57 protein-coding genes and 6 tRNA genes (2 of these 63 only partly in view) are annotated in these 55,778 nt (G+C 64.5%); 36 read left to right on the forward strand and 27 right to left on the reverse strand.

What is annotated here, in order from left to right; translation table 11 throughout:
* Positions 1-503 carry the 3' portion of a dATP/dGTP diphosphohydrolase domain-containing protein gene (locus QRN34_RS00620; RefSeq protein ID WP_285401056.1) on the forward strand. The gene continues 31 nt to the left of window position 1, outside the view, so only the last 503 of its 534 coding nucleotides appear in the window; its start codon lies beyond the left edge, outside the window; it ends in the stop codon at positions 501-503.
* On the opposite strand, the gene QRN34_RS00625 is transcribed toward QRN34_RS00620, so the two are convergent.
* Complete coding sequence (locus QRN34_RS00625; protein ID WP_285401058.1) at positions 500-1,381, reverse strand: nucleotide-binding protein; 882 nt, start codon at positions 1,379-1,381, stop codon at positions 500-502. The two genes, QRN34_RS00620 and QRN34_RS00625, sit on opposite strands and share 4 nt — an antisense overlap.
* Positions 1,382-1,606: 225 nt before the next feature.
* On the opposite strand from QRN34_RS00625, the gene QRN34_RS00630 reads away from it, so the two are divergent.
* The 17 genes from QRN34_RS00630 (at position 1,607) to terL (ending at position 21,352) form a co-directional block, all read left to right on the forward strand.
* Complete coding sequence (locus QRN34_RS00630; RefSeq protein ID WP_285401060.1) at positions 1,607-1,795, forward strand: hypothetical protein; 189 nt, start codon at positions 1,607-1,609, stop codon at positions 1,793-1,795.
* 168 nt (positions 1,796-1,963) lie between these two features.
* Positions 1,964-3,541 (forward strand): portal protein, encoded by a 1,578-nt coding sequence (locus QRN34_RS00635; RefSeq protein ID WP_285401062.1) that lies wholly within the window; start codon positions 1,964-1,966, stop codon positions 3,539-3,541.
* Complete coding sequence (locus QRN34_RS00640) at positions 3,531-3,794, forward strand: hypothetical protein (RefSeq protein WP_285401064.1); 264 nt, start codon at positions 3,531-3,533, stop codon at positions 3,792-3,794. Before QRN34_RS00635 ends, QRN34_RS00640 begins: the two co-directional genes overlap by 11 nt.
* Positions 3,795-3,799: 5 nt before the next feature.
* On the forward strand, positions 3,800-4,546 hold the full coding sequence (locus QRN34_RS00645; protein ID WP_285401071.1) for a hypothetical protein: 747 nt from the start codon (positions 3,800-3,802) through the stop codon (positions 4,544-4,546).
* Positions 4,547-4,682: 136 nt separating this feature from the next.
* Entirely contained in the window at positions 4,683-5,630 is a 948-nt protein-coding gene (locus QRN34_RS00650; RefSeq protein ID WP_285401072.1) for a phage capsid protein, read from the forward strand.
* 58 nt (positions 5,631-5,688) lie between these two features.
* Positions 5,689-6,273 carry a hypothetical protein gene (locus tag QRN34_RS00655; RefSeq protein ID WP_285401074.1) on the forward strand — a complete coding sequence of 195 codons (585 nt, stop codon included), beginning with the start codon at positions 5,689-5,691 and terminating at the stop codon, positions 6,271-6,273.
* Positions 6,274-6,335: 62 nt separating this feature from the next.
* Positions 6,336-8,399 carry a hypothetical protein gene (locus QRN34_RS00660; protein WP_285401076.1) on the forward strand — a complete coding sequence of 688 codons (2,064 nt, stop codon included), beginning with the start codon at positions 6,336-6,338 and terminating at the stop codon, positions 8,397-8,399.
* Positions 8,396-8,848 carry a hypothetical protein gene (locus tag QRN34_RS00665; RefSeq protein WP_285401078.1) on the forward strand — a complete coding sequence of 151 codons (453 nt, stop codon included), beginning with the start codon at positions 8,396-8,398 and terminating at the stop codon, positions 8,846-8,848. Before QRN34_RS00660 ends, QRN34_RS00665 begins: the two co-directional genes overlap by 4 nt.
* Positions 8,848-9,303, forward strand: a complete 456-nt coding sequence (locus QRN34_RS00670; RefSeq protein ID WP_285401080.1) for a hypothetical protein — start codon at positions 8,848-8,850, stop codon at positions 9,301-9,303. Before QRN34_RS00665 ends, QRN34_RS00670 begins: the two co-directional genes overlap by 1 nt.
* A gap of 11 nt (positions 9,304-9,314) precedes the next feature.
* Positions 9,315-11,618 carry a hypothetical protein gene (locus QRN34_RS00675; protein ID WP_285401082.1) on the forward strand — a complete coding sequence of 768 codons (2,304 nt, stop codon included), beginning with the start codon at positions 9,315-9,317 and terminating at the stop codon, positions 11,616-11,618.
* Between the two features lie 12 nt (positions 11,619-11,630).
* On the forward strand, positions 11,631-14,834 hold the full coding sequence (locus QRN34_RS00680; RefSeq protein WP_285401084.1) for a hypothetical protein: 3,204 nt from the start codon (positions 11,631-11,633) through the stop codon (positions 14,832-14,834).
* 13 nt (positions 14,835-14,847) lie between these two features.
* The gene (locus QRN34_RS00685) at positions 14,848-16,791 is read left to right on the forward strand and encodes a phage tail fiber protein (RefSeq protein ID WP_285401086.1); all 1,944 of its coding nucleotides are present in this window, start codon (positions 14,848-14,850) and stop codon (positions 16,789-16,791) included.
* 29 nt (positions 16,792-16,820) lie between these two features.
* On the forward strand, positions 16,821-18,665 hold the full coding sequence (locus tag QRN34_RS00690; protein ID WP_285401088.1) for a tail fiber domain-containing protein: 1,845 nt from the start codon (positions 16,821-16,823) through the stop codon (positions 18,663-18,665).
* On the forward strand, positions 18,655-19,119 hold the full coding sequence (locus QRN34_RS00695; protein WP_285401090.1) for a hypothetical protein: 465 nt from the start codon (positions 18,655-18,657) through the stop codon (positions 19,117-19,119). The genes QRN34_RS00690 and QRN34_RS00695 overlap by 11 nt, the downstream gene beginning before the upstream one ends.
* A 15-nt stretch (positions 19,120-19,134) precedes the next feature.
* Positions 19,135-19,404, forward strand: a complete 270-nt coding sequence (locus QRN34_RS00700) for a hypothetical protein (RefSeq protein ID WP_285401092.1) — start codon at positions 19,135-19,137, stop codon at positions 19,402-19,404.
* Positions 19,404-19,643, forward strand: coding sequence for a hypothetical protein (locus QRN34_RS00705; protein WP_285401094.1), 240 nt, complete (start codon positions 19,404-19,406; stop codon positions 19,641-19,643). The genes QRN34_RS00700 and QRN34_RS00705 overlap by 1 nt, the downstream gene beginning before the upstream one ends.
* Complete coding sequence (gene terL / locus QRN34_RS00710) at positions 19,640-21,352, forward strand: phage terminase large subunit (RefSeq protein WP_285401096.1); 1,713 nt, start codon at positions 19,640-19,642, stop codon at positions 21,350-21,352. The genes QRN34_RS00705 and terL overlap by 4 nt, the downstream gene beginning before the upstream one ends.
* Here terL and QRN34_RS00715 read toward each other — a convergent pair.
* A complete protein-coding gene (locus tag QRN34_RS00715) occupies positions 21,349-21,900 on the reverse strand; it encodes a hypothetical protein (protein WP_285401098.1) in 552 nt (183 codons plus the stop codon). The two genes, terL and QRN34_RS00715, sit on opposite strands and share 4 nt — an antisense overlap.
* Before the next feature lie 260 nt (positions 21,901-22,160).
* On the opposite strand from QRN34_RS00715, the gene QRN34_RS00720 reads away from it, so the two are divergent.
* Positions 22,161-22,811 (forward strand): lysozyme, encoded by a 651-nt coding sequence (locus tag QRN34_RS00720; protein WP_285401100.1) that lies wholly within the window; start codon positions 22,161-22,163, stop codon positions 22,809-22,811.
* Complete coding sequence (locus QRN34_RS00725; protein ID WP_285401102.1) at positions 22,808-23,017, forward strand: hypothetical protein; 210 nt, start codon at positions 22,808-22,810, stop codon at positions 23,015-23,017. Before QRN34_RS00720 ends, QRN34_RS00725 begins: the two co-directional genes overlap by 4 nt.
* Here QRN34_RS00725 and QRN34_RS00730 read toward each other — a convergent pair.
* The gene (locus tag QRN34_RS00730) at positions 23,014-23,337 is read right to left on the reverse strand and encodes a hypothetical protein (RefSeq protein ID WP_285401104.1); all 324 of its coding nucleotides are present in this window, start codon (positions 23,335-23,337) and stop codon (positions 23,014-23,016) included. The genes QRN34_RS00725 and QRN34_RS00730 overlap by 4 nt on opposite strands.
* Before the next feature lie 1,745 nt (positions 23,338-25,082).
* Here QRN34_RS00730 and QRN34_RS00735 point away from each other — a divergent pair.
* The 5 genes from QRN34_RS00735 (at position 25,083) to QRN34_RS00755 (ending at position 26,721) form a co-directional block, all read left to right on the forward strand.
* A complete protein-coding gene (locus QRN34_RS00735) occupies positions 25,083-25,238 on the forward strand; it encodes a hypothetical protein (RefSeq protein WP_285401106.1) in 156 nt (51 codons plus the stop codon).
* A gap of 199 nt (positions 25,239-25,437) precedes the next feature.
* Complete coding sequence (locus tag QRN34_RS00740) at positions 25,438-25,617, forward strand: hypothetical protein (protein WP_285401108.1); 180 nt, start codon at positions 25,438-25,440, stop codon at positions 25,615-25,617.
* Between the two features lie 80 nt (positions 25,618-25,697).
* Positions 25,698-25,928, forward strand: a complete 231-nt coding sequence (locus QRN34_RS00745) for a hypothetical protein (protein ID WP_285401109.1) — start codon at positions 25,698-25,700, stop codon at positions 25,926-25,928.
* Positions 25,929-25,930: 2 nt separating this feature from the next.
* Complete coding sequence (locus QRN34_RS00750; RefSeq protein WP_285401111.1) at positions 25,931-26,089, forward strand: hypothetical protein; 159 nt, start codon at positions 25,931-25,933, stop codon at positions 26,087-26,089.
* On the forward strand, positions 26,086-26,721 hold the full coding sequence (locus QRN34_RS00755; protein WP_285401113.1) for an antirestriction protein ArdA: 636 nt from the start codon (positions 26,086-26,088) through the stop codon (positions 26,719-26,721). Before QRN34_RS00750 ends, QRN34_RS00755 begins: the two co-directional genes overlap by 4 nt.
* 52 nt (positions 26,722-26,773) lie before the next feature.
* Here QRN34_RS00755 and QRN34_RS00760 read toward each other — a convergent pair whose 3' ends face one another.
* The gene (locus QRN34_RS00760) at positions 26,774-27,838 is read right to left on the reverse strand and encodes a RelA/SpoT domain-containing protein (protein WP_285401115.1); all 1,065 of its coding nucleotides are present in this window, start codon (positions 27,836-27,838) and stop codon (positions 26,774-26,776) included.
* 125 nt (positions 27,839-27,963) lie between these two features.
* Here QRN34_RS00760 and QRN34_RS00765 point away from each other — a divergent pair, with 125 nt between their 5' ends.
* The 5 genes from QRN34_RS00765 (at position 27,964) to QRN34_RS00785 (ending at position 31,188) form a co-directional block, all read left to right on the forward strand.
* The gene (locus tag QRN34_RS00765; RefSeq protein WP_285401117.1) at positions 27,964-28,152 is read left to right on the forward strand and encodes a hypothetical protein; all 189 of its coding nucleotides are present in this window, start codon (positions 27,964-27,966) and stop codon (positions 28,150-28,152) included.
* A 3-nt stretch (positions 28,153-28,155) separates the two neighbouring features.
* A complete protein-coding gene (locus QRN34_RS00770; protein WP_285401119.1) occupies positions 28,156-28,872 on the forward strand; it encodes a hypothetical protein in 717 nt (238 codons plus the stop codon).
* Between the two features lie 90 nt (positions 28,873-28,962).
* On the forward strand, positions 28,963-29,136 hold the full coding sequence (locus tag QRN34_RS00775) for a hypothetical protein (RefSeq protein WP_285401121.1): 174 nt from the start codon (positions 28,963-28,965) through the stop codon (positions 29,134-29,136).
* A gap of 391 nt (positions 29,137-29,527) precedes the next feature.
* Positions 29,528-29,911 (forward strand): MarR family winged helix-turn-helix transcriptional regulator, encoded by a 384-nt coding sequence (locus QRN34_RS00780; RefSeq protein ID WP_285401123.1) that lies wholly within the window; start codon positions 29,528-29,530, stop codon positions 29,909-29,911.
* Between the two features lie 65 nt (positions 29,912-29,976).
* Positions 29,977-31,188 carry a site-specific integrase gene (locus QRN34_RS00785; RefSeq protein WP_285401125.1) on the forward strand — a complete coding sequence of 404 codons (1,212 nt, stop codon included), beginning with the start codon at positions 29,977-29,979 and terminating at the stop codon, positions 31,186-31,188.
* Between the two features lie 99 nt (positions 31,189-31,287).
* On the opposite strand, the gene QRN34_RS00790 is transcribed toward QRN34_RS00785, so the two are convergent.
* The 10 genes from QRN34_RS00790 to rlmE form a co-directional block, all read right to left on the reverse strand.
* Positions 31,288-31,372 (reverse strand) — tRNA-Leu (locus QRN34_RS00790).
* A 113-nt stretch (positions 31,373-31,485) separates the two neighbouring features.
* Entirely contained in the window at positions 31,486-32,433 is a 948-nt protein-coding gene (locus QRN34_RS00795) for an alpha/beta hydrolase (protein WP_285401128.1), read from the reverse strand.
* A 139-nt stretch (positions 32,434-32,572) separates the two neighbouring features.
* Positions 32,573-34,222, reverse strand: coding sequence for a phosphoethanolamine--lipid A transferase (locus QRN34_RS00800; protein WP_285401130.1), 1,650 nt, complete (start codon positions 34,220-34,222; stop codon positions 32,573-32,575).
* A 94-nt stretch (positions 34,223-34,316) separates the two neighbouring features.
* Positions 34,317-34,392 (reverse strand) — tRNA-Lys (locus QRN34_RS00805).
* A 28-nt stretch (positions 34,393-34,420) separates the two neighbouring features.
* A tRNA-His gene (locus QRN34_RS00810) sits at positions 34,421-34,497 on the reverse strand.
* 14 nt (positions 34,498-34,511) lie between these two features.
* A tRNA-Arg gene (locus QRN34_RS00815) sits at positions 34,512-34,588 on the reverse strand.
* Positions 34,589-34,611: 23 nt separating this feature from the next.
* A tRNA-Pro gene (locus QRN34_RS00820) sits at positions 34,612-34,688 on the reverse strand.
* 142 nt (positions 34,689-34,830) lie between these two features.
* Positions 34,831-34,907 (reverse strand) — tRNA-Arg (locus QRN34_RS00825).
* 232 nt (positions 34,908-35,139) lie between these two features.
* Positions 35,140-37,074, reverse strand: a complete 1,935-nt coding sequence (gene ftsH / locus QRN34_RS00830) for an ATP-dependent zinc metalloprotease FtsH (protein WP_285401132.1) — start codon at positions 37,072-37,074, stop codon at positions 35,140-35,142.
* Positions 37,071-37,721, reverse strand: coding sequence for a 23S rRNA (uridine(2552)-2'-O)-methyltransferase RlmE (gene rlmE, locus QRN34_RS00835; RefSeq protein WP_285401134.1), 651 nt, complete (start codon positions 37,719-37,721; stop codon positions 37,071-37,073). The genes ftsH and rlmE overlap by 4 nt, the downstream gene beginning before the upstream one ends.
* Before the next feature lie 85 nt (positions 37,722-37,806).
* Between rlmE and QRN34_RS00840 the strand changes: the two genes are divergently transcribed.
* From QRN34_RS00840 to panE, 3 genes are read left to right on the forward strand one after another with little or no spacing between them, the layout of a single operon-like run.
* The gene (locus QRN34_RS00840) at positions 37,807-38,103 is read left to right on the forward strand and encodes a YhbY family RNA-binding protein (RefSeq protein ID WP_036112039.1); all 297 of its coding nucleotides are present in this window, start codon (positions 37,807-37,809) and stop codon (positions 38,101-38,103) included.
* A gap of 6 nt (positions 38,104-38,109) precedes the next feature.
* Positions 38,110-38,487 carry an Mth938-like domain-containing protein gene (locus tag QRN34_RS00845; RefSeq protein ID WP_285401137.1) on the forward strand — a complete coding sequence of 126 codons (378 nt, stop codon included), beginning with the start codon at positions 38,110-38,112 and terminating at the stop codon, positions 38,485-38,487.
* Positions 38,488-38,491: 4 nt separating this feature from the next.
* Entirely contained in the window at positions 38,492-39,430 is a 939-nt protein-coding gene (panE, locus tag QRN34_RS00850; protein ID WP_285401139.1) for a 2-dehydropantoate 2-reductase, read from the forward strand.
* Positions 39,431-39,612: 182 nt separating this feature from the next.
* Here the strand turns inward: panE and QRN34_RS00855 are convergent, their stop codons facing one another.
* The 4 genes from QRN34_RS00855 to surE are packed head-to-tail and all read right to left on the reverse strand — an operon-like array spanning position 39,613 to position 42,791.
* Positions 39,613-40,662 carry a peptidoglycan DD-metalloendopeptidase family protein gene (locus QRN34_RS00855; protein WP_285401141.1) on the reverse strand — a complete coding sequence of 350 codons (1,050 nt, stop codon included), beginning with the start codon at positions 40,660-40,662 and terminating at the stop codon, positions 39,613-39,615.
* A gap of 23 nt (positions 40,663-40,685) precedes the next feature.
* Positions 40,686-41,294, reverse strand: coding sequence for a DedA family protein (locus QRN34_RS00860; RefSeq protein WP_285401143.1), 609 nt, complete (start codon positions 41,292-41,294; stop codon positions 40,686-40,688).
* Between the two features lie 29 nt (positions 41,295-41,323).
* Complete coding sequence (locus tag QRN34_RS00865) at positions 41,324-42,007, reverse strand: protein-L-isoaspartate(D-aspartate) O-methyltransferase (protein ID WP_285401145.1); 684 nt, start codon at positions 42,005-42,007, stop codon at positions 41,324-41,326.
* Position 42,008: 1 nt separating this feature from the next.
* Positions 42,009-42,791, reverse strand: coding sequence for a 5'/3'-nucleotidase SurE (surE, locus tag QRN34_RS00870; protein ID WP_285401147.1), 783 nt, complete (start codon positions 42,789-42,791; stop codon positions 42,009-42,011).
* Between the two features lie 117 nt (positions 42,792-42,908).
* On the opposite strand from surE, the gene QRN34_RS00875 reads away from it, so the two are divergent.
* Positions 42,909-43,451, forward strand: coding sequence for a Smr/MutS family protein (locus QRN34_RS00875; RefSeq protein ID WP_285401149.1), 543 nt, complete (start codon positions 42,909-42,911; stop codon positions 43,449-43,451).
* Between the two features lie 3 nt (positions 43,452-43,454).
* Here QRN34_RS00875 and truD read toward each other — a convergent pair whose 3' ends face one another.
* From truD to QRN34_RS00915, 8 genes are all read right to left on the reverse strand, one after another.
* The gene (gene truD, locus QRN34_RS00880; RefSeq protein WP_285401152.1) at positions 43,455-44,486 is read right to left on the reverse strand and encodes a tRNA pseudouridine(13) synthase TruD; all 1,032 of its coding nucleotides are present in this window, start codon (positions 44,484-44,486) and stop codon (positions 43,455-43,457) included.
* Positions 44,487-44,495: 9 nt separating this feature from the next.
* Positions 44,496-45,923, reverse strand: a complete 1,428-nt coding sequence (gene mgtE / locus QRN34_RS00885) for a magnesium transporter (protein WP_285401154.1) — start codon at positions 45,921-45,923, stop codon at positions 44,496-44,498.
* Positions 45,920-46,393 carry a 2-C-methyl-D-erythritol 2,4-cyclodiphosphate synthase gene (gene ispF / locus QRN34_RS00890; RefSeq protein ID WP_036142695.1) on the reverse strand — a complete coding sequence of 158 codons (474 nt, stop codon included), beginning with the start codon at positions 46,391-46,393 and terminating at the stop codon, positions 45,920-45,922. The genes mgtE and ispF overlap by 4 nt, the downstream gene beginning before the upstream one ends.
* Complete coding sequence (ispD, locus tag QRN34_RS00895) at positions 46,393-47,082, reverse strand: 2-C-methyl-D-erythritol 4-phosphate cytidylyltransferase (RefSeq protein ID WP_285401156.1); 690 nt, start codon at positions 47,080-47,082, stop codon at positions 46,393-46,395. Before ispD ends, ispF begins: the two co-directional genes overlap by 1 nt.
* On the reverse strand, positions 47,082-47,414 hold the full coding sequence (ftsB, locus tag QRN34_RS00900; protein ID WP_036144740.1) for a cell division protein FtsB: 333 nt from the start codon (positions 47,412-47,414) through the stop codon (positions 47,082-47,084). The genes ispD and ftsB overlap by 1 nt, the downstream gene beginning before the upstream one ends.
* Before the next feature lie 22 nt (positions 47,415-47,436).
* Positions 47,437-48,735, reverse strand: a complete 1,299-nt coding sequence (gene eno / locus QRN34_RS00905; RefSeq protein ID WP_285401158.1) for a phosphopyruvate hydratase — start codon at positions 48,733-48,735, stop codon at positions 47,437-47,439.
* Between the two features lie 116 nt (positions 48,736-48,851).
* The gene (gene kdsA, locus QRN34_RS00910) at positions 48,852-49,682 is read right to left on the reverse strand and encodes a 3-deoxy-8-phosphooctulonate synthase (RefSeq protein WP_285401160.1); all 831 of its coding nucleotides are present in this window, start codon (positions 49,680-49,682) and stop codon (positions 48,852-48,854) included.
* Positions 49,679-51,358: a CTP synthase gene (locus QRN34_RS00915; protein WP_285401162.1), complete on the reverse strand. Its 1,680-nt coding sequence runs from the start codon at positions 51,356-51,358 to the stop codon at positions 49,679-49,681. Before QRN34_RS00915 ends, kdsA begins: the two co-directional genes overlap by 4 nt.
* Before the next feature lie 104 nt (positions 51,359-51,462).
* On the opposite strand from QRN34_RS00915, the gene QRN34_RS00920 reads away from it, so the two are divergent.
* Together QRN34_RS00920 and parE are read left to right on the forward strand one after the other, a co-directional pair.
* Positions 51,463-53,262 carry an aminopeptidase P family protein gene (locus QRN34_RS00920; protein WP_285401164.1) on the forward strand — a complete coding sequence of 600 codons (1,800 nt, stop codon included), beginning with the start codon at positions 51,463-51,465 and terminating at the stop codon, positions 53,260-53,262.
* 201 nt (positions 53,263-53,463) lie between these two features.
* Positions 53,464-55,353 carry a DNA topoisomerase IV subunit B gene (parE, locus tag QRN34_RS00925; RefSeq protein ID WP_285401167.1) on the forward strand — a complete coding sequence of 630 codons (1,890 nt, stop codon included), beginning with the start codon at positions 53,464-53,466 and terminating at the stop codon, positions 55,351-55,353.
* 14 nt (positions 55,354-55,367) lie between these two features.
* Here the strand turns inward: parE and QRN34_RS00930 are convergent, their stop codons facing one another.
* Positions 55,368-55,778 carry the end of a hypothetical protein gene (locus QRN34_RS00930; protein WP_285401169.1) on the reverse strand. It continues 597 nt past the right edge of the window, so the window shows 411 of its 1,008 coding nt (coding positions 598-1,008); its start codon lies beyond the right edge, outside the window; it ends in the stop codon at positions 55,368-55,370.

The following is a 55,778-nucleotide window of genomic DNA, read 5'->3' on the forward strand; positions in this document are numbered from 1 at the left end:
GCGATGTCAACAGTGACGCTCGGGGCTCGGGCGCCCGCTTCAACACAGGCAAGCCGCCTTTCGAGCTGCTGCCCCTCCGCACCATCATGCGAGGGGACTCCGAACGCCACTCGGGGCATCCGGCCCGCCTCGTGCTGGACTATCTCGGCGACTGGCAAGCGGGCTACGGCGAGGACCACTCGAATCTTCACTACGCGCTGGACGCCGCGTGTGACGTCGAGCGTACCTTCGAGCTGTCCGACCTAGCCGACGCCGCACACGTCTTCGACTACGGGCGACGGAAGTATGCGGAGTGGAACTGGGCCAAAGGCATGTCGTGGTCGATTCCGCTCGCCTGCGCTGTCCGTCACTGCCTCGCTGCGCTGTCCGGCGAAGAGACAGACCCGGAAAGCGGACAGCCGCATATGGCGCATGTCAAGTGCAACATCATCATGCTGATGCTGTTCGCCGAGACCTTTCGCGAAGGCGACGACCGCCCTGTGAAGTGGCTCAATCAGGCCTAAATCGCCTTCCTGAAGTCAACCTCGATTCCTGCCTCGGTTAGTTCTCGCGCCAGTAGCAGGCGCCACGCGCCGCCAGTGTCAATTGCCGTGAAAAGAACGTTCAAGTAGTCACTTGGGACCTCAACGTCGCCGGTATGCAACACGCACACACGCTGCCGGGTCAGCCGTCCTACGAAGTAACCCAGTTCGTACAGGACATTCTGTCGCGGTCGGGGTCGGGCTTCATCTTGATGTCCCGCGCGGTAACCTACGTCGTCCGGCGTAAACAAGACCACTGCGAACGCAACGTCATCAGTGTGTCTTTCAAACTTTTCGATGATCGACCGGCCACCATCTGGCTGCTCATGCAGCACGACTACGTCGAGAGAAAGTTTCTCAAGGAGCCGAGCGACCATCTCCTTTGCTCCTTGATCGTGCCCATGGACGAGGAATACCTTCCTTGACGTAATCGGAGCATGTTCCGGAGCGGCCATGACTACCTGCTCAGCGGAATCATCAATACGCTCCTGAAGGACTTGTTTGAGCGTGTTCAGTCGTCCGACAGCACGCTCAATTCCGCGTTTAGCATGTCCCTGAACCACCGATGCGGGATCTGGGTAGCTGTTCATACGAACCACCATTCCGCCCGCGTCAAGCCCCGCGATCGAAAAATCTTTGTACTCGTTAGTGTCCGCCCCGAAAATGTCTCTCAGAGTGTTATTCACAAGCAGGGCAAGGTCACTTAGCCGCGAGTCGAAGCGCTTTGTAAGCACGCTGGTGTCAAAACCTTCGAGATCGGCGATACGTCTGTCAATCTTCAATAGCGCCTTCTGGCAGTCTTCTACGCTCAATACAGCAGCCTTAAGCGGTTGCCCGGCCGGTTCGCGGCTTTTGGCCATGAGGTGCATCTCCCTGTTCAGTTCCTCGTAGCTTAACCTTCGTTACAGCGGGGGTAAAACCGCCAGCTTAGGAGGAAACGGAGTTTCCCCTTAAGGACTCCTCAGGGGCTCCTGTAGACCCCTCCTGAGCCAGGTAAAAGTGCCAGCTTAGGAGGAAACGAAGTTTCCCCCATAAGGGTTCCATAGGGTCTCCTATAGACCCCTCCTATCCCCTATGGAGCCCCTATGTCCGAATCCATCCCCCTGCACGCCTACGACCTGATCGACGAGCTGGCCGAGCGGTACCCCGAGGTGATCTACGACCCCCGGATGGACCGTGAAGAGTTCCTGCTCCGACAGGGCGAGCGCCGCCTTGTCCTGTCCCTGATCCGCAGGCGGCAGCTCGACGACGAGACCCCGCATGTGCACGGCTAAGAAACCCAAAGCCCCCAAGGCCGAAGACACCACCCCAGCGGTCCTCATGACCGCACGGGACGGCATGGGCGGTAACCAGGAAAGCGGGACGTCCGGACGCAAGTCCCTCCGGATCGACCTGAACAACTCCGCAACCTCATCCTACGGAAGCAGCCTCGTCATCCCCACTTGAGCCAGTCCGCCCCGCAGACCGTCACCGCAGAAGCCAGTTACCAGCGACTCAAGTCCGACCGTAACGCCGCAGAGTCCCGCGCCAAACAGTGCGCCACTCTGACGCTGCCGACGCTTTACAAGGAAGTCTCGAAGGGTAAATCGAGTTCCTCCCGTACCACCCCCTACCAGGGCACCGGCGCCCGCTGCGTCAACTCGGCGTCCGCGCGGTTCCTCCTCGCGCTCTTCCCGGTCAACGCCAACTTCTTCAAGCTATCCCCGGACGGCATGGACGCGCAGGCGCTCGCCGAACAGGCGGGCATCCAGCAGGGCGAGTTGGAGATGGGCCTCGCTGAGATCGAGCGGACCGTCATCAATGACATCGAGACCTCGGGCATGCGCGGGAAAATCTCCCTGGCGCTGAAGCACCTGGTCGCGACCGGCAACGGCCTCCTCTACATCCCCGACGAGGGGAACGCGAAGTTCTACCCACTGAGCCGCTATGTCGTCGACCGCGACGGCATGGGGAGCGTCCTGGAGATCGTCACGCTGGACAGCATCGCGCCGTCCACCATGGGCGATGAGCTGAAGTCGATCCTCGGGCTGGACAAGAAACAGGGCGCGACCGCCGATACCGGCCCCGAACAGGATGTGGACCTCTACACCCGCATCTACCGCGATAGCGACCTCTGGCAGGTCTTCCAGGAAGTGAACGGCACCGTCGTTCCCGGCTCCGAGGGCTCCTACCCGATCGATGCGTGCCCCTGGATTCCCCTGAGGATTCCCGAAGAGGACGGCGAGGACTACGGCGCTGGCCTGGTCTACGACTACTACGGCGACTTCGACGCCCTGGAGAAGCTCTCCAAGGCCATGCTCAAGGGCGCCGCCGCAGCTGCCAAGGTCCTATGGGCACTCGACGAGAACGCTGCGATCCGCCCGAAGACCATCACGGAGGCCGAGTCCGGCGACGTGCTGCGCTTCCGCGCTGACCAGCTCAAGGCTGTTCAGCAGGACAAGTACGGCGACTTCAACTTCGTCGGCCAGCACATCGACAAGCTCGTTGCCCGCCTGGAGATGGCCTTCGGTGTCCGCACCGCCATCCAGCGCAACGGTGAGCGCGTCACGGCAGAAGAGATTCGCTACCTGGCCCAAGAGCTTGAAGAGGTCCAGGGTGGCGTCTACTCGATCCTTGCCGAAGACCTCCTGCTCCCCCTCGTCCGCCGTCAGATGGACCGGCTCACGCGGCAGCATCGCCTGCCCGAACTCCCTGCCGGCCTCATCAAGCCCCGCATCGTGGTCGGCGTCGCCGCCCTCGGCCGTGGACAGGACATGCGCAAGCTCCTCGATTGGGCCTCCGCAGCCCAGCAGGTCCTTGGTCCCCAGGTCTTCTCCCAGCGCGTCAATGCCGGTGAGCTGATGGCCCGTATGGGCGCCGCCAGCGACCTGAGCATGAAGGGTCTCATCAAGACCGACGACGAGATCGCACAGGAACAGCACGACGCAACGATGCAGCAGGCGGCCATCCGCGCTGCACCCACCATCGCAGGTGCCGCAGTGGCACCACCAACAGCCTCAGGAGACCCGAGTGGCCCGTAAGCAGAACACCGAAGCCCCTGTGGCGGCAGAAACCGACACCGCGACCACCGCGGAGTCCACCGCCACCCCGGCGCCCACGAAGACGGACGAGAACCCCGTCGAAACCGTGCAGGCCCCCGAAGTCACCATCGAGCCCGCCGTGATCCCTGAAGTCCCCCAGGTGACCCAGGCGGAGCCCGAGGCACCCGTCGATCCGCTGGAGCGCTTCAAGAGCGTCACGCCGGAAGGCATCACCATGTACAACTTCCGCTGAGCCCTATGACCGAGAAATCCGAAATCGCGATGACCGTGGACGCGCCTGTCGCCACGGAGACGACGACCGAAACGCTCTATGCGGGCAAGTACAAGACCGTGGAAGAGCTGACCGCTGCCTATGAGGCCCTGACGGCCCCGAAGGTGGAAACGACGGCGACCACCGAAACCACGACGACCGAAGAGGGCACCGAGGGTGGCGAGAAGCCGTCCGTCGAAATCCCCACGGATGAAGTGGCCCAGGAGACGGTCACCAACGCCGGCCTCGACTGGAACGCACTCAACGAAGAGTACGCCACCAGTGGCAAGCTCTCCGACGAGACCTATGCGGCTCTCGAAGCGAAGGGTCTCCCGCGCGGAGAGGTCGACACGTACATCGCCGGTAAGCAGGCCCAGGCCGACGCCTACAACAACGCCGTGTTCGGCACCGCTGGCGGCGAGAAGGAATACGCATCCCTCGTCGAGTGGGCGAAGACCAACCTGACGCAGGCCGAGAAGGTCGAGTTCAACGAAGCGGTCACGTCGGGCAATGCTGCCCGCGCCAAGCTCGCTGTCGAAGCCCTCGCCGGCCGCCACTCCGCCAAGCGCGGTACGCCCCCGGCCAACCTGATGCACGGCCGCAGCGCCTCCCCTGGCGTCGAGCCGTTCAAGTCGCAGGTCGAGGTGACCGAAGCCATGCGGTCCCAGCGTTACAAGAAAGACCCGGCCTTCCGTGCCGAAGTCACCGAGCGCCTCCGCAACTCCTCGTTCTAACCCGCACCGTGCGCGACAACGACACGCAAGGCGGCTAAGCAGTACCCCTCCCGGTCCCCGTAAGGACTCAACTCGCGCCTCGTAAGGGCGCGGGAAGGGAGCCTTTTACCCACCCCAAAGGAAAGCACTACAGAAAATGGCGAACGCCACCCCGAACCGTCTGGGCCAGGTCCAGAACGCAGGTGACGAAAAGGCACTGTTCCTCAAGCAGTACGCGGGCGAAGTTCTCGCTTCGTTCGTTGAAGAGTACAAGCTGGCCGGTCATGTGACCGAGCGCAACATCTCGCACGGCAAGTCCGCTTCGTTCCCGGCCATCGGCACCATCGGTTCCGAGTATCACGTACCGGGCACCGAGATCACCGGCATGAACGTCCAGCACAACGAGGTCATCCTGACCCTCGACCCGATGCTGATCTCGCACGTCTTCATCCCGAACATCGATGAAGCGATGAACCATTACGACGTCCGCAGCGAGTACACCCGCCAGCAGGGCCTCGAACTGGCGAAGCAGCGTCAGCTCAACGAACTGCGTTGCGCCATCCTGGCCGCGCGTCAGACCACCGGCCCGGTCAACGGCCAGCCGGGCGGCCTGATCCTGAAGGACGCCGCCATGGCGACCGACGCGACGAAGCTGGCTGCGGCCATCCGCCAGGTCCGCCAGGCGTTCGACGAGAAGAACGTTCCGGACGAGGACGTCATCGCGGCGCTGAAGCCGGCGCAGTGGTACCTGCTCACGCAGGTCAAGGACCTCGTGGACCGTGACTACAACCCGACTGGCGGCGCTTCGCTGTCGCAGGCTGTGATCGAGTCCGTCGCCCGCATCAAGCTCCTGAAGACCAACTTCTTCCCGAGTGCGGACGATTCGGCCAACGCCGCCCTCCAGGCGAAGTACCGCGCCGACTACAGCAAGTCGGTGTGCTCGGTGTTCCACAAGAGCGCCGTGGGAACGCTGAAGCTGCTGGACCTGGCACTGGAAGACGCCTACGACGTTCGCCGTCAGGGCACCCTGATGCTGTCGAAGTTCGCTCTCGGCCACGGCGCGCTCCGCGCGGCCGGCGCTGCCGAGCTGGTCGTCGGCTCGTAAGCCCCTCAACCCGTCACGTCCCTAACCGGCGTGGCGGGTTTTTTTCCTTTGGAGACCCATGGACATCGCACCCACTACCGAACTTGAGGCAGTCAACGCAGTGCTTCAGGCTGTGGGCGAGACGCCCGTCAACACCCTCGACAACCTGGGGTTCACCGACGCGGCCATCGCGCGTGACACGCTGCGCTCGAAATCGCGCGAGACCCAGTCGAAGGGCTGGTACTTCAACCTCGACTACAGCTACACCTTCACGCCGGCCGCTGACGGCCAGGTCGTGCTTCCGCAGAACATCCTGTCGATCCGCCCTTCCACGTCCGACTCGCGCCGCATTGTGCCGCGCATGGGCAAGCTGTGGAACGCCGATGACAGCACCTACGTATTCAACAACGACTCCCCGCCGATCCTAGAGGTCGTCTGGGGGTTCCCGTTCGAGACCCTTCCCGAAACTGCGCGGCGCTACATCACCGTGCGGGCCGCCACGCAATTCCAGGCGCAGTACCAGGGCTCGGACCAGTCCTACTCGTTCACCAAAGACGACGAGAAGTTCGCCCTCATGGCCCTTCTCGAAGAGCACGCGCTCTACGAGCCGCGCGCCAACATGTTCAACGATGGCGCCGACGTCTCGGAGGTCTTTACGCGCTAATGCCCCTCACCTCTGGAACCATCCCGTCGATGATTGGCGGGGTCTCCCAGCAGGACGCATCCGTGCGCCTGCCCAATCAGATCGAAGAAGCACTGAACTGCAACCTCAGCCCAGCCCGTGGCGCTGGCCCGAGGTCCCCTGCACAGTTCGTCGGAGTCCTCGGCTCCGATATCCCTGACACCGCGTTCTTCCACAGCATCGTTCGCGACTCGCGCGAGAAGTACATCGTGGTCATCTACCCGGGCCGCGTGCGCGTGTTCGACCACGTCACCGGCAAGGAGTACCAGGTCAACGTGGACCAGGCGTCCATGGGCTACCTCTCGACCTCCGAGGAAACCTGGAAGTCCCTGAGGGCCGTCACCATCGACGACTACACGTTCATCGCGAACCGAGACGTCGTCGTACGGATGTCCGCCAAGCTGACCCCCGGATTCGTGTCGGGCTCCGTACAGACCTTCACGGACCTGCCGAAGACCGCCATGAACGGCGCTCCGATCTACGAGGTGCGCGGTGACGCGTCCAACGCCTTCGACAACTACTACGTCCAGTACGAGAGCATGAAGGTGTGGGACGAAGTGGCGAAGCCGGGCACGCCGGGCTTCATGGAGAACGCGACGATGCCCCACGGCCTCAAGCGTATCCCCGACAGCATCAACCCGGACGGGTTCTACTTCTCCTACGGTCCGCTCGAATGGGAGGGCATGTATGCCGGTGATGCGGGTTCGAGCCCGCCGCCGTCCTTCGTGAACCAGCGCATCGGCGACCTCTTCTTTCATCGGGACCGTCTCGGGATCGTAGGGTCGGCCGGGAACGTCGTGATGAGCGAGATCGGGCACTACTACAACTTCTGGCGCACCTCGGTCACCTCCCTGCTCGACAGCGACGTGATCGATGCCAATGCGCCCACGGAGGGCGTCGCGGAGATGCTCCACTGCGTCCCGTACCAGAAGGCACTCATGCTTTTCGCTACGGGCAAGACGTCCCTTTTTCAGCTCACCGCGTCCCCTACGCTCACGCCGAAGACGGTCAAGATCGATCCCGTCACCAATTATCAGGTGTCGACGACGATCAAACCCCTGATCGCGGGAAGCAGCCTCTTCTTCGTGAATGAGAATGCGGGCAAGCCCTGGAGCACGGTGCGCGAATACTTCGTGTCCGACGAGCAGGTCACGCCCGAGGCCGCGAACATCACCGCTCACGTCCCCTCGTACGTGCCTGGCGACACGCGCGCCATGGCCGCCGTCAGCGATGCCGACTACCTCTTGCTGGCCCATGACAACCCGTCAGCCCCCCAGGTGTACGTGCATCAGTTCAAATGGCAGGGCGACGAGAAGCAGCAGTCCGCGTGGCACCCCTGGTCCCTATCGGGCACCGGGAAGGTCGTCCACATGAATGCCATCGGCACCGACCTGTACCTGATCGCCAAGTCACCGGGCGGCGGTGTGGAGCTTCTCCGCATGGACCTCGGTCCCTCGCCGGTCTTCACGGATGTCCGTGACGACTTTGATATCCATCTGGACCGCCGACAGACCATCCGGCCAACGTACCAGGCGTTCGGGAACTACACGGATATCACGGTTCCCGCGATCCTCCCGACCCTTGACGGCCTCTGCGTGGTCAAGACAAAGGATTGGGCGACACCCGGCTCGTACCTCGACATCCGCCAGGGCACCCTGGTGAACGGTGGGCAGACGTTACGGCTCCCCGGTCGATATGACGGTGGGCGGGTGACGGTCGGCTACAAGTACAAGCGGCGCATCACGCTGTCCCAGCAGTTCATGCGGGACCAGAACAACGCCGCGAAGATCATCGGTCGACTCCAGCTCAAGCGGATGACGGTCCGGTTCGCCGACACGTCGACGTTCAAGGTCCGCATCTACCCCAAGGGTCGCCCCGAAGCAATCGACCAGCTCGTGCCTCAGCTCGAATCGACGTTCGCCGGCCGCACTGCGGGCGACGCTGCGTTCCTGCTGGATGCCCCTTCGATCTCCGATGGCAACTACACGTTCCTCGTGGCCTCTCGCTCCGAAGCCGTCAACGTCGCCTTCGAGACTGACTCGCCCTACCCGGCCTGGTTCCAATCGGTCCAGTGGGAAGGTCTCTACACCACCAAGGTACGCATGTGACCATAACCATCCACGCGCCATCGACCGAGGCGCTCGACACCATCGCCTCCCGCATGTGCGCGGAGGATGTGGCCGAGCTGTACGCCTGCGGTTGGTCCTCGCCCCTCAAGGCCCTCCAAGAGTCCGTTGCGGCCAGCAGGGAGTCCTATGTGGCCTATTGGGACGGACAGCCCCAGGCCGCGTTCGGCGTAGCCGACTTCTCGCTCGACACGAACCTCGGGGTTCCCTGGATGCTCTCCACGGGGCCGAGAGGGCGTGTCGCTCGTGAGTTCATCGAAACGTCGCACCAGTTCATCGCCGAGTGGAGCCCGCTCTATTCCGCCCTCTTCAACTTCGTCGATGCACGGCACCTACGCGCCCAGCGCTGGTTGCTGAGCCTCGGCTTTCGGCCGTTCAAAGTCCATGACTTCGAAGGCCATCCCTTCATTGAGTTCGGAAGAATCCCCTAATGTGCGCAATCGCAGCAGTACCGATCATCATGGCGGTTGTGGCGGCAGGCACCGCTGTCTACTCCGCTAACCAGCAGAAGCGCGCGATGGAGGAGACGCTCAAGGTCCAGCAGGAGCAGACCGACGCCGCTGCTCAGGCGCAGACCGACGACCGACTGAAGGCCGCTCGCGAGCAGCGCGCCGCAGCCCGCACGGCATCCGCAGAGTCCGGCGCTTCCGGCAACAGCACCAACGCGATCCTGACGGACATCCTCATGCAGTCCGGACGCGACGTCTCGCGAATCGAGAAGAACCGGGTTAACGGTCAGATCGAGAACACGCAGCAGGCGCGCAGCCGCTCCTCCGAGATCAACGGCCAGCTCATCTCCGGGTTGTCGAGTTCTGCTTCCGCAGCCGCCAATGGGGGCGCGTCGTGGTACGCGAAGACCCACCCCGCAACGATCCCCACTTCATAACAGGAACCCACATGCCTCGGTTCGACACGACACGCATCACCCCGCGACAGCCGGTGGATTCGTCTGCATCACAGAACGTCCCGCTTCAGGTCCAGGCGAGCCAGCGAGATTCGTCCGGCGCGGGTTCGGCGATGTACGCACTGAGCCGAGCGCTGTCGGGCATGTCGAACCAGACCACAGACGTCCTCGACTACGCTGCCCGGCAAAAGAAGCAGAACGACGCCGCCCTTGCCGCACAGTCCGCCAAGGAAGGCAAGGCCAAGGCCGACGAGGCCGCTGTCACAGGTACGGTCGACCACGATTGGCTGGCGACCGCCAACCAATCCCAGCGACAGGCATACGAAGAAACGGACGGCCTCAACGCTGCGAACAGGTTCGAGCAGCAGTTCCAGCCGGAGCTTGCAAAGCTGGAGCCCGGCGCCGACATCGACCAGGTCATGCAGCAGCACGTTGCGACGTTCGTCGAAGAGACCCAGCTCCCCGAGGAATCCCGGAAGGCGTTCATGGTTGCTATGGCGCAGAAGCAGCCGTCGATCAAGGAAGCCTTTCTCAAGCAGTCCATCGCCGAGGGGCAGAAGCGGGAAGAGGAAGGCTATCAGGCGTACCTCGTCGATGGCCTCAGGACCGGCCACATGCTCGACCCGAGCACCCTGGGCGCCTGGCGAGACTATGGTCTCCAGAAGGGCCTCACCGAGGACCAGATCGAGCACTCGGCGGTCACCGCCCTCAAGGCCGCCATGGCCTCCGGCGACATCGACCTCACGAAGGGCAAGGCCCTCCTTGAGACCCCGATGGCGCCCGGCAGGACGCCCCTGGCTTCCATCCCGGAGCACGCTGAGGAACTGCGCAACGCAGCCAGCGTGGGCCAGCACATCCAGGACGAGCGCGCCCAGAAGGCCCGTTACGACCAGGAGGTTGCTGAGACCGTCCAGATCGACGCTCTCGCGGACAAGGGCATCCTCGGCGCAGCGCGCGCCACCGCGTGGGGCAAGGCGAATGACAAGTCCGCTGCCGAGGTCGCCGCCAAGATTCGCCAGTCTGCCGAAGCACGCGAGCGGTTAGCGGAGAAGGCCCAGAAGGCGGCCGAGCAGCGCCGGGCCGACTTGGCCTGGATGAACCATGATGCCCTGCGCGAGCAAGCTTCCGGCATCAAGCCCGAGGATGTCTCGAAGGCCGGCGACCGCGCACTCACGGCGGCCCTGCAGAAGGGCGAGACGAGCCCCGACGTCATGAAAGTGCTGGAGCACTCAGCCCGCACGGGCGCCCCGATCCCGGCCCTGAAGACGCTCCTCGGCAGTATCGACGAGAACGACCCGAGCCGCGCGGAACGCTACGTCGGCATCTTCGAACACATGCAGAACATCTCGCCCTCGTGGGCCGCACAGCAGGTGGACGACAAGACCCTTGCCCGAATCACGCAGTACCAGCAGGCGCGCGCCCTCGGCGCCACAGGAACGCAGGCGTGGTCCCAGGTGAAGATGGGTAGCAACTTGGACACCGAGACGATCAACAAGAACGTCAGCGAGGCTATGAAGGCTGTCGATAAGGCGAAGCCGAAAGACTTCGATGCTCCGCACTTCTGGCAGTCGGACACGCCCATCGCCAACATCACGGAGATGGATGCGGCCTATCGCCTCCGCGTACGGAACATGGTGCAGCAGGGTATCCCGCCCGAGGTTGCCGCCAAGACCGCCATCGAGCGCGTGAAGGCCGAATACGTCCGGGTGGGTGACCGTCTGGTCCGCTCATACGGCACGGGCGACGGCGTCGAGACTCAAACCAGCGACGCCATGACCGAAGCAAGCGTTATGTGGAAGGACCGCCTCGTCGCGCAGAACGTCGTCGGTAAGGATGACCCCGTCTGGTTTGTCCCTGTGCCCGGCTCGCCCGACAAGTGGCGTCTCAAATACTTCGCAGCCGGGGGCGTGCCTCTCGACGTCACGCACGAGATTACCGTCGATGGACCTGACGGCAAGCCGCAGAAGAAGACCGCATTCGTCGATGTCATCCCCTCGGCCACCCGAGAGAACTACTCGGCATGGAAGAAGCAGGAAGACGAGAAGCGCGTTCGCAATGCACAGGCGTTCACCACCTTCGGTCAACCCGACGAAGAACTGACTGCCGAGGCTGCAAAGCGCCTCCAGGTGAAACTCGGCCAGCAGGCCACGTCGATCAAGCCGGGGGACACCTCAGGTTACGCACTCGACCCTGCGAACCGAAAGCGTGCCGAGGGAGCCGCAAAGCTCCAGCAGTACGTGCAAGACCCGACCAACCACGTTCAGTCCTTCGCGGACTTCATCACCTCACAGCATTAAGGAGCGCCACCAGTGGACACTCTACCGAGCATCTATGCTCAGGACGGCGAATACGTCCGGCCAGTACCGTCCGCTGGTGCAACGGTCCTTGAGGGCCAGGCACGCACGGCTGCGACCAAGGCCCAGGAGGTCAAGGACAAGACCACGTTCGGCGACCTCATCGGTGCCAAGATCGTCCAAGGTCCCATCGCGTGGGCCGACCGAGCCCTCGAAGAACGGGGAGTACCCAGGGACGAGAACTTCTACGGCGACGCACTGAAGCCGTACATCGAGAAGTGGCGGGCCAGCGGCCTGGACAATCAGACGGAGCTGCTGGAGCGCGCACAATCCGGCGAACACGCCGATCTTCTGATGTCGTACGCCATGCAGAACAAGATGGCCCAGGAAGACTCCGCGCAATACGGACTTCTCGGAAACGCAGCGGCGGGCCTGCTCGACCCCTCGATGTACGCTATCGGCGCCCTCTCGGGTGGCTTGGGTTACGGCGCGAAGGCAACCTCCCTGGTGAACGGTATTCGTTCGGGCCTGATCGCGGGCGCCACTGGCGTGGGCACGGAGCTGCTGGCATCGCAGTACGACCCTGAGATCGACACGGCCCAGGTTGTCAGCGCAGGCGCTTTCCAGTTCCTAGCGGGCGGCGTGTTCGGCTTCCGTAGCGGCGAGCTGGCTGAGGCCGCAGCAGGAACCAACAAGATCGTCAGGGAAGCGCAGGCCACCAAGGGTGCCGCTCAGGATGCCTCGGACTCGATGGGCGCTGCACGCGTCGATGGCTCCGTCGTCAGCAATCTGGACGGTCCCGCTGTGGGAACGCCCGAGTGGCAGCAGAAGGTCATCGACGACGCCTACGCGAACGCAGGGACCAAGTCGGCCTTCAGCAAGGTCCGACGCGATATCGCTGGCCGCCTCGGTAGCAGCAAGTCCGCTGTGCTCCGTGACGTGTCCCGAAAGCTCCTGAAGGATAGCGTCGGCTACGCGGATCGAAACGCTGCTGTGAAGTTCACGGCGAGCGAAGAGTCCGCGCTTCTCGACCAGGCCGTGCACGGCGAGTACCGCACTGCGGTTGAACAGGAGTGGGCCAAGTTCGCACAGAAGACCGGCGTACGCGGTGACGCTGCTCGGCAAAACTTCAACGAGTCGGTGGGCTACTACATCCGTGGTGTCGCCCAGGATATGGAGCCCGAAGTAGCCGCGTCCGCTCAGCGGGTGCAGAAGACGTTCCAGCGTATGGCCGACGAACTGCGGGCCAACGGTGTCCCCGGCTTCGAACAGCCCTTCGACGGCAATGGCTACCTCCCGCGCATCTTCAGTGCCAAGGGCTACACCGACCTCAACTCGACCAAGGGCCTCTCATTCGAGAACCTCCGCGAGAACCTCGTGAAGCCTGCGATGCGCAGCGCTTGGGTCAAGAACCTCGGCCAAGGCGAGACGATCAACGAAGACCTCCTCAACGCCGTGAGCGAAGCTTGGCTCAAGCGCGGTTACGAGAAGGCCATGGGCGGTCCCTCCGATCTCCATGGCACCCTTGCTGCCGCTGACGCCACGAGCGTACGCGAACTGCTTCAGGAGGCCGGCGTGACTGCGCAGAAGATCGATGCACTGGTCGGGAAGCTGGAGAAGGATGCTGGCGAGCGTGCCCTGCATGCGCGCGCCAAGAGCCGTATCGACCTCGACGAGTCCTATGGGGCTACGCTCACGGACGAGCTGGGCAACACCCACCAGGTGCACATCGCCGACCTGCTGGAGAACAACGTCGATAACCTCGTGCCTGACTACATCCGCGAGATGTCAGGATGGGCGGCGCTCAAGAAGCACGCGAACATCGGCACCCAGGCGGAGCTTGACCGCTACAAGCAGTTCGTCCTCTCTCAGAGTAAGCAGGCCGGCGACAGCGACCTGACCCGCGCCCTCGATATCACCTTCAACTCCATCCTTGGCCGGTCGACCTCAGACGCCCCGAACTCTGCCTGGACTCGCGGCTCGCGCCTGATCCGGTCGCAGAACTTCATGACCACGATGGGCCAGGTCGGATTCACCATGCTGGAAGGCGTTGGTTCCGTTCTCGGCGCCGTAGGGACGCGCAACGCGTTCAAGGCGGCACCCGCCGCGATCAACATGGTCCGCAAGATGCGTATGGGCAACTTCGATCACGAAGAGGCCGCCTGGCTCGCCGACATCACTGGCCTCGGGACGGACTTCGTCCGGAACCAGCCCTACCTCCGCCTCGACGCGGTGGGCGAGTCTGTGTGGCGTAACGACACCGCCGTGGGCCGTGGCCTGAACAAGCTCGACCGAGGCATGCAGTACGGCCAGCGTTACATGAGCGTGGTGTCCGGCATCGCCCCCATGCAGCAGTTCCTACAGGGCTTCGCGGGCGTGGGCATCGCCGCGCGCCTGGTCCAGCTCGCCAACAAGGAAGGCATCTCGGCCAGCATGGTCCGCCGCCTCCGCGCTGGCGGCCTCGACGCCAAGGACCAGGCCACCCTCTTCGCACGCCTCAAGGGCCTGAAGAGCGTCCATGACATCGCCAAGGGCTGGGGCTCGTGGACAGCGGACGAGAAGCGTCTCATGGCCCTGTTCGTGAACCGCAACGCCAAGCGCACCATCGGCGAAGGCGGTGTCGGCGACTCGGTCCAGCTCATGCACTCAGCGACCGGCCGCATCTTCACGCAGTTCCGCACGTTCATGACGAACTCCTACACGTCCGTAATGCTCCACGGCCTGCACATGCGGGACTGGCAGACGGCGCAGATGTGGATGGGGTCGACCCTGTTCGCAGGCATCGGCATGGCGGCGCGCAACTACTTGAACACGACGGGTGACCCCGAGAAGCGGGAGAAGCTCATGCAGTGGGACGAACTGGCTAAGCAGGCGTTCCAGCAATCGAGCTACTCGTCGATCCTGCCGTTCATGACGGACACCATCGCGCACGACCTGGGCGTCAAGCAGGCCCTAGGTGGCGACGACACCCCGATCTTCGCCTACGGGCGCTCAACGGGACTCGACTCGGGTGTCCAGGGCATCCCCACCCTGGCAACCGGGCGGGCTCTCTGGAGCCTCCCGAAGACCCTGGTGGCCGCCCTCGATCCCAAGCAGCACGTCACATCGAAGCAAGCGCGGGACGCAATGTCCCTGCTCTGGTTCCAGAACGTCACTGGCGTTCGCAACGGGCTCTCATGGGCCGCCAAGCAACTTCCGGAGGGTGACCTCCCCAACTAACCCCAGGAGGTCCATGCAGCCCCTAGCGCGTGGCTACTCGTTCGTCATGTACTTGGCGAGCGACGGTGCCACCTACACCGTCCCCTTCCCCTACCTGCACCTTGAAGACCTCAGGGTGTTTGCAGGGGACGTGGGGGACGCCGTGGAGCAGCCGATCAAATGGCTCTCCCCTACCGAATTCCAAGTCACCTCGAAGCTGCCCGAGCAGATTCTAGTGACCGCTCGCCGTTTCACCCGGCGCGATGACCTTCTCACCGTCTTCCACGACGGAGGTCAGCTACCCGCGTCCGACATGAACGTGAATTCGAAGCAGCTCCTCTACATCATGCAGGAGCAGCTCGACTTCGGCACGTACGGCGGCAGCGGTCTCCCCGGAGGCGGCTCCGGCTGGCCGATGCCTGACGGATCGACGCCCAATCCAGCCATCACCCAGATCATCGACGCTGTCATGCAGTCGCCGATCATGAAGCTCCTGCTGGAGCGTATCGAGCCCATCGACTCCACGGCTGAGACGCTGCTCGACGAAATCCTCCGCAGCGACCAGCGGTTCAACGAGCGTCGAAAGGTCGAGAAGCGAGTGGCCCTGGCCGAGACCGACATCACCACGCTCGTGACCGATACGTCCTCCATGGCCCAGCAGATTACCGAGCTGTACGCACAGCACGACGACACGGCCGCTCAGATCGTCGATGTCCGCCAGGTTATCGCCACGGAGACCGAAGCGCGCGCCACGGCCATTACGCAGGTCAACGCCGCCATCGGTGGCGCCGAGTCCCGTATCACCGACGTGCGCCAGGCGGTCACTACCGAGACCGAAGCACGCGCGCAGGCGATCACGAAGCTCTCCTCGGACTTCAAGGCGGCAGACGACAACGTCACCAAGGCGATCTCACAGACCCTCACGACCACCTACGCGACCAAGGACTACGCGAAGACCATCTCGACCCAGCAGGTCGAAGCATGGGCATCCGGGTCGTTCGCCATTCTCCAGAACCGCTTCGAAGCATTCGTGGACGGTACCGCCGATCCCACGGGGAACCCGAAGTGGCAAGCGAACTGGTCGCTGAAGATCGACGCTGGGCGCATCAATGGCGTCCCCGTCATCGCTGGGATCGGCCTCGGCGCATCGTCCCAAGGCGGAAGCACCTTTACCGTGCTCGCCGACCGATTCGCCTTCGCATCCCCTCGGGGCGGAGGAGTCGTGAGCTTCCCCTTCGTCGCCGGTCGAGTCGGAGGCGTGGACACCGTAGGCATCACGGGCCAGCTTATCGTCGATGGCTCCATCTCAGCCCAGAAGATCACCACGAACTCCCTATCGGCCATCTCGGCCAACATGGGTACCGTCAACGGCGGCATCTTCCGAACGTACCAGCTCGACGCCTACGGGAACGTCATCGATCCCAACGAGTTCCGTGTGGAGATCACGAACAACCCGAACGACCCCTGGCCGTTCTGGATCGGCGCAGGCGTCAAGAACGCCAACAACGCCGTCGTCTGGTTTGATCGGAACGGCAACGCCGCATTCAACGGCACGATCCGCGCCCAGAACATGATCGACCAGCTCCAGTCCACAGCCACCGCGTCGTGGACCGGAGACCTCACCGCGTCGGGTGGTGGCGTTGCGGTGCAGTTCGACCTCCCTGCCACTACGCGATTGGGACAACAGCACCTCCCGGTAATCCACGTCGAGTGCAAGATCAACAACACGTCCGGTAGCCCTTCCACAGGCGGCATCTACCTGGAGAGGTTCGCGGGCGGTTCCTGGCAGCAGGTCAAGGTGCACAACCACATCATCGGCGGAGGCGCGACCGACTTCGACTCGATGCTGTCGTTCGACGCCATCGCCACGGGCACGGTCACGTACCGCGTGCGCATCGGTCTCGACCCCTTCTCCAACACGCGGCCTGAGAACTTCCACATCACGCAGGTCACTGCATACGCCTTCGGGCTGAGGTAAACATCGCAACGAATGAGACCCCCGGCTACGTGAGTAACGCCTCACTAGCCGCACGCCTGTCGGCCCTTGTGGATCGATGGGACACCCGCGAGAACCAGATGATCGCGGTGCTCACCCAGCCAACCGGCGAGGTGACGGTTACCGATGGCACCGACGTGAACCACCAGGTCCCATCGTTCCCTGAGTTGCAGAAGCGGGTCACCTCCATGGTCGACTCCCTGACCGGCGAAGTTGCCGGAGTGAAGGCCATTGCCAACCACGTCACTGCCCTCGCCACCAGTGCGGAGCAGTCCGCCTCCGAGTCCGCTGCATCCGCCGTGGACTCCGCAGCGTCGGCCCAACACGCCGCTGACTCCGCCTCCGCATCCAGTCAGTCCGCAACGGACTCGGCGACCTCCGCCGCAGCCTCCGAGAGTTCCCGGCACACATCCAACGCCCGAGCTACCGCTGCAACCACGAGTGCTGTCGAGAGCGCCAAGCAGGCGACAGCGGCGGCCGGCAGTGCCTCTAAGGCAGCGGCCGAGGCCGACGATTCCGCAGCCAGCGCGTCTACGGCCCTGATCGCGCTGGGTGACGCCCAGACTGCGCGTGACCTCTCGCGAGCGTGGGCGACCAACGTCGAGGACCAAGCGGTCGTTCCTGGCGAGTATTCGGCTCGGCATTGGGCCATCAAGGCCCAGGCGTTCGCTACGGGTTCCCTCGTGTACCTCGGCGCGTGGGATGCATCTTCCAACACGCTGCCCACGGGAGCCACGAAAGGTGCCTTCTACAAGATCACCGGCAGCGGCACCATCGGCGGCATCACGTACCGCAACGGCGACAACATCGTCCATAACGGCTCCGGCTGGGACCTGATCGACAACACCGAGAGCGTCACCGCTGTAGCGGGGAAGGTGGGCAACGTCACGCTGTCCATCGAGGACATCACGTCCCTGAGCAACGCGCTTGCCGGCAAGGCGTCCGTGAACCACCGCCATGCCATCGCGGACGTTGAGGGGCTCCAGGGAGTCCTGGACAGTAAGCAGGCCGCGCTCGGCTTCAGCCCGGTGAACAGCGTGAACGGCAACGTCAACGGCTCTCTCACCGTTACCGCTGGGTCGTCCCCGAACCTCAACCTGATGGTGAACGGCAATGGCCGTGGCTATCGAGCGCTCGCCTCCGTTGATGGGTCGAATGACTTCGGCCTGTACTTCCAGAGGCTCAATGGCTCGACATGGGACTCGCTGATGTCCCTAGGCGCCTCAGGCACGACCTTCTACGGAACAGCGAACACCACAGGCGCCTTCTCCGCTAGTGGCAATCTCATCGCTGCGGGTGGCGACCTCTATGCGGGTAGCCTGACAGGCACCTATCGGCACTTCCGGTTCGACGGCACCGTCTCGACAAACGTGGCGACGGCACCCGGAAATGGCGCGCAGTCGTTCACCATGGTCACCTCCGGTCAGTTCGGTGGCGGCTACGCGATGCGCGACGGGGGCAACGATTGGGTCATGTACCAGTCGTCCGGCACGCTGATCTTCGGCTGGGCCAACAACAACGGTCCGGTCGCGAGTCGCTTCTGGGTCGGCAACGACGGCCGTGCGTACGCCACTGACTATGTCCTGTCGTCGGATGCGACCCTGAAGGAACGCATCGTCCGCGCCGAGGCCCGCTCGGGCATCTCGGAGATGGTGAACTACTACACGTACATGTGGCGGGACACCAAGCGTGCCTCCAGCGGCCCCATCGCCCAGCAGGTCCAGCGCTTCGCCCCTGAGTACGTTACAGACCGTGGCGACGGCAAGCTGGGCGTCGACATGCTCCACCTACTGTTCGAGATCGTGATCGACCTGCGAGCACGCATCCGAGAGCTGGAGGCCGCCGATGGCGGTTAGTGGATCGCCGACTCTTCAGCAGATCGTCGCGGAGTTCGGTGGTCCTGGGAATCTCAAGGCCTACGCCCGAGGCGGCGCCTACGTCCCGAACGTGGCCCAGAACGGCAACATCTCGACCGACCCCAATGCACTGGCGTTGAGTCAGTTCGCCAATGCGGTTCGGTACGTTCCACTCAGCGCAACCGCATCAAGCCCCTCGGGCTCTGCCAGCAACAAGGGCACCTACACGGTCGGCACGTCCTTCTGCGCGATTAGCGGCGGAAACGGCAACGTCACCTACTCCCTGTCCTTCGTCAGCGGCACGCAGTTCAACAACTCCGTGGCCGGGAACCAGGCCACGTTCACCGCCGTAAACACGAACTCCACCCCGACCTCCTCTCGCGGCATCTACCGCTGGACCGTGTCGGACGGAACCTCGTCGGCTACCGCCGACTTCACTGTCTCTTGGAACTGATCCGCTTTACCTCAAATGGACAACGATACGAAGCTGGTCGCCACCCTGGCGACCCTCGGCGCCGTCGTGGGCATCGGCAAGCTCCTTGCCTCCACTGAGAAGATCACTGCCCGCGTCGTCATGGCGCGCGCGATCATCTCCGGCGCTCTCGGCCTCTGTGCCGCTGCTGCATCCCTCATGTTCCCCAGCATCTCCACCAACGCCACCATCGGTGTCGCATGCGTCCTGTCGAGCCTCGGCTCGTCCGCCGTAGAGCGTCTCTTCCAGAAGTGGCTCGCCAAGTAATGTCCGCCTCCAAGAAGGCCCTCGGCGATCTCCACACCGCCCTGGCTAAGACCCTGAAGGACGCCATCGACACGATGGACATGTCCGACAAGGGCAACGCAGCGATCCTCAACGTCGCCCGGCAGTTCCTCAAGGACAACGGCATTGAAGCGGTTCCCGCTGAGGGCTCCCCGACAGGTGCCCTTGCCGCCAAGCTCAACGAGTACCCGTTCGACCCGCAGGCTGACGGGGTGCATTGAGCACCTCGCAGCACGACGCTGAGCTTGCCGCTGAGCGCTTCTGCAACCCCGAACCCGCACCGCATCCGTTCCACGACTTTCGCAACTTCGTCTTCCACATCTGGCGACATCTGAACCTCCCTGCCCCCACGGAGGTTCAGTACGACATCTCGACGTACCTTCAGCACGGTCCCCGTCGCCGCGTCATCGAAGCCTTCCGAGGCATCGGCAAGTCCTGGCTGACCGCCGCTTACGTTTGCTGGCTCCTATGGAAAGACCCGCAGCACAAGGTGCTGGTCGTCTCGGCCTCCAAGGACCGAGCGGATGCCTTCTCGATCTTCGTCAAGCGCCTCATCGAGACCGTCCCGGAACTTGCGCACCTGAAGCCGCGCGCCGGCCAGCGAGACTCCAACCTCGCCTTCGACGTCGGCCCTGCACAACCCGACCAGTCGCCTTCGGTGAAGTCGGTCGGTATTACGGGCCAGCTCACGGGCTCCCGCGCCGACACCATCATCGCCGACGACGTCGAGGTGGTGAAGAACTCGGCCACCGTCGCACAGCGGGAGAAGCTGTCCGAACTCATCAAGGAGTTCGACGCGATCCTGAAGCCCCTTGCGAACGCCGAGATCATCTACCTGGGCACGCCGCAGACTGAGGAGTCGATCTACAACCAGCTCCCGGACCGTGGCTACGAGATTCGCGTGTGGCCCGCCAGGTTCCCGAAGAGCCGCAAGCACCTCGAACAGTACAGCGGGCGCATCGCCCCGTACCTTGTGGAGCGCTTCGAAAACGACAGTTCACTGGCCTGGAAGCCTGTAGAGCCCTCGCGGTTCCACGAAGAGGACCTGATGAAGCGAGAGGCGTCCTATGGGCGCTCGGGCTTCATGCTCCAGTTCATGCTGGACACGACTCTGTCCGACAGCGAGCGTTACCCGCTAAAGCTGAGCGACCTCATCACGATGGACATCGATCGTGAGGTGGCCCCCATCCGGATCGTGTGGGCGTCGTCCCCGGAACACACCATCAACGACATCCCCGCTGTCGGCTTCACGGGCGACCGCCTGTACCGGCCGATGTACGTGGCGAAGGAGATGGAGGAGTTCACGGGCTCTGTCATGGCTATCGACCCCTCGGGACGTGGTGGTGACGAGACGGGCTACGCCGTGACCAAGATGCTGCGCGGCATGGTGTTCCTGAGGCGCGCTGGGGGTCTCCCTGGCGGCTACGACGACGCTGCCCTAGAGAACATCGCGCACGTTGCGAGGGCCGAGAAGATCAAGCTGATCCTGGTCGAGTCGAACTTTGGCGACGGCATGTTCGTGAAGCTGCTGGAGCCTGTGCTACGCCGCATCTACCCGTGTGCCGTGGAAGAGGTCCGCAGCACCGGACAGAAGGAGAAGCGGATAATCGATACGCTGGAGCCGGTCATGAACCAGCACCGCCTGGTGGTCGATGCCGCCCTACTCCGAGCCGACCAGAAGAGCGAGCCCAAGTTCCAGCTCTTCCACCAGCTCACCCGCATCACGCGGGAACGTGGCGCCCTGCGTCACGACGACCGTCTGGATGCCCTGGCGATGGCCGTTGCGTACTGGACCTCGTACCTCGACCGCGACGTGTCCAGCGAGGAGGAACGGCGCTTAGAGGAACTCATGGAGCTGGAGTACCGCAGGTTCGAAGAGAGCGTCCTGGGCTATTCACAGGCCGCTCCGAATTTCTTCGACAACTACTAACGCTTGAAATAGAGCTGAGCTACGCCAGCGATGACTGCCCCCACGACAATCATCAAGATCCGATCTAGGAGTCTGAGAGACCAGCGGTAGGAAGCCTTCTTCACCTCCTGCGTCGCCTCTCTGATCTTGACGAACATCGTCATCTTCGCGTTCTGTGCGTCGTAGTCCTCCTGTCTAAGCAGTTGCACACCTGCGCTCCCGGAAAAGGCTTGGTGCTTGCTAAGCAGTGACTTTGTATGCGCCTGTAGCATGGACGCTAGCTTGTTCGACTCTTGCTCCGCAAAAGATATCCACCGCTTCTCCGAAACCCGACTAGGCAGGAGCGAGTGTTGTTGCACCCAGCGATAGCGCTCGACGATACACGTGGATAGGGAAGCGACGGCTTCTCGGTGTGCCGAAAGAACTTCGCTGATGGCACCACCGAGAGCGCCGGAAGCACTAGCGGCGCGTAGAAAACCTTTGTCCTTTTCGACAGCCTCCTCAAAACGGTCAGCTCGATACATCGACACCGCAATTTGCGCGGTCTGCTCCAAGCTGTGCTTCTCCATCTCGACGCTCCAATTGGATAACGGTAGCCCCTCACCCCGTCAGCTATCAGACGGGGCCTCCCCGAGTTTCTTCGACAGCCCTACACGAACCCCACGGCGCACGTACAAGCCGCGCAGAACTGCTCGGGGTGTATCGACCGCGCGTGCTTCAACGCTGTGTAGAACGCGACCGGCGACCCAAAGAAGCGGCGAATCTCGCCAAGGTGTCGGTCGTAGTACGGCATAGCGTCCTCAACGGCCGCTGAGCCCCTGTAGTACGCATGGTGCTTCGGGCAATACGCGAGCACGCCCGACATCACCGCAATGGCGTACAGGGCCTCGTGCTGGGTCGTCGGAGCGTTCACTTATGCCAGCAGTTGTACGAACCGGGGAAGCTCACGCGGACCGCTTCCACGAGAACGAAAGCCCAGGAATTTCGCCTTTTTCTTTCCCATCCGCCCGCACTCCCTGGAGAAATAATCGCCGATACCCCATCCCCTGCCCTCGTCGCCTTCCTTCTGAAGGTCGAGGGTGAACGGCTCGTAGCATACAAGGACACCAAGGGTGTCTGGACCATCGGCGTCGGACACACCGGCCACGACGTCGTAAAGGGCCTGAAGATCACCAAGGACCGCTCCAGAGCGCTCCTGACGGCCGACGCTCTCATTGCCTGCCGCGCGGTAGATCAACTCGTCCGAGTCCCGCTGACCGCCAACCAGCGAATCGTGCTGGCCTCCTTCGTGTTCAACCTGGGCGCCGCTCGCTTCATGTCGTCCACCCTGCTGCGCCTGCTGAACCAGGGCGACTACGCCTCGGTCCCTCGACAGCTCGCCAGGTGGAACAAAGAGACCCTGAAGGACGGAACCGTCCGCGAGAACACCGGCCTGACCAATCGTCGTGCCGCCGAAATCACCCTGTGGAATACCCCATGATCTCTTCCCTGATCGACCGCTTCATGAACTTCGCCTTCACCCGCCCGTGGGCCTGGCTGGTCGTCCGGTACCTTCTGGTGCCCGCCCTCGCCGTCTACGAAATCGCTGCGAAACACCTGCCCGAGATCGTGGCCGAGATGCGCTCCGATTGGGCGCGAGCGGAGGCCGCACGGGCCGCTGCGCTGTCGAGTCGACCCAAGTCCTAAACGTGCCTGCCGCGCGGGACGTCTTGCTGGCGGTAACCGGGCCAGAAGGCGTCCGCCAGCTCGGTGTCGCTGAAGACCACCATGAGCGGGTCGGTGGGCATCTGCGCCTCGATGTGCGCCCGGTGCCGCATCGCGTACTTGTCGGCCATATCGGTCAACGTGCGCGCCAGGCGGGCGTACATGGGCCTCCAGCGGCTAGGCCCGTAGAGCCACTTCAGTTCCCAGCCACCACCCTCGATCCGCTTCACGCGGGCAAAGGGGCGCCCATGGAGGCCAAAGCGCCCCTCGTAGCCGTAGCCGTAGACCGTCCAGATGACCATGGGTCGGAGGGTATCGAGCGGCAGTCTCAGGGCTCGGGATCACCACCCCCTCCCACCACCCCGAAGCAGGGCTGGGGAAGGGGTTGGGGGTGATTGCCTTGGGGTATCTACAGGAGTCCATAGGTCCCCTATAGAGTCTTTAGGTTCTCTTGCTTCCTGCCCATGCTCCTATGCTGCCACTTATACTCACCTGTCCCGTTCTCGGTCAGGCATTGCACCATGCGCGTCTCCAGCCCCCTACTGTTGCTCCTGCTCGCTCCGTCCGTCGCCTTCGCAGCGCAAGACCCGACAGAGTCCAGGTTCATCGGGTGCACGGATGCTGCCCGCCTGTACGTAGCCGCTGCCGGCCAGAAGCTCCAAGGGAAATCGGACAAGGAGATCGCTACCGTGGTCGAAGCTCGCTTGGCTGCACGCCCTCTCGGAGGGACCATGCGAACAGAGCAGCTTGTGCAGCAGGTCGTGTCGTACACGAACGTCCCTGAGAACGCCGCCAAGTCCCCTGAAGAGCTTGGCGTGGATGCAGTTGCGGACTGCATGGGTGTCCCTAGGTCCCGGTAAAATATCCAGCGGAAATTTCCGTTGGGGTATCCAAAGTCTGTAGATCGCGCACATCCCCCCCGTGGGCGCGTCAATGACCGCGCAGGTCACGCAGCACGCCCGCGTCAATGACCACACACGCTGCGCGGTGCCTTGTGTCGGGGTGGGGAGCGGCACCCAGCGCGGCACCTAGTACCTCCTAAGCGTTGGGCCGCAACGGCCTGCGCCATGTAACGTATCTGACGGCCTTGCCCTAGGCCCTCCTCGACCCCTATCGAGCCCCATTGAGACCCTGACGGCACCGCGTTGGCCCTGTCGGGCTGTCGCCGTGTGTTCGTCCGTGTTTGTTCTCATCTGTCGTTTTGCCCACGGCCCATCACGACCCCTATCGACCCTGCACGGCCCCAGGGCGCCACCACACGACCCCAGCCATTCCGATTCGATTGACGAGTTGACAAGCATCGAATCCGTGCTAGTATCTGCATCAAGTCACGGCACGGACCGCCGACGACCTGCCCTCCACCCGGACGGCGCAGTGATGGAGCTACAGGGCACCACGGGCCACCCTAAGGGTAAACGTGGAGCCGCAAGGGAACCGAAGGACTAGCCGACTGGCCCCTGAGGGAAACGAGCGGCGAACGGTGGAACTGCCACCGCCCTGCCGGGCACTGCACTACGGATAGATGCTTGATGACTTGACAAGCTTCCAATCGGATGTATTATCAAATCCGACGCTGGGCCACCGAAATGGGGCCACCCACAGCAAGCTCATTGACAACATGCGATGGCCGCGCTGCCCCGGCAAGGGCTGCACGGTCGAGAGAACATCCAAGGCGCGGTGACGCTCACCGCCGATCCGCGCCTGATTACTTGATTGGATGCGTCTTTCAAAGTGGTGTGAGTCATGTCCATGGACACCGTGGGCATCACTGGCAGCACTCGGAAGCCGCTGCCATTCCCCAACGCCACGCAAGGAAACCTCATGCACCCCATCGACATCTGGAAGCACCGCAGAAGACCCAACGGGGACCGCTTCGGCCTCCCCACGAACCCGAAGGACACCCACGCATGTATCAGGTAATCGACACCCTCACGCAGGGGATCAAAGGTCGCTGGAGCGCTCTTAGCAGCGCCCAGGCTCAATCAATGGCCCTCAACCGCGCCTACGGCGACCGTAGGTACACCGTCCGTAGCTATAGGAGCCCCACATGACTTTCGAGGAAGCACTGGTAGCCCTCGTGCCCCGCGCTGCCGCCTTGGCAGAGGTCCGGGTACACGGCTGTGACGAAGGCGAGTTCCTGACTGAGGTCGGGGACCGCGAGGAATACCTGGGCGAGGACGTGCTCGGCTGGCTGGGGTACTAGGCCATGCCCATCCCCTACACACCGCCCGACCCGAAGACCGTGGCCCGCATCCGTGACGCCATCGTGCGCAACAAGGTCCGAACGAACGCAAGGGACGCCACACGGCGCCCGTGACCTTCGTCCCTGCCCCTTCAGGACACCGAGGGGGCAGCAGCGAATGCCACACCACGACACACCCTGATAACCTAAGGAGGACGCTATGGCCGACGAGGCAAGACAGATGACACCCGACGAGCTGGAAAAAGTCCGCGCCGAGATCGGTAAGCTCATGGCCGAGACCGCGAAGATCAACGCCGAGGCACGTTGGTATCCCTTCGTCGCCGCTGCGGGCGTCTTCGCTGCCGCGCTGGGTCTCCTGAAGATCATCAGCGCCATGTAGCGCCCTACCCGATCCCTGCGCACCACCAACGAACCCGCCGCACTGGCGGGTTTTTTGTTGCCCGCGTTCAGGGGGGTCACATGCACGCCTTCCGCGTCGCAGAACTGTGCGCCGGCCGAAAGCCGAGCCGCATCGTAGTCGCTGATTCCATCTTCGACGCCGTGCGCAAGTACGCCCGGTGTCACGTCGTCCACATCGAAGGCCCGTTGTTCGCCTCGTCGCGTGAGAGCCCTGTGCGGTTCGCCTGCGTCAACGAGGGGCCACACGCGGGCCGCCATTTCATCGCCTACCAGATAGGCAGGGAGTTCTGACCATGGACCACACGTTACTGCGCCGCATGGCGAGCGCCCTCGGGTGCCTCGTTGAAGACATCGAAAGCCTGATTCCATACGAGGAAGGCGACACCATCGCTAACGACATGGTATCGGCGCGGGAGCTTCTCGCTGAGTTTGACAGGAGCGTGCAGTCATGACCGACACCCGCATCTACGTCGCCAGTCTAAGCGACTACAACAACGGGCACATGCACGGCGTTTGGATCGCCCTCGACGGCGACATGGAACGCTCGAAGGTCGACGCGAAGATCGCGCGCCTCCTCAGGAACTCCAAGCACCCCAACGTGACCGTCCAGGTCCGCGAGTGCGTCAGGTGTCTGCATACGGATGCCGAGGACGGCAGCACCGACTGGGAGTGCCCCGAATGTGGTGGCCACGAGTTCGCGACGGACGACAATCCCAGCGCCGAGGAATGGGCCGTGCACGACTACGACGGCATCCCCGCATCCTTCGGGGAACACCCGGACCTTGATGATCTCCTGGAGTTCGCAAAGGGCGTTGAGGAACACGGCGACGCCTTCCGCGCCTGGGTCGAGGACCGTGGCGTGTCCAACTTCATCCACGAGGATTTCGAAGACAAGTACGCCGGGGAGGCTGCTAGCGAACTCGATTGGGTCGAGCGGTACCTTGACGATGCCGGCGTGCTCAATGAAATGCCCGAAAACCTGCGGAGCTACTTTGATTACGAAGCGTACCTGCGGGATATGAAGCTCGCCGGCGATGTGTCGCTGGTAGAGTTCGACGGTACCGTCTACGCGTTCTGGAGCTGATTAAGGCGATACGCGTCGGCATCAAAACAACGGCTGCGTCTCTTCCTGTGGCTTACAAGAGATCATTCTGCTCGATGGCCGTTAGCGCCTCGATGAATAAATCGGTGTCGAGAAAGTAGTTGGGGTAAGCACTACGCAGCGCGGCTAGCGACTCGGCACTGACCAAGACTACCTGAGCACCAGGAATATCGGATAACGCCTGCTCGGTCGCAGTGTACCGCTCGTTAGCCTCAGTGAGCTGAGCCACTGTATAGCTCTGAATAGTGAGTGTGTGTTTCTCAGGAAGAAGGGTTAGCAAGTAATAAGCAGCATCCTGGGGGCCATTTTCGGTCGTGCTCTGAAGTGCACGTCCGTACTGATCCAACACCTGCCGAACGTTCAAGGCACGGCTTAGCTCTTGGACTCGCCCAAAGATTTCGTGAATGCGTGGCACGTCGGGGAGCGGAACAACGTCCTCAATAAAGGACAGAGCACGCGAGACGACTTCAAAAAATTCTAGCCACTCGGCCGAACCCTGACTAGCTTTCAACGATTGCTGGAGAAAGGTGCCTACAGTCTCTACCGCCGTGGCCCATGCATGCTGTAGACGAGAGCGTATTTGAACTTCGATGCTCAGGTTGTTGTAAACCTGGCTACGGTCACTCTTGTAGAGGTATATAAGATGTATCCCGCGATAGCCTGAGGTCTTCGGATTCGCGATGTAATCCGTATGCCTGCGCAGTTCGTGCCGCATGGACGAACGAATGAGTCGGTCCCGGAGGGCGTAGACCGCCTGCACATTCGGCATAACGGCGCGACATCCGCCTATGTCCTGCATTCGCGAGAGAGACATGCCAGTCTCTCTCTCCAGCTTTGCCATGATCGACCACAGGCGCTTCAACCGCTGCACCACAACCGCGTTATCAGACACAACGCGCGCATGCTTTTTAAGACTGACGGTGAGTGTATTGAGCGGGAAGCCATGAGATGAGCGCCAATTACTCAGGACTTTAAACGCATCCGGCAAAAGTGCATCGAACGCGTCGTTGAAGTCGTTAGAAGGGTCATAGAGCCTTCGTAATACTTCGCCAGCGCGTGCAACCTGCTTTCGCGAATACTGCGGCTGTGCGTAGCTCATGGTTCCCGCCCCCCTTGTCGGAGGCATGAGTGTACGCCGATAGGTTTCGCTAGCTCTACAAAAACGCACCCACCAGCCGCCCCCGAGGCGGCTTTTTCATGCCCAACGACCCGTAAGGAACCCTCATGGCTCGCACGTCCACCGCAAGAACCGCACTCAGCTCCTACGTCACGACCTTCGAACACGAGGGCCGCAAGTGGGGCGAAAGCGTCAAGGCTGAATCCCTGAAGGCCGCCGAGCTGCACGCCGAGAACCAGGCGTACGTCCGTGGCCTCCGCATCGTCTCCACCCTGCCCCTCGACCCGGAGGTCTGACCCATGCGTATCACTCTCGCCACCCTCGCGTCCGCCACGGCCCAGCAGGTCTTTGACCAGGTCCGCGATCACATGCTGCGGCAGGGAAAACAGTCGAAGCTGCGCCCTACCGGCCCCATCTGCGCCTATCGCAGCCACGACGGACTCATGTGCGCCGCTGGGTGCCTGATCGGCGACGACGAATACATCTCCGACATGGAGGAGAAAGCCTGGTGGCAGCTCTCCTTCAGGGGAATAGTTCCGGATGCTCATCCCAACCTCATCCGGTCCCTCCAGGGAATCCACGACCGTTTCAAGCCTGAGTTTTGGGAACGCGAATTGCGCGACTTGGCCCAAGAGCACGACCTCGCCTGGACGATCACCCTCGCCTCCCTGCCGACCGCATCGGCCCAAGAGGTGTTCGAGCACGTCGCCAAGCACCTGCTGAAGCAGAACGAGCGGTGCCAGGTCGACACGAACTGCGCCTATCGCGGCAAGGCGGGCGCCTGCGCGGCCGGCTCTCTCATGTCCGACGCTGAAGCTGAGGGCTTGACGAAGTTCAACGTCGGCTACGGATGGCTCTCGCTGCTCGACCGAAGGCTGGTACCGCGTGCTCACGCAGAGCTGGTGGTGGGACTTCAGCGCATTCACGACTCCTGGTGGCCGCACGAGTGGCGGGCCGGTCTCCAGCGGTTGGCGGCCTCCAACGGACTCGATGCCGCCTTCCTGGCCGCCCTCTGAAGCCGATCTCGTTCTGCGAGACGAACGCCGCCTAATCTCAATGCCCAGCGAGACCGCACCGCTCGCTGGGTTCCTACAGGGGGAATCTGAATGTCCAAGCCCAACCGCTTTCCACCACCCATCTCCATCCTCATGGCCGCACTCGCGGTCGCAGGATTCGCGCTGTCCTTCACGGACTCCATTGTGCTCCTGAAGGTCTACGCCGCCATCTACGTCGCCTGCTTCGCCGGCTGGCTGTACGTCATCAACCGGGCGGGCTCGTGATGAGCCCGTTTTCCCTCTGGGACAGGCTCAACGAAGCGCTCGACGAGGCCGCCGACGCGAGCCCCGAGGAAGCCCTGGAATCCGCTGCACGGCAGCTCCTGGCGTAGACGGTCAGAAGGTGACGAATTGGGCACATTGCAGCGTCTCGCAAGAATCTACACACTGCTTTCACAACAACAAATTGCAACGTAATCCTTGGGAAATGCCATGCTGCATGCGCTTCTTGCTCACCTGCTTCCTCGCCTCCCCCGCGTGTCCGTGGGGATCATCGAAGAGTTCCGAAGAGGTCAGTTCTGGATCAACCGGACTGGACCATCAAGCGCAGTTGTCGCTTGTGGACTCGTAATGCTATACATTTCGCGCGGACCGCTCCCGCCGATTAGGACATGTGATGACCTCCCTGACCTCGAAGCAGGCCGCCCACATCCTGAGGGTGCTGCTTCAGCACACGCGGGTGGCTCTGGAGGCCAACCCCCAATTCACCGTCGCCAACCTTGCGGCGCTCTTGGCCGTGATCGAGAAGCCCGGCGCGACGCAGCCTGAGGTGGCGCAGACGCTCGGTGGCGTCGACGAAGCTGTCTTGTCCCGACAGCTTCGCTACCTGCGCGGTAAGCGCCAGGGCGTCGTGCAGTCACCGCTACTGCCCGTCGTGAACCTTCAACCGCTTGAATCCGACAACCGAGTCAACGTGGTGGGCCTGACCCCTGAAGGCGAGGAGTTCGCGAAAGAACTAACGGCCAAGCTCAACCGATTGTTGGCGTCAGCGCTCAAGTAAGCGCACCCAGCAGTTCAACCTTAAACCCGCCCTAGAGGCGGGTTTTTCTTTTCTGGAGACCACACATGCCCGTAACTCTCAAAGGCACGCTGAAGCCCGGCGAGGCCGACCGTCGCTACTACATGATCCGCGTCCAGGTTGCCGGCCGCCGCGTGGTGGTCTCTTCGGGAACCCGCGACAAGACCCTCGCGCTGCGTAAGGAGTCCGAGATCATCGAGGCGCTCCATCGCAATCCCCTGATGACCCAAGCTGACGTGGTCGCGCTCGTTACAGGCGGAGGTACGAACCGCCACAAGGCGGCGATCCGCGCCGAGGGTGGCCTCACCCTGAAGGAAGCCTTCGATCGGTGCCTGAAGTCCCCCACGGTGTGGCAGGGCATCAAGGCACACGCCGAGTACGCTCGGAACTGCCGGGCCATCGAGGAGATTCTAGGCGGGGACACGCCGCTCGCCTCCATCGACTACCACGCGGTGCAGAAGCTCACGAACGGGCTCATGGCGAAGCCGCTGCCTGGCGCCAACCGACCTGGTCAAACCCTCTCGGGTGCGACCGTCAACAACCACCTGGCCTGCCTCCGGCGCATGTTCAACGTAGCGCTGGAGGATCACTGGCCGGACGCTCCCAACGCCTTCCCGAAGGTGAAGAGCGTGAAGAAGCGCAAGGGTCGAGGCTACTTCATGGACGCCGCTGACGAACGAGCCATCTTCCAAGCCGTGCTCGACCTCGACAAGGCACGTCCAGACGCTCAGGGAGGCCACCCGCGCAAGCTGGATGCGCACCGGCACCACCTCCTGTTCGTGGTACTCGTGGAGTCAGGCATGCGCCTCAGCGAGGCCCTGGGACTCCTGTGGACCGAACTGGACTTCCCGCGAGGCGAGAGGGGCGGAATGATCGAACTGTTCCGCCACGAAGACCTCAAGACCGGGCGTCAGCGAAGCGTGCCGATGACCGAGACGTGCGCCGAAGCGCTGAAGGCGTGCAAGGGGGTACCCGAAGGCCCCTTCAAAGACCTGGACGACCGCCGCGCGCAGGACATCTGGTCCCGTGCCCGCGTCGCTGCCGGCATCAAGCACCGCGACTGCGTCATCCACTCGCTCCGCCACACCTGTGCGAGCCGCCTTCTGGAGAGCGGCGTCGACCTGAAGATCGTCAAGGAATGGCTGGGACACAGCTCCATCGCTACCACTGACATCTACACGCACTTGCAGACGAAGCAGCTATCGAGCGCGGCACAGAGTGTTCATCGGCTTCGCCAAGCGGCAAGTGCTGCGTGTTGAATCCAATCCGTTTGACCATCCAAGGACAAAACACGCGCAGAAGATCATTTACTTGACGAGTCAACAAGCGCTAACTCTATGATCTTGTTGGATGTGGACTGGTGCGAGAGGGGGGACTCGAACCCCCACGACCAAGGCCGTCAGAACCTAAATCTGGTGCGTCTACCAATTCCGCCACTCTCGCCCGCGGCGCCATTCTAGGGTGCCGCCGGGCCGAGGTCCACCAGACGATTGGCAACGCGACATCGTCCGGACGCCTGGACCCCATGACCTACGCAAGGTCACTCCCCCAAAGGGTCATTTTCCTGAAGACGGAAGCATCCCGATGCTTTCCATCCACGTGTCGACCAGGGCGGGCCACCGTGTAATCGGCTCGGCCGTCGGTCGCAGCCCGAACGCATGACCACCGAGCGGGTAGACATGCAGCTCCGCCTGCACGCCTGCCTCCTTGAGCGCCCGGTAGTACACCAACACCTGATCCACCCCGTCCACATGATCGTCCTCCGCCTGGAGAAGGAACGTGGGCGGCGCATCCTTCGGCACACGTACCGTGGGATTGAGCGTGACCCGGTCGGCGGTCAGGTGCCCCGGATAGATGCCCACAGCGAAGTCCGGTCGCGCGCTGAGCGTGTCGGCCTCATCGACAGCACGATAGACCCGGCGCCGGAAATTCGTACTTGCCTCGGCGACCAGAAAACCACCCGCCGAAAACCCCAGTACGCCGACCTTGCCTGCATCGACATGCCAGGCCGTGGCGTGCGAACGGATCAGCCGCATCGCCCGCTGCGTGTCCTGGTAGGACGGCACCGACAGCGCGAAGTTATGCGGGCGGCAGTCGCAGGTCCAGTCGTAGGGTGCACTAGGGATGCGGTATTTCAGCAGCACGCAGGTGACGCCCCGCTTCACGAGCCAGTCGCATACTTCGGTACCTTCCAGGTCCATGGCCAGGATCGAGAACCCGCCGCCGGGAATCACCAGTACGGCCGTGCCGTTGCCTGGTGCCGAGGGCGGATAGACCGTGATCGTCGGTATCGAGACGTTATGGATCGCCGTGACCGTCTTGCCACCGATGAGATCGCTGCCCGTAGACACGTATTCCGGACCCGGGGGCGCAGGCGATGACGGTGGTGCGTCCGGCCACAGCGGCATCTGCGTGAGACCACGCGCGGGTTGCCAGACCGGCTCGGCCGCAGGCGTCACCGCCGGCAGGAGCGACAGAAGAAAAACCACGATCCAACGTTTCATGCGAACCCCCTGATGATGAAGCCCGACCGCATCCGCCCGCACGCCGTGCGACCTGGCGGTCAACGTGGTCGAATCATGGACGGGCGACAGGGCCTGGCGGTGTCACGAAGATGGCGTGAATCGGGCCCATCGGCACGGGTCAGCCGCGACAGCCGGCCAGCAGATCGAGCGCAGGCACATACACGCTCGTGCGGGTGTCGAAGAAACCCAGCAGGGTATGGAACAGGTTGTCCTGGCTCGACGGCTGTACGCGTCGCTGGTCCAGGCATGCCATGCGGACGCCGGCATCGCGCACCCACCCCGGCGAGAACCACATCAGCATCGGGATATGCTTCTGCTGACTGGGTGCGGTGTCCCAATCGGCGCCGTGCAGGTAGACGTCGTTCTCGCCCAGCGACTCGCCGTGATCGGACAGGTACATCATGACGCTATCGACCTCGGGCGCCGCCTTCAGTGCATCCACCACGCGACCCAGGATGTGGTCGGTGTAGAGGATGGTGTTGTCGTAGCTGGCCACCGTCTGCGCATAGGTGCATGTCTGCACCTCCGCGGTATCGCATCCGGGCTTGAACACGTTGAACGCGGCGGGATAGCGCTGGAAGTACGCCGGCCCGTGGCTGCCCTTGATGTGCAGCACCAGCAGCGCCGGCGAACGCGTATGTGCCAGGCGCGCCGGCAGGTCGGCCAACAGCACCTCGTCGAGGCAGCCGTCGGCGTTGCACAGCCCGGCTACCTTGTCGTTGGTGACGTCGTCGTTGGGCACCCGCAGGCACACGTCCTTGCAGCCCTCGTCGTTGTCGCGCCAGAACACATCCACACCGGCATGCTGCAGCACGTCCAACACGTTCCAGTGCGCCTTGGCCACGGGCTTGTCGAACTTCTCCCGCGTCATGTTCGAGAACATGCAGGGCACCGACACGGTGGTGGCCGTGCCACACGACCATGCATCGGTGAAGTACGTCACGCCCGCGCGCCTCATCTCGGGATTGGTGTCGCGTGCGTAACCCTGCAACGACTGGTTCTCGGCGCGCGCGGTCTCCCCCACCACCAGCACGACGATCCGCTTGCGCGCTGCCATCGCGGCGTTCGGTGCCAACGTGGCGTCGGTGCCGATCGGCGTCATGGTGGTCTTGCGGCGGAACACGTCACGCTGCAGGTAGTGGAACGTGCCGCTGAGCGCCGCGTACGGGTTGAATACCTCGTACAGCGTGCGGTGGTTGCGCTCGAAGTAGACGTACGTGCGACCGACCAGCAGGGGCGGCACGAGCAGTAGCGCGGCAGCGACGCACATGACGATGGCTCGCCAGCCGAGATCTCGCTGCCAGCGGGCAAAGCGCAGCGGCACGACGAGGACGAGCACTGCAGGCAGCACGCCGAACAGGGCGATCCAGCCCACCGAGCCGGGGGTGATCATCGCCATGGCTTCGGCGCGCTGCGTCTCGAAGATGCTCTGGATGATTTCTTCGTTGAGGCGCACGCCGAAGGTCTGCGCGTAGTAGGCGCTGGCCGCGGAGACGACGATCAGCAGCGCCAGCAGCGGCTTACCGATGCGCGGCCAGGTCACCAGCGCGATGGTCAGGGCAAGATTGCCGATCAGGCGGCAATAGACGGCCACCCCCAGCGCGCCGAACCCGACCGCGCCTCGCGATGCGGACAGCGCTTCATGCACTTCCGCCCAGAGACTGCGGTTGAGCACCAGCAGGATGTAGAGGGCGACGGCGACGGCCAGCAGCCAGGCGGGCAACGCAAAGCGGGAACGGTGTGACGAGGATCGTTGGAACACGGGCATCGGGCATCCTGTCTGGCCCGGAAGTTCGCGAGCGACTGATGAAGCAAGACCATAAAAAAAGGCACCTAGATTGCTCTAAGTGCCTGATTCAAATTGGTGGGCCGTGTAAGATTCGAACTTACGACCAATTGATTAAGAGTCAACTGCTCTACCAACTGAGCTAACGGCCCGTTTTAAACTCGCAAACCACGTTGTAAGTGGGGTGGACGATGGGACTCGAACCCACGACATCCGGAATCACAATCCGGTACTCTAACCAGCTGAGCTACGCCCACCATAAAACACGTTCTGGCGCGCCCGACAGGAATCGAACCTGCAACCGTCGGCTTAGAAGGCCGATGCTCTATCCGGTTGAGCTACAGGCGCAGGCACTGTACGTAGAACGCCATTGGTCGGGGCAGAGGGATTCGAACCCCCGACATCCAGCTCCCAAAGCTGGCGCTCTACCAGACTGAGCTATACCCCGAACTTCTAAGCGACAGCCCCATATACCGGGTTGAAGCCTTCAAATGTTACGGGTCTAACTCAAGCCCGTCAATCCGTATGAACACACCACACTTTCAACTATCGCTACCGTCGCGCTGACGCGTCGGCTTTCTGCTTAAAGATGGTGCGCCCGGAGAGATTCGAACTCCCGACCACCAAGTTCGTAGCCTGGTACTCTATCCAACTGAGCTACGGGCGCACACTTTGAAACGTTGACCCCGGCGATAACGTTGGGAGTCGTTAGCGCCGTGCCGAGAAGCGGAATTATTCAGATATCGAGGCTGTGCGTCAACACTTTTCTGAAACTTTTTTCGTAACCGGATAACGCAACGTTCAATTAGTCGTCCGAATGCGCCCTCGCCCGCATGCCAAATCAAGGCGCCGGCCCGACCTCCGATACGCGAAGGCGGCCCGGAGGCCGCCTTCTTCGATCAGATCTGTGTAGCGGGATTGCCGACCTTGTCCGGCGCCGCACCGGCGTCACCGCGCGGCGGAGGCGGCGGGGGCGTGGAGCCCGGCTTCTGCCAGTCGGCCGGAGGACCCGGCTCGCGACCGTTCATGATGTCGTCGATCTGTCGCGCATCGATGGTTTCGTACAGCAACAAGGCCTCGGCCATGATGTGCAGCTTGTCGATGTTGGTCGTGAGCAGCTCCTTGCTGCGCGCGTAGGCGCGATCGAGGATGGTGCGCACCACTTCGTCGATCTTGCGCGCGGTCTCGTTGGAGACGCTCTTGTGCTGCGTCACCGAGCGACCGATGAAGACCTCGTCTTCTTCCTCGCCGTACATGACCGGACCCAGCTCGTCGGACAGGCCCCACTTGGTCGCCATGTTGCGTGCCATCTTCGTGGCGCGCTCGATGTCATTGGACGCGCCGGTGGTGATCTTGTCATGGCCGAAGATCACCTCCTCCGCCACGCGACCGCCGTACAGCGAGCACAGCTGCGATTCGATCGCCACCTTGTTCAGGCTGTACCGGTCGCCCTCGGGCAGGTACATGGTGACGCCGAGCGCACGGCCGCGCGGGATGATGGTGACCTTGTAGACGGGATCGTGCTCGGGCACCAGGCGACCAATGATGGCGTGGCCGGCCTCGTGATAGGCGGTGAGCTTCTTTTCCTCGTCGTTCATGGCCATCGAGCGGCGCTCGGCACCCATGAGGATCTTGTCGCGGGCACGATCCAGGTGGCTCATGCGCACTTCGCGGGCGTTCTCGCGGGCAGCGAACAACGCGGCCTCGTTGACGAGGTTGGCAAGGTCCGCACCGGAGAAACCGGGCGTGCCGCGCGCGATGACCATGGCCTCCACGTCGGTGGCCGTGGGCACCTTGCGCATGTGCACCTTGAGGATCTGCTCGCGACCCTTGACGTCGGGCAGGCCGACGACCACCTGGCGGTCGAAGCGACCCGGACGCAGCAGCGCGGGATCGAGCACGTCGGGACGGTTGGTGGCGGCGATGACGATGATGCCTTCGGTACCCTCGAAGCCGTCCATCTCGACCAGCAGCTGGTTGAGGGTCTGCTCGCGCTCGTCGTGACCGCCACCCATGCCGGCGCCACGATGGCGGCCGACGGCGTCGATCTCGTCGATGAAGATGATGCAGGGGGCGTGCTTCTTGGCCTGCTCGAACATGTCACGGACGCGGCTGGCGCCGACGCCCACGAACATCTCGACGAAATCCGAACCGGAGATCGAGAAGAACGGCACCTTGGCTTCGCCGGCGATCGCCTTGGCCAGCAGCGTTTTGCCGGTACCCGGAGGACCGACCATCAGCACGCCGCGGGGGATCTTGCCGCCGAGTTTCTGGAACTTGCCGGGGTCGCGCAGGAACTCGACCAGTTCACCGACTTCCTCCTTCGCCTCGTCGCAGCCCGCGACGTCGTTGAAGTTGACCTTGACCTGGTCTTCGCCCTGCAGCTTGGCGCGCGAACGCCCGAAGCTCATGGCACCGCGACCGCCGGAGCCGGCCTGCATCTGGCGCATGAACCAGATAAGCACGGCCACGAAGATGATGATGGGCAGCCAGTTGAAGACCAGGCCGAGCAGCGAGAAGCCGTTGTCGGCGGGCTCCTGGCGAAGCTCGACGCCCTTGTCGCGCATCTGCTTGACCAGATCGCTGGAGGAAAGGCCGACCACGGGGACCACCGTGCGGTACGCCCCGCCGTCCTTCAGCTTGCCCGTGATGGTGGGCGGCGCCGTGGAGGTGATCGTGCCGCTGGCGACGTTCCCGTTATCCACCTGCTGGGCGAAGGTCGTGTAGGACATGTCCTGCGACGAACCACTGTGCGGGTTGAAGGTCTGGAACACGGTCAGGAGGACCACCGCGATGATCAGCCAGAGCAACAGATTTTTTGCCATCTCATTCATGCGCGGTTCTCGCCTGGTTGCCGGGACGCGGATTTGAGCCCGGTCGCCAGTGCATACACCTCCGGCGAACGAGCGCGGGAGGCTTTCGGTTTACGCATCGTCACGCGACTGAAGTCAGCGCGCAAGGTCTTGAGGTACTCGTCGAATCCCACGCCCTGGAACAGCTTCACCAGGAACGACCCTCCCGGCTTGAGCCAGTCGAGACTGAACTGCCGGGCCAGGTCGCACAGGTCCATCGCGCGGATCTGGTCGGCCAGTGCCACACCGGACATATTGGGGGCCATGTCGGAGAGGACAAGATCGACCTTATGACCTTCGAGCATGGTTTCCAGTTCGCGAAGTACCGTTTCCTCACGGAAATCGCCCTGCATGAAATCCACGCCGGCCAGGCTGGCCATGGGCAGGATGTCCAAGGCGATCACCTTGCCGGTGTCGCCCATGCGCTGGCGGGCCAGCTGCGACCAGCCGCCGGGGGCTGCCCCGAGGTCGACCACGGTCATGCCCGGCTTGATCAGGCGGTCGCGCTCGATCAGTTCCTCGAGCTTGTAGATGGCGCGCGAGCGGGCACCCTCGGCCTGAGCCTTCTTGACGTAGGGATCGTCGAAGTGCTCTTTCAGCCAACGGGAGCTGGTCTTGCTGCGTGCCATGGGCTTTCGACCGGATACTTAATAAGGAGCAGGCCTTGCATGATACCCTTTGCCACCTGTCCGCCGCACATCGAACCTGAACGCAATGTCGCTTTCCCCTACACAGCGCCGCTACCTCCGCAGTCTCGCCCACGATCTCCGACCGGTCATCCTGCTCGGTAACAAGGGCGCGACCGAGGCCGTGGCGAAGGAACTGGCCCAGGCCCTGGATATCCACGAGCTGGTCAAGGTCAAGCTTTCCGGCGGCGACAAGGACGAGCGCCAGGCCCAGATCGCCTTCCTGTCCGGCCAGACCGGTGCCGAGAACGTCCAGGAAATCGGCCACATCGTCGTCCTGTTCCGTCGAAACGAGCAGGACCCGAAGCTCGCCCTGCCCCGGTAAACCAGCATGGACCTGTCGTTCGAACACCCGGGTGAGTATCTCTTCGTCCGCCGCGTGGGCGCCGATACGGTCACCATCGTCGATCGGGATTTCCACCGCAGCCTGCTGCTGACTCCCGAGCAGGTGGTGGAGAACTGGGCTATCACCGATGCCAGCCAGCTTTCCGCAGACGATGTTGCGACGTTCGTGGCCCTGTCCCCGGAACTGGTGCTGCTGGGCACCGGCGAGCGCCAGGTGTTTCCGCCGGCCGCCTTCATGGCCGGCCTGCTGAAGAAGGGCATCGGCGTGGAGGCGATGACCAACGGCTCCGCCGCGCGCACCTACAGCCTGCTGGCCGGCGAGGGTCGCAAGGTCCTGGCCGCCTTCATCCTTCCGGCGGGCTGATCCCATGCGCTGGCTGGTCCTCGGCGCTGGCGGGACCGGCGGCTACTTCGGGGGCCGCCTGGCCCAGTCCGGTGCGGATGTCACCTTCCTGGTCCGCCCCGAGCGGGAAGCTGCGCTGGCCGCTCGGGGGCTGACCATTCGGAGTCCTTTCGGCGACGCCACGCTGGCCGTGCGAACCACCACGGCCGCGACCGTCGGCGACGCCGGCGCCTTCGACGTGGTGCTGGTTTCCTGCAAGGCCTACGACCTGCACTCGGCGATCGAAGCCATCGATCCCGCGGTCGGCGAACGGAGGGTCATCCTGCCGATCCTCAACGGGCTCGCGCACTACCCGGCGCTGGACAGCCGCTTCGGGCCGGACCAGGTCCTGGGCGGCCTGTGCTTCATCAGCGCGACCAAGGGCCCCGAGGGCGATATCCTCCACCTGGGCAGCGGCGCTTCGGTGACCTTTGGCGAACGCGACGGCCAGCCGCACGACGGCCGTTGCGCGGCCATCGCGCAGGCCTTTGCCGCGGCGGGTGTGGATCATGTCCACGCAAGCGATATCCAGCGCGCCCTCTGGGCCAAGTTCACCTTCATCACCACCCTCGCCGGCGCCACATGCCTGTTTCGCGCCGCCGTCGGCGACATCCTCGCCACGAACGACGGCGGCGAGCTGATGGGTCGCCTGTACGAGGAATGCCTGGCGGTAGCGCGCGACGCCGGCCATCCGGTACCCGATGCCGCGCGCTCGGTAGCGTGGAAAACCTTCACGCAGGAAGGCTCGCCCGTCACCGCCTCGATGCTGCGCGACCTCGAGTCGGGCCAACGCGTCGAAGCGGATCATCTGGTCGGCGACATGCTGCGGCGGGCACGCGAGGCGGGTCTGGCCGCGCCCATGCTTGAGGTGGCCTACGCCCATCTCCAGGCCTTCGAAACCCGCACCCTAAAACACGCCTCCTAACGCCGCGCGGCCGCCTAATGCCGCCCGTAGGAGCGCACGATGTTCGCGAAAAGCCAACGAAGCGGCGACGCGCCCCCCCCCCTACCCCCGCCCGCATTGCCCGACCACCCCGGCATGCCCTGATCGCGCACATCGTGCGCTCCTACAACCGCCGTTGGATTCGGGTGCGCGTGGCGCGGGGATTATTTCTGCGGCAGGTATTGCAGGGGGTCGACGGGGTTACCGTCGCGGCGAATCTGGAATTGCAGTTCGTCGCGCGTGGCGCCGGATGAACCCATCTCGGCCACGGACTGGCCGGCTTTCACCTTTTCGCCTTCCTTGACCAGTCGCTTGCGGTTGTGGCCGTAGGCAGAGAGGAAGCTGTCGCTGTGCTTGATGATGACCAGCTCGCCGTAGCCGACCAGGCCGTTGCCGCTGTAGACGACCACGCCATCGGCGGCGGCGCGCACGGGGTCGCCGGCCTTGCCGGCGACTTCGATACCGGGAATGGCGTCGCCCGAGGCGAACTTCTTGATCAGCGTGCCGTCGGCCGGCCAGCGCCAGTTGATGCCGCCGGCACTGCGGGTGGCGCCGCTGGCGACGATGGGCGTGGCGGCCGGCGGGTTTTCCACCGGTGCCGGCGCGGTGGCCGGGGCGGTCGGGGGCGGCACGACCGACTCGGCCGGCTTGCCAGCGACGACGACCGGGGTGTTGGTCGTGGTCGCGGGGGCCGGCACGGAAGACGCTGCCGTGGCGGCCGCGGCGCCCACCGGTGGGAGGGGCGGCGCGGTAGCGGGCGACACCGTACCGGGAGGCAACGCGGCAGGTGGCGCGGAGGCCACCGGCGTACCGGTGGGCGGCGCCACATGGGCCGGATGACCGGCAGGCGTCGGTACCGCGGCGATCACCGGTGCCGTGGCATGGGCCGGTGCCGGCTTGCCGCCGTCATGGCCCGGCGGCGACAGGCGTAGGTCCTGTCCCGGCCAGATGGTGAACGGCGAGGCGATGTTGTTCCAGCCGGCCAGGTCGCGGAAATCGACCTTGTTACGGAAAGCGATGCTGTAGAGCGTGTCGCCCTTCACCACCCGGTAGCTGCCGCCGGGCGGGGGCGGCGGCGACGGAGCGTTCGACGACGACGAGGTATAGCTGCCTGGTGCACGCGTTACCACGACGGAACTGGTGGGCGTGCAGGCGGAAAGGACCACGGCCACGCCGAGCACGACGGCCGGGGCCAGCGGACGGAGCATGGACATCGCGGATTTCCTTTCTCGGTCGTTCATCGCAGCAGGAACCACCACAAGGCCAGGAGGACGACGGCCACGATAACAGCCCAGCCTATCCACTCGATGTGTTTACGGAGCATCTTTTCGGCACGCTCGCCGAAGATACGGATGAGCAGGGCCAGCAGCCAGACACGCTTGCCGCGCCCGACCAGCATGCAGACCAGGAACGGCAGCAGCGGCACGCCGACGATGCCCGACGCCCAGGTGACGAACTTCATCGGCACCACGGGCTGCAGCGCGGCCATCGCCAGGACGATGTAGAGGCCGAACGAATGCGACGCCATGTCCTTCTGCAGGTTTTCCACGCCGCGCATGATCGGCGCCAGCAGGTGCATCGAATCGAGCAGCGGCTTCAGCGCCTCGAAGGCGAAATGTCCCAGCATGTAGCCGACCAGCGAACCGAGCAGCGAGAACAGCAGGCTCCAGTTCGCGTAGCGAAACGCCTTGCGCGGTTCCGCCAGCATCATCGGCGCCAGCATCACCTCGGGCATCACCGGGAAGATGAAAGCCTCGACGAAGGACAGGCCCGCCAGGTAGCGAACGGCGTGACGATGGCGCGCCCAGACGATGGCGCGTTCGTAAAGCGACGAAAACATCCGCATTCAGCGGTTTCCCTTGTGGTGTGACGGCATCAGCCGATGCCGCCGAGCAGCGGCACGAAACTCACGGGCCCCAGTTCCTCGCGGACCACCGTGCCGTCGTCGCCCTTGCGCAGCCGCACCAGCAACTGCTGGCTCGGGCCGCCCACGGGAGCCACCAGCACCCCACCCGGCCGCAGCTGGTCGAGCAGTTTGGTCGGCACGCGGTCGCCCGCGGCGGTAAGGATTATGGCGTCGAACGGTGCGTCGGATTCCCAGCCCAGCTTGCCGTCGTCGTGACGGGAGCGGAGGTTCTCGATGCCCAGCTGGCGGAAACGGCGGCGCGCCTGGCGCAGCAGTTCCTCGATGCGCTCCACGGTGTACACCGTGGGCACGATGCCCGCGAGCACGGCGGCCTGGTAGCCGGAGCCGGTGCCGATCTCGAGGACACGCCCGGGTACCTCGCGCTCGATCAGCGCCTCGGTCATGCGGGCGACGATCCACGGCTGCGAGATGGTCTGGCCGTGGCCGATCGGCAGCGCGGTGTTCTCGTAGGCGCGCGAATGCAGCGCCTGGTCGATGAAATGATGACGTGGCAGCTGGCGGATGACCTCCAGCACGCGCTCGTCGCGAATGCCTTCCTCGACCAGCTTGGTGACGAGGCGATCCCGTGCGCGCTGGGAAGTCATGCCTTCGCCGCGCAGGGCCGAGGCTGGAAGAGCGTGCAGGTTCACCATGTCAGGCGGCCTCCTCGCTGTCCATCGCCGAGGAAAGCGCCAGCATCCAGCTGCTGACTTTTTCCAGCGCCTGGAAGCGCGTGAGGTCGGTGTGGATCGGCGTGACCGACACATAGCCACGGCGCACCGCGTCGAAATCCGTACCGGGGCCGGCGTCGTCGATCTCGCCCGGCGGGCCGATCCACCACAGGGGGCGACCGCGCGGGTCTTCAGTGCGAATGGCCGGCGCGGCGCGATGACGGCGCCCCAGGCGGGTGACCTCGAAACCGCGTATCGCGTCCCACGGAAGGTCGGGCACATTGACGTTGAGGATGGTGTCGGCCGGCAGGGGATCGACGACCAGGCGCTGCATCAGCATGATCACGGCGCTGGCGGCCGAATCGAAGTGACGGCCCGTGCCCTCGCCCGTGACCAGCGAGACCGCGATGGCCGGCAGGCCGAGGAACCGGCCTTCCATCGCCGCCGAGACCGTACCGGAATAGATGACGTCGTCGCCCAGGTTGGCGACGTTGTTGATGCCCGACACGACGATGTCGGTGGTGTGCTCGAGCAGGCCGGACAAGGCGAGATGCACGCAGTCGGTGGGCGTACCGGCCACGCGATAGAAGCCGTTGTCCATGCGCTGCGCACGGATGGGCGCATCGAGGGTGAGCGAATTGCTCGCCCCCGACCGGTCGCGGTCCGGGGCGACCACGGTCACCGTGCCGAACTCGCCCAGACGTCCGGCGAGAATCCGGATACCCGGAGCCTCCACGCCGTCGTCGTTGCTCACCAGAACTTGCATGCTGATCCAGATCGAAAAACGGGTGCGGCGACCCCACCCCAGGTGGTAATCGCCCGACCCGGCAAGTCTACCGGACCGGGCAGCGGGATTCACGAAAGGCCAGCTAGGATGTCGGACATGAAGCGACGCGCGCCTACGGTCAATGACGACGACAGCCTGTTGTTTCGCCAGGCAATCGGCGACGTTCGGCCCATGGCGCCCGTGGAAAGCCGGCCGGAGCGCCCGCGACCGGCGCCCCATCCGCACATGCGCGACGCGGACGAAGCCGCCGTGCCGGCGGATTCCCTGCTGTTCGACTACGACCCGGCCGACCTGGAAGTGGGCGAAGAGCTGTTCTACCTGCGCGACGGCTATCCACCCAAGTTGCTGAAGCAGCTCAAGCGCGGCCAGTTCAGCATCCAGGCCGAGGTGGACCTGCACCAGATGAACGCCGCGGCCGCGCAACTGAGCATTGCCGACTTCCTCGCCGAATGCCGGCACGACGGCCTGCGTTGCGTGCGGATCATCCATGGCAAGGGCCTGCGCTCGAAAGCCGCCGGCCCCGTCCTGAAAGGGCTGACCGACCGGCTGCTGCGCCGCCGCGACGACGTGGTCGCGTTCGCCTCCGCCCGGCCGATGCAGGGCGGCACCGGCGCGGTGGTGGTCCTGCTCAAGGGCTGAGGCTCAGCGGGCCAGTTCGCGCAGCACCGTGGTGGCGTAAGCACCCGCCGGCAGGCCGAAGGAGACTTCCAGCGCGCGCCCCTCGGCGCCACTGTCGTCGTCCAGCCAGCGCCAGGCCAGGTCGCGCGGCAACAGGCGCAGCGCGCGCCGCTCCTGGTCCATCCGCACACCGGAAAGGCCCTTGGCCAGGTCTGCATCGCGTGCCGCCACCGATCGCTCCAGCTCGCCCGCCGCGTCCGCGGCCGGCGTGTCGCCATCGCCCCAGAGCGGGCCGGACGGATGGATGTCGAAGCGGCCCAGGCGTTCGGCCAGCGTGTCGTTGAAAGGCTCGGGGCCGAACCAGGAACGCGAGCCTTCCAGCGACCAGATCTCGCCATCCAGCGGGGTGTCCCACTGCCCGTTACGCACGCGCTCGGCCAGCACGCCGTTGTAGATGTGCGAGCGCGCGGCGGAAAGCAGGATGGAGCGCTTGTCGCGATCCACGCGGCGGCCGGCGAACATCGCCCGGGCCTGGTCCACGTTGTTGCCACCCAGGCCGAAACGTTGCTCGCCGAAGTAGTTGGGCACGCCGCGTGCCGCGATGGCGCGCAGGCGCGCCTCGGCCGCGTCACGCTCGCCTTCCACCTCACGCAGCACGATCACGAAGCGGTTGCCGCGCAGTGCGCCCCGCTTGATCTTGCGCGAATGGCGCGCGGCGGAAATGATGGTCACGTCCTCCCCCGGGAATGCCGACCAGTCGGGATCGGCCTTGCCCGGCAGGTGCGCGGTGAACACCTGGCGTGTCACCGCGTGGCGATCCTTCATGCCCGCGTAGCCGACGTTCATCGCCTGGATGCCGGCGAACTTGGCCAGCTCGCGCGCCACCCATTCGGTGTTCTGGCCGCGTTTTTCCACCAGCAGGAACGCGTGCTCACCCGCGCCATCGGCTTCGTAACCGAGGATTTCCTCGACGAAGAAGTCCTCGGCACGGGAACGCAGGCGTCCACGCAGGGGCGGTTCGCCGAACGCGAAGGGAAGTTCGTTGGAGTCGTTCATATCGGGCCTTCAGAGCAGGAAAATCGTCGCCAGCCCCAGGAAAATGAAAAAACCGCCGCTGTCGGTCACGGCCGTGATCAGCACGCTGGAGCCCAGCGCGGGATCGCGACCCATGCGGGTCATGAGCATCGGGATGCCCACACCCATGAAAGCGGCAAGAAGGAGGTTCAGCGTCATCGCGGAGGTCATCACCAGCCCCAGCGACACGCTGCCGTAGAGCAGCCAGGCCACCACGCCGATGCAGCCACCCCACACCAGGCCGTTGATCAGGGACACGCCCAGCTCCTTGCGCCACAGGCGCTTGGCCTGCGAGGGCCCTAGCTGCTCCAGGGCCATGGCGCGAACGATCATGGTGATGGTCTGGTTGCCGGAGTTGCCGCCGATGCCTGCCACGATGGGCATCAGTGCCGCCAGCGCGACCAGCTTCTCGATGGAGTGCTCGAACAGGCCGATGACCCGCGACGCGATGAACGCGGTGACGAGGTTCACGGCCAGCCACGCCCAGCGGTTGCGTACCGATTTCCAGACCGAGGCAAAGATGTCTTCTTCCTCGCGCAGGCCGCCGCGCGACAGTGCTTCGGTTTCGCTTTCCTCGCGGAGGAAGTCGAGCATGGCATCCACCGCGATGCGACCGATCAGCCGCTGCTGGTGATCGATCACCGGCGCGGTGACCAGATCGTAGCGTTCGAAGGCCTGGGCGACGTCGTAGGCATCGTCTTCCGGGCGGAACGTATTGACGTCGGGCGCCATGATCTCGTGGACCATGCGGTCCGGCGAATTCACCAACAGCCAGTGCAGCGGCAGCACGCCGGTCAGCACGTTGCCGGCGTTGACCACGAACAATTTGTCGGTCTGCGCGGGCAGTTCGTCGAAACGCCGCAGGTAGCGCAGCACCACCTCGAGGCTGATGTCCTCGCGGATGGTGACCATGTCGAAATCCATCAGCGCGCCGACCTGGTCGTCCTCGTAGGACATGGCGGCCTGCACGCGCTCGCGTTCCTGCGCGTCCAGGCTGGCCATCAGCTCGGGCAGCACTTCAGTCGGCAGGTCGTCGACCAGGTCGGCCAGTTCGTCCGCGTCCAGCGGCTCGACCGCCGCGAGGATCTCGCTGTCGTCCATGTCCGCGATCAGCGTTTCGCGCACCGAATCGGAGACTTCCAACAGGATCTCGCCGTCGCGGTCCGAACGGACGCGCTGCCAGACCGCCAGGCGATCTTCCAGCGGCAGCGATTCCAGCACGTCGGCCAGGTCGGCCGGATGCAGCTCGTCAAGGCGCGCCTGGAGTTCCGCGTCGGCGGTGCCGATGGCGGCACCGTCATCGTCCGGTGCCGCGCCCGCGTGCGCGAGCAGGTCTTCGCGCCGCCGCAGCAACCCCGTGATCGCCTCCAGCCTGTCGTGCAGGCGGGGCGTCGAGGTGCGCGACTCGGTCTCGCTCACGTGGGCAGCACAAGCACGGTGGCCAGTGCCGCGATGCCCTCACGCCGTCCGGTGAAGCCCAGCGTCTCGGTGGTGGTGGCCTTGATGCTGATGCGATCGATATCCACACCCAGGTCGTCGGCGATCGTCTCGCGCATGGCCTGTGCATGGGGCCCCACCTTGGGCGACTCGCAGATCACCGTCAGGTCGGCATTGCCGAGCCGGTAGCCACGCCCGGCCAGCATGTCGCGTACCGCACGGACGAAGCTGCGACTGTCGGCCCCGCGCCAGCGCTCGTCCGACGGCGGAAAATGCTTGCCGATGTCGCCCAGCGCAAGCGCACCGAGCAGTGCGTCGCACAGGGCGTGCAGCACCACATCGCCGTCCGAGTGCGCCAGCACGCCCTGCCCATGCGGCACGCGCACACCACCCAGCATCACGTGGTCGCCGTCGCCGAACGCGTGGACGTCGAAACCCTGGCCGATCCGCATCATCGAGTCCTCTGCAGCAGGAATTCCGCCAGCGCGAAGTCGGCCGGCGTCGTCACCTTGATATTGTCTTCCGCGCCTTCGACCAGGAGCGGCGATACACCCACGCGCTCCATGGCCATCGCTTCGTCACTGACCACGATACCTGCGTCGGCGGCAAGGCCAAGTGCATGGGCCAGCGCGCCGCGACGGAACATCTGCGGCGTGAAGGCACGCCAACGGCCCTCGCGGGGTTCGGTGCCCGCGCTGTGGCCGGTGTCATCCGCCCGTTTCAGCGTGTCGCGCAGCGGCGCCCCGAGCAGGCCGCCCTCGCCCGCCCCGGCCAGATCGATCAGCCGCGTGATGTCGGCGGCGCGCACGCACGGTCGGGCCGCGTCGTGCACCAGTACGAAGTCGTCGCCACCCACCGAGGCCGGCAGGGCGATCAGCCCGGCCAGCACGGAGTCGCTGCGCTCGCCCCCGCCGGTAGCCACCACCAGCGGCTTGCCGCCCACGGCGTCCACGGAAGCGAAATGCCGATCGTCCGCGGCGATGACTACCACCAGCCCCGCGATGCGGGGATGTGCGGCCAGCCGCGCCAGTGTGTGATCCAGCAGCGGCCGTCCCGCGATGGGCTGGTATTGCTTGGGACGATCGCCGCCGGCCCGGACGCCCTTGCCGGCGGCGGGAAGCACGCACCACAACGCGTCCATCACTGCCCGCCGGGCGGGGCGACGGGCGGCGGCGGGGGTGGCGCGCTGACCGCGGCCCCCGGTTCCACCACCTGATAGAAGGTTTCACCCGGCTTGACCAGGCCCAGTTCCTGGCGCGCGCGCGCCTCGGTGGCCTGTTCGCCGTGCTTCAGGTCTTCCACGTCCGCGGCCAGAGCCTGGTTGCGCTTTTGCAGGGCGGCGTTGTCCGCCGTCTGCTGGGCGACCGAGGCACGCAACGAATCGACCTCGGCCATACCCCCACCGCCGACCCACAGCTTCAGCTGCAGCGCGATGAGGATGATGACGAGGATCAGGCCGATCCAGCGCAGGATTGCCGCGTTGCTCAAGCCCGGGTCAGCCCGGCAGCTTCGAGAGGCTGGGGAACGCGTTGCGGCCGGCGTAGCTGGCCTTGGCGCCCAGGGCTTCCTCGATGCGCAGCAGCTGGTTGTACTTGGCCACGCGGTCGGTCCGGCAGAGCGAGCCGGTCTTGATCTGCGTCGCGGTGGTGGCCACGGCGATGTCGGAGATGGTGGTGTCTTCGGTCTCGCCCGAGCGGTGCGACACGATGGCGGCGTACTTCGCGCGATGGGCCATGTCGATGGCTTCGAGCGTCTCGGACAGCGTGCCGATCTGGTTGACCTTGATCAGGATGGCGTTGGCGATCTTCTTGTCGATGCCTTCCTGGAAGATCTTCGGGTTGGTCACGAAGAGGTCGTCGCCGACCAGCTGGATGCCTTCGCCAATGGCCTGGGTGAGGTGCGCCCAGCCGGTCCAGTCGCCTTCGCCCATGCCGTCCTCGATGGTGACGATCGGGTACTGCTTCGACCACGAGGCCAGCGTGTCGACCCACTGCTCGGGCGTGAACACCTTGCCCTCGCCTTCCAGGTCGTACTTGCCGTCCTTGAAGAACTCCGAGCTGGCCACGTCCAGGCCGAGCAGGATCTCGCTGCCTACCTTGAAGCCCGTTTTGTTCACTGCCTCGAGGATGGTGTCCAGCGCCTCGACGTTGGACTTGAGGTTGGGCGCGAAGCCGCCCTCGTCACCCACCGACGTGTTGAGGCCGCGACCCTTGAGCACCGATTTCAGCGCGTGGAAGATCTCGGCACCGTAGCGAAGGGCCTCGGCGAAGCTGGGCGCGCCCACGGGCAGCACCATGAATTCCTGCACGTCGACGTTGTTGTCCGCGTGCGCGCCGCCGTTGATGATGTTCATCATCGGCACCGGCAGCGTGCCGCCGCCGTCCACCATCAGGTACTGCCAGAGTGCCTGCTTCTTCGAGGTGGCTGCGGCATGCGCGGCGGCCATGGAAACGCCCAGCAGCGCGTTGGCGCCGAGCTTGCCCTTGTTGTCGGTGCCGTCCAGCGCGATCAGCCTGGCGTCCAGGCCCTTCTGGTCGAGCGCGTCGTAGCCGGCCAGCGCCTTGGCGATCTCGCCGTTGACGTTGTCCACGGCCTTGCGCACGCCCTTGCCGCCGTAACGGCCCTTGTCGCCGTCGCGCAGCTCCACGGCCTCACGCGTGCCGGTGGAGGCGCCGCTGGGCACCGCTGCACGGCCGAACGAGCCGTCCGCCAGGGTGACTTCGGCTTCGAGGGTCGGATTGCCGCGGGAGTCGAGGATTTCGCGGGCGTGGATCGTGGTGATCGAAGTGCTCATGCTGTTCCCGTTACGAGGTGAATGACTTCAGGACGATAACGGACAGCATAAGGCCAGCCGTATCGATCAGGACGAATGCATTGCGTCAGCGCCGGGGATACCCCGGCGCATGCGCATCAGGCGTGGTTGGCGAAACCGCGGCGCTTGACGGCGCCGTCCAGTTCCATGAGCGTCTCGAGCAGTTCTTCCATCTGGTCGAGCGGCCACGCGTTGGGACCGTCGCTCAGCGCCTTGGACGGATCCGGGTGGGTTTCCGCGAACAGGCCGGCCACGCCGACGGCGACGGCGGCACGCGCCAGCACGGGCACGAACTCGCGCTGGCCGCCCGACGTGGTGCCCTGCCCGCCCGGCAACTGCACCGAATGCGTGGCGTCGAACACCACCGGGCAGTTCGTCTCGCGCATGACCGCGAGCGAGCGCATGTCCGACACGAGGTTGTTGTAGCCGAAGCTGGCGCCGCGCTCGCACACCAGGATGTCGTGGTTGCCCACGTCGAATGCCTTCTGCACGACGTTCTTCATGTCCCAGGGGGCGAGGAACTGGCCCTTCTTGATGTTGACCGGCTTGCCGGCTTTCGCGACGTTCTGGATGAAGTCGGTCTGGCGGCAGAGGAAGGCCGGGGTCTGCAGCACGTCGACCACGGCGGCCACCTCGTTCATCGGGGTGTATTCGTGCACATCGGTGATGACCGGCACGCCGATCTGGCGCTTCACGGCCTCCAGCACCTTGAGGCCTTCCTCGACACCGGGGCCACGGAAGCTGCCGCCGGACGAGCGGTTGGCCTTGTCGAAGCTGGACTTGAAGATGAAGTTGATGCCGAGGCGACCGGTGATCTCCTTCAGCTTGCCGGCAACATCCAGCTGGAGTTGCATCGACTCGATGACGCACGGGCCGGCGATCAGGAACAGCGGCTGGTCGAGGCCAGCATCGAAACCACAAAGCTTCATGCAGCGGACTCCTCGGAACGGGTGGCGAGCCGTTCGCCTTCGCGCACGGCCTTGTATTCACGGGCGGCGCGGACGAAGCCGATGAACAGCGGATGGCCCTCGCGCGGGGTGGAGGTGAATTCCGGATGCGCCTGGCAACCCAGGAACCACGGATGCACATGGCGCGGCAGTTCGACGATCTCGACCAGCAGGTCGTCCATCGACTTGCCCGAGATCACCAGGCCCAGGTCTTCGAAGGACTGGCGGTAGCGGTTGTTGAACTCGTAACGGTGGCGATGGCGCTCGCGCACCACGTCCTCGCCGTACAGCTCGCGGGCCAGCGTGCCGGCCTTGAGGCGGCATTCCTGCGCGCCCAGGCGCATGGTGCCGCCGAGGTCGGAGCGCTCGCTGCGGGTTTCCGTCTCGCCGGTGGCGGTGGTCCACTCGGTGATGAGGGCGATCACCGGATCGGGCGTGTTGCGGTCGTTCTCGCTGGAATCGGCCTGTGTAAGCCCCGCCGTGTTGCGGGCGAATTCGACCACGGCCGCATGCATGCCGTAGCAGATGCCGAAGTACGGCACGCCGGTTTCGCGGGCGAACTGCGCGGCGAGGATCTTGCCCTCGAAACCGCGTTTGCCGAAGCCGCCGGGCACCAGGATGGCATCCGCATCGCCCAGGACCGTGCGCGCGCCGCGGGCCTCGACATCCTCGGAATCCACCCAGTTGAGGTTGACCCGCGTGGTCTGGTTGATGCCGCCGTGGCGCAGGGCCTCCGCGAGCGACTTGTAGGCGTCCTTGTGCTCGACGTACTTGCCGACGATGGCGATGTTGACCTCGTCGCGCGGGTGTTCGACGGCTTCCACCGTGCGCACCCAGCTGGAGAGGTCGGCCGGGCCGGCATCGAGGCCGAGGCGCTTGATGACCAGCTCGTCCAGGCCCTGCTCATGCAGCCACATGGGCAGCTTGTAGATGACGTCGACGTCGATGGTGCTGATGACGGCGTTCTTGGGCACGTTGGTGAACAGCGCGATCTTGTGGCGCTCCGCGTCCGGCAGGGGCTCTTCGCAACGGCACAGCAGCACGTCGGCCTGGATGCCGATGGAGCGCAGTTCCTTCACCGAATGCTGGGTGGGCTTGGTCTTGATCTCGCCGGCGGCCTTGATATACGGCACCAGGGTGAGGTGCACGAACATGCACTTTTCCGCGCCGTGCTCGATGCGCAGCTGGCGGATGGCCTCGAGGAAGGGCAGCGATTCGATGTCGCCCACGGTGCCACCCACCTCGACCAGCGCCACGTCGTAGCCGCGGGTCGCCTCGTGGATGGAGTGCTTGATCTCGTCGGTGATGTGCGGGATGACCTGCACGGTGGCGCCGAGGTAGTCACCGCGGCGCTCCTTGCGGATCACCGATTCGTAGATCTTGCCGGCGGTGATGGAGTTCTTGCCGGTGAGACGGGTACGGACGAAGCGCTCGTAGTGGCCCAGGTCCAGGTCGGTCTCGGCACCGTCGTCGGTGACGTAGACCTCGCCATGCTGGAAGGGACTCATGGTGCCCGGGTCCACGTTGATGTACGGGTCGAGCTTCATCATGGTGACGGAGAGACCCCGCGCCTCGAGAATGGACGCGAGCGACGCCGCTGCGATGCCCTTCCCGAGGGAAGACACCACACCGCCGGTGACGAAAATCAGGGGAGTCATGCGAGCAGCCAGTGCTGGAAACCGGTATTTTACCCAAGTGTGCCCCCACTCGCGAGGGGCACGATGAACGTGCCGTGCGGCCGCCTTGGCTTTACCATGGCGAAATGACCGATACGCCCATCCCCGCCCGTCTCCAGGCCCTGCGCGCCGCCATGGCCCACGCAGGCATCGCCGCCGTCGTCGTGCCCACGGCCGACCCGCACCTCTCCGAGTACCTGCCCCCGCGCTGGCAGGCCCGGGAGTGGTTTTCGGGCTTTACCGGGTCGTCCGGCACCCTGGTGGTCACCGCCAGCGGCGGCGGCGTGTGGACCGATTCCCGGTACTTCTCCCAGGCGGAGGCCGAACTGGCCGGCAGCGGCCTGCCCCTGATGAAACTGAACGTGGCGCACACGCCGGAACATGTCGGCTGGCTGGTCGAGCAGGTCGGCGCAGGCGATACCGTGGCCGTGGCGGGTGACAGCCTGTCGCTGACGGGTGCCGAAGGGCTGGCCAAGCGGCTGGCGGCGGTGGGCGCGACGCTGCGCACCGACCTCGACCTGCCTGCCGTTGCCTGGCCGGAGCGCCCGGGTCGTCCGGACGCGCCGGTTTTCGCCCACCGGCCCCCGTTCGCCGCCGTCGACCGCGCCGACAAGTTCCGCCATGTGCGCACGGCCATGCGTCGCGCAGGCGCCACGCATCACGTTGTCTCGAGCCTGGACGACATCGCCTGGCTGACCAACCTCCGCGGTGGGGACGTCGACTACAACCCGGTGTTCCTGGCCCACCTGCTGATCGCGGAGGAGCGGGCCACGCTGTTCATCGACGCGGCCAAGGTGCCCGCGGACATCAAGGCGGCGCTGGCTGCCGACGGCATCGCGCTTGCCGACTACTCGACCGCTGCCTCCGCGCTGGCCGCCCTCCCCGAGCATGCCGTGCTGCTCGTCGATCCGGCCAGGGTCGTCGTCGCACTGCTGGAGGGCCTGCCCTCGTCCGTCAGGCAGGTACGTGCCGCGGCGCCGTCCACGGCGCAAAAGGCGCGAAAGACGCCGGAGGAGCTCGACCATATCCGCGACGTCATGCGTCGTGACGGGGCCGCGCTGGCCCGCGCCTTCCGCCGTATCGAAACCGGCCTGCTGGCCGGCGAGCCGCTCACGGAACTGGACGTCGACACGATCGTGCGCGAGGCGCGCGCGGCACAAGCCGGGTTCGTCGGCGAAAGCTTTTCCACCATCGCCGGTTACCAGGCGAACGGTGCCCTGCCCCACTACCGCGCCACCGAAGCACAGTTCAGTCCGCTGGCGACAAAAGGCCTGCTGCTGATCGATTCCGGCGGCCAGTACCTGGGCGGCACCACGGATATCACCCGCGTGCTGGCCCTGGGCCCGGTCACCGACGAGCAGCGCCGGGACTCGACCCTCGTGCTCAAGGGCATGATCGGCCTGTCTCGCGCCCGCTTCCCCAAGGGCGCCAGCGGTCCGCAGCTGGACGCGCTGGCCCGGGCGCCGTTGTGGGCGGCCGGCATGGACTTCGGCCACGGCACCGGTCACGGCGTGGGCTATTTCCTCAACGTGCACGAGGGGCCGCACGGCATCCGCCCACCCGTGGCCGGCGGCGCGCTGGTGCCGCTGGAGACCGGGATGATCACCTCGATCGAGCCCGGCCTCTACAAGCCCGGCCGTCATGGCATCCGCCACGAGAACCTGGCCGTGGTGACCCAGGCCGATAGCACGGAGTTCGGTGATTTCTTCGCCTTTGAAACGTTGACGCTCTGCCCGTTCGATCGTCGCGGCCTGGAACCGCGCCTGCTGGAGCCGTCCGAGCGTGCCTGGCTGGACGATTACCACGCCACCGTGCGGGCGGCGCTGTCACCGTTGCTGGAGGGTGAGGACCGGGCGTGGCTGGAGTGGCATTGCGCGCCGGTTTGAGGCGCCGCACGTCACATCCCGGTGTAGGAGCGCACGATGTGCGCGATGGGGGGTGCGGTGAGGTTACGGCTTCAACGCTCCGTTGGCTTTTCGCGCACATCGTGCGCTCCTACCTTGACCGTTTCGCGCACATCGTGCGCTCCTACCTTGACCGTGTAGCGGGGCTATTCCATGCTGGGTGGCTACGAAGGGTGATACCTGATGAATACTCGTTATAACGCCTCAGACATCGAAGTCCTCAGCGGGCTTGATCCGGTCAAGCGCCGCCCGGGCATGTACACCGACACCTCCCGGCCGAACCACCTGGCGCAGGAGGTCATCGACAACTCGGTGGACGAGGCCCTGGCGGGCCATGCCAAGACCATCGAGGTCACCGTCTTCAACGACGGCTCGGTGGAAGTCACCGACGACGGCCGCGGCATGCCGGTGGATATCCACCCGGAAGAGAAGGTGCCGGGCATCGAGCTGATCCTCACGCGGCTGCATGCGGGCGGCAAGTTCTCCAACAAGAACTACGCCTTCTCCGGCGGCCTGCACGGCGTGGGCGTTTCCGTGGTCAACGCGCTGTCCCATCGCGTGGATGTCACCATCCGCCGCGAGGGCCAGGAATACCGGATGAGCTTCGCCGACGGCGACCGGGCCAGCGACCTGGAAGTCATCGGCACCGTGCCGAAGAAGAAGACCGGCACCACGCTGCGCTTCTGGCCGGACGCGAAGTACTTCGATACGCCGAAGATCTTGGTCTCCAAGCTCAAGCACCTGCTGCGCGCCAAGGCCGTGCTCTGCGCCGGCCTCACCGTGCGCCTGCACGACGAGGCCTCGGGCGAAACCACCGAGTGGTACTTCGAGGACGGCCTGCCCGACTACCTGCGCGGCGAGTTGCAGGGCGCCGAGGCGCTGCCACCGCAGCTGTTCGTCAAGCATTTCTCGCGCGAGACCGATGCGCTGGACGTCGCCCTGGCCTGGCTGCCGGAAGGCGACCTGGTGCAGGAAAGCTACGTCAACCTGATTCCCACCGCGCAGGGGGGCACCCACGTCAACGGCCTGCGCTCGGGGCTGACCAACGCCATCCGCGAGTTCTGCGACCTGCGCAACCTGCTGCCGCGCGGCGTGAAGCTGGCGCCGGAAGACGTCTGGGAGCGCCTGGCCTTCGTGCTCAGCGTGAAGCTGCAGGACGCCCAGTTCGCCGGCCAGACCAAGGAACGCCTGTCCTCGCGCGCCGCCGCCGGCATTGTCGAAGGGGTGGTGCACGATGCCTTCAGCCTGTGGCTGAACCAGCACGTGGACCTGGGCGAGAAGATCGCCCAGCTCGCCATCGAGCGTGCCAGCGCGCGCCTCAAGGCGGCCAAGCAGGTGGTCCGCAAGAAGATCACCTCCGGCCCCGCCCTGCCCGGCAAGCTGGCCGACTGCGCCTCCACCGACCTCACCCGCACCGAGATCTTCCTGGTCGAGGGCGATTCCGCCGGCGGTTCGGCCAAGCAGGCGCGTGACAAGGATTTCCAGGCGATCCTGCCGCTGCGCGGCAAGATCCTCAACACCTGGGAAGTCGAGTCCACCGCCGTGCTCGCCTCGCAGGAAGTCCACGACCTTGCCGTGGCCATCGGTTGCGACCCCGGCAAGGACGACCTCTCCGGCCTGCGTTACGGCAAGGTAGTGATCCTGGCCGACGCGGACTCCGACGGCCTGCACATCGCCACCCTGCTTTCGGCGCTGTTCCTGCGTCACTTCCCCAGCCTGGTCATCGAAGGCCACGTGTTCGTCGCCATGCCGCCCCTGTTCCGCGTCGATGTGGGCAAGCAGGTGTTCTATTGCCTGGACGAGGAAGAGAAGCGCCTGATGCTGGAAAAGGTCGAGCGGGAGAAGATGAAGGGTGCCGTCAGCGTCACGCGCTTCAAGGGACTGGGCGAGATGAACCCGGCGCAGCTGCGAGAATCGACCGTGCATCCGGACACCCGCCGCCTCGTCCAGCTGACCATCGATACCGACGACGGCACCGCCAAGCTGATGGACATGCTGCTGGCCAAGAAGCGCGCGGGCGACCGCAAGCAGTGGCTGGAAGAAAAGGGCGACCTGGCGACGCTGGAAGTCTGATCGCCCCGCATGCCTTACTTGGGCCCCTGATCTGACTCGATGTAGCGGAAGGTGGCCCTGACGGTCGAGTTCACGGTCGGGGTCCAGCGAATGATGGGCACCCACCGGCCGGTGTGCACGACGAAATCCGCCTGGTCTTTCCTTGCGATCTCAGCACGCTGCGCGGCGATGGTCGCTGGATTGCACACGCCCTTCCCGCTCGCGTCCGTATCGGCTGCGAACCTGACGTGCCTGCGCGTGTCCGTCGCAAAGCAGTTGTCCCGATAGAAAAACGCCTCGACCGGCATTCTGGCGCCGACGTCCTGAGGCCACTCCTTGAGGACCACTTCGTTGCGGGCGAACAGGTAGCCCATGCCATTGAGCCGGTCGCGGATGATCTTTACCTGATTCCACGACTGGTTCTGGTCATCCCGCGTCCGGTCGAC

The sequence above is a fragment of the Luteibacter sp. ME-Dv--P-043b genome (assembly GCF_030209605.1).
GTDB lineage: Bacteria > Pseudomonadota > Gammaproteobacteria > Xanthomonadales > Rhodanobacteraceae > Luteibacter.

Bases quoted from the DNA above. Each gene is read 5' to 3' on its own strand.
- QRN34_RS00625 (WP_285401058.1), bottom strand. From the start codon at position 1,381: ATGGCCAAAAGCCGCGAACCGGCCGGGCAACCGCTTAAGGCTGCTGTA.
- QRN34_RS00630 (WP_285401060.1), top strand. From the start codon at position 1,607: ATGTCCGAATCCATCCCCCTGCACGCCTACGACCTGATCGACGAGCTG.
- QRN34_RS00645 (WP_285401071.1), top strand. From the start codon at position 3,800: ATGACCGAGAAATCCGAAATCGCGATGACCGTGGACGCGCCTGTCGCC.
- QRN34_RS00650 (WP_285401072.1), top strand. From the start codon at position 4,683: ATGGCGAACGCCACCCCGAACCGTCTGGGCCAGGTCCAGAACGCAGGT.
- QRN34_RS00655 (WP_285401074.1), top strand. From the start codon at position 5,689: ATGGACATCGCACCCACTACCGAACTTGAGGCAGTCAACGCAGTGCTT.
- QRN34_RS00670 (WP_285401080.1), top strand. From the start codon at position 8,848: ATGTGCGCAATCGCAGCAGTACCGATCATCATGGCGGTTGTGGCGGCA.
- QRN34_RS00675 (WP_285401082.1), top strand. From the start codon at position 9,315: ATGCCTCGGTTCGACACGACACGCATCACCCCGCGACAGCCGGTGGAT.
- QRN34_RS00685 (WP_285401086.1), top strand. From the start codon at position 14,848: ATGCAGCCCCTAGCGCGTGGCTACTCGTTCGTCATGTACTTGGCGAGC.
- QRN34_RS00695 (WP_285401090.1), top strand. From the start codon at position 18,655: ATGGCGGTTAGTGGATCGCCGACTCTTCAGCAGATCGTCGCGGAGTTC.
- QRN34_RS00700 (WP_285401092.1), top strand. From the start codon at position 19,135: ATGGACAACGATACGAAGCTGGTCGCCACCCTGGCGACCCTCGGCGCC.
- QRN34_RS00705 (WP_285401094.1), top strand. From the start codon at position 19,404: ATGTCCGCCTCCAAGAAGGCCCTCGGCGATCTCCACACCGCCCTGGCT.
- QRN34_RS00715 (WP_285401098.1), bottom strand. From the start codon at position 21,900: ATGGAGAAGCACAGCTTGGAGCAGACCGCGCAAATTGCGGTGTCGATG.
- QRN34_RS00720 (WP_285401100.1), top strand. From the start codon at position 22,161: ATGGTGCTTCGGGCAATACGCGAGCACGCCCGACATCACCGCAATGGC.
- QRN34_RS00725 (WP_285401102.1), top strand. From the start codon at position 22,808: ATGATCTCTTCCCTGATCGACCGCTTCATGAACTTCGCCTTCACCCGC.
- QRN34_RS00730 (WP_285401104.1), bottom strand. From the start codon at position 23,337: ATGGTCATCTGGACGGTCTACGGCTACGGCTACGAGGGGCGCTTTGGC.
- QRN34_RS00735 (WP_285401106.1), top strand. From the start codon at position 25,083: ATGACTTTCGAGGAAGCACTGGTAGCCCTCGTGCCCCGCGCTGCCGCC.
- QRN34_RS00740 (WP_285401108.1), top strand. From the start codon at position 25,438: ATGGCCGACGAGGCAAGACAGATGACACCCGACGAGCTGGAAAAAGTC.
- QRN34_RS00745 (WP_285401109.1), top strand. From the start codon at position 25,698: ATGCACGCCTTCCGCGTCGCAGAACTGTGCGCCGGCCGAAAGCCGAGC.
- QRN34_RS00750 (WP_285401111.1), top strand. From the start codon at position 25,931: ATGGACCACACGTTACTGCGCCGCATGGCGAGCGCCCTCGGGTGCCTC.
- QRN34_RS00755 (WP_285401113.1), top strand. From the start codon at position 26,086: ATGACCGACACCCGCATCTACGTCGCCAGTCTAAGCGACTACAACAAC.
- QRN34_RS00760 (WP_285401115.1), bottom strand. From the start codon at position 27,838: ATGAGCTACGCACAGCCGCAGTATTCGCGAAAGCAGGTTGCACGCGCT.
- QRN34_RS00765 (WP_285401117.1), top strand. From the start codon at position 27,964: ATGGCTCGCACGTCCACCGCAAGAACCGCACTCAGCTCCTACGTCACG.
- QRN34_RS00770 (WP_285401119.1), top strand. From the start codon at position 28,156: ATGCGTATCACTCTCGCCACCCTCGCGTCCGCCACGGCCCAGCAGGTC.
- QRN34_RS00775 (WP_285401121.1), top strand. From the start codon at position 28,963: ATGTCCAAGCCCAACCGCTTTCCACCACCCATCTCCATCCTCATGGCC.
- QRN34_RS00780 (WP_285401123.1), top strand. From the start codon at position 29,528: ATGACCTCCCTGACCTCGAAGCAGGCCGCCCACATCCTGAGGGTGCTG.
- QRN34_RS00785 (WP_285401125.1), top strand. From the start codon at position 29,977: ATGCCCGTAACTCTCAAAGGCACGCTGAAGCCCGGCGAGGCCGACCGT.
- QRN34_RS00795 (WP_285401128.1), bottom strand. From the start codon at position 32,433: ATGAAACGTTGGATCGTGGTTTTTCTTCTGTCGCTCCTGCCGGCGGTG.
- QRN34_RS00800 (WP_285401130.1), bottom strand. From the start codon at position 34,222: ATGCCCGTGTTCCAACGATCCTCGTCACACCGTTCCCGCTTTGCGTTG.
- ftsH (WP_285401132.1), bottom strand. From the start codon at position 37,074: ATGAATGAGATGGCAAAAAATCTGTTGCTCTGGCTGATCATCGCGGTG.
- rlmE (WP_285401134.1), bottom strand. From the start codon at position 37,721: ATGGCACGCAGCAAGACCAGCTCCCGTTGGCTGAAAGAGCACTTCGAC.
- QRN34_RS00840 (WP_036112039.1), top strand. From the start codon at position 37,807: ATGTCGCTTTCCCCTACACAGCGCCGCTACCTCCGCAGTCTCGCCCAC.
- QRN34_RS00845 (WP_285401137.1), top strand. From the start codon at position 38,110: ATGGACCTGTCGTTCGAACACCCGGGTGAGTATCTCTTCGTCCGCCGC.
- panE (WP_285401139.1), top strand. From the start codon at position 38,492: ATGCGCTGGCTGGTCCTCGGCGCTGGCGGGACCGGCGGCTACTTCGGG.
- QRN34_RS00855 (WP_285401141.1), bottom strand. From the start codon at position 40,662: ATGTCCATGCTCCGTCCGCTGGCCCCGGCCGTCGTGCTCGGCGTGGCC.
- QRN34_RS00860 (WP_285401143.1), bottom strand. From the start codon at position 41,294: ATGCGGATGTTTTCGTCGCTTTACGAACGCGCCATCGTCTGGGCGCGC.
- QRN34_RS00865 (WP_285401145.1), bottom strand. From the start codon at position 42,007: ATGGTGAACCTGCACGCTCTTCCAGCCTCGGCCCTGCGCGGCGAAGGC.
- surE (WP_285401147.1), bottom strand. From the start codon at position 42,791: ATGCAAGTTCTGGTGAGCAACGACGACGGCGTGGAGGCTCCGGGTATC.
- QRN34_RS00875 (WP_285401149.1), top strand. From the start codon at position 42,909: ATGAAGCGACGCGCGCCTACGGTCAATGACGACGACAGCCTGTTGTTT.
- truD (WP_285401152.1), bottom strand. From the start codon at position 44,486: ATGAACGACTCCAACGAACTTCCCTTCGCGTTCGGCGAACCGCCCCTG.
- ispF (WP_036142695.1), bottom strand. From the start codon at position 46,393: ATGCGGATCGGCCAGGGTTTCGACGTCCACGCGTTCGGCGACGGCGAC.
- ispD (WP_285401156.1), bottom strand. From the start codon at position 47,082: ATGGACGCGTTGTGGTGCGTGCTTCCCGCCGCCGGCAAGGGCGTCCGG.
- eno (WP_285401158.1), bottom strand. From the start codon at position 48,735: ATGAGCACTTCGATCACCACGATCCACGCCCGCGAAATCCTCGACTCC.
- kdsA (WP_285401160.1), bottom strand. From the start codon at position 49,682: ATGAAGCTTTGTGGTTTCGATGCTGGCCTCGACCAGCCGCTGTTCCTG.
- QRN34_RS00915 (WP_285401162.1), bottom strand. From the start codon at position 51,358: ATGACTCCCCTGATTTTCGTCACCGGCGGTGTGGTGTCTTCCCTCGGG.
- QRN34_RS00920 (WP_285401164.1), top strand. From the start codon at position 51,463: ATGACCGATACGCCCATCCCCGCCCGTCTCCAGGCCCTGCGCGCCGCC.
- parE (WP_285401167.1), top strand. From the start codon at position 53,464: ATGAATACTCGTTATAACGCCTCAGACATCGAAGTCCTCAGCGGGCTT.